The organism is Microbacterium sp. (assembly GCF_044508325.1).
GTDB lineage: Bacteria > Actinomycetota > Actinomycetes > Actinomycetales > Microbacteriaceae > Microbacterium.
The window spans coordinates 111,467-168,234 of the sequence record NZ_JBIQHX010000005.1 but is presented as its reverse complement, the minus strand read 5'-3'; the positions used below and the strand labels follow the sequence as shown (position 1 = coordinate 168,234).

General features: G+C 69.0%; 51 protein-coding genes and 1 pseudogene (2 of these 52 running past the window's edge). 28 read left to right on the top strand and 24 right to left on the bottom strand.

The annotated features are described in order from the left end of the window. The 4 genes from ACIWQI_RS06330 to ACIWQI_RS06315 all read right to left on the bottom strand — a co-directional run. Positions 1-211, bottom strand: the 5' end (the start) of a protein-coding gene (locus tag ACIWQI_RS06330; protein WP_396656289.1) for a PEP-utilizing enzyme. Its footprint begins 1,640 nt before the window's first position; 211 of the gene's 1,851 nt are visible here — the first part of the coding sequence; its start codon is at positions 209-211; the stop codon falls past the left edge of the window. A gap of 65 nt (positions 212-276) precedes the next feature. Continuing rightward, complete coding sequence (locus ACIWQI_RS06325; protein WP_396656288.1) at positions 277-1,347, bottom strand: PEP/pyruvate-binding domain-containing protein; 1,071 nt, start codon at positions 1,345-1,347, stop codon at positions 277-279. A 1-nt stretch (position 1,348) separates the two neighbouring features. Then, positions 1,349-2,641 (bottom strand): cytochrome P450, encoded by a 1,293-nt coding sequence (locus ACIWQI_RS06320; RefSeq protein ID WP_396656287.1) that lies wholly within the window; start codon positions 2,639-2,641, stop codon positions 1,349-1,351. Positions 2,642-2,694: 53 nt separating this feature from the next. Further along, the gene (locus ACIWQI_RS06315; RefSeq protein WP_396656286.1) at positions 2,695-3,543 is read right to left on the bottom strand and encodes an IclR family transcriptional regulator; all 849 of its coding nucleotides are present in this window, start codon (positions 3,541-3,543) and stop codon (positions 2,695-2,697) included. Positions 3,544-3,609: 66 nt separating this feature from the next. Between ACIWQI_RS06315 and ACIWQI_RS06310 the strand changes: the two genes are divergently transcribed. Together ACIWQI_RS06310 and ACIWQI_RS06305 are read left to right on the top strand one after the other, a co-directional pair. Beyond that, complete coding sequence (locus tag ACIWQI_RS06310) at positions 3,610-4,287, top strand: HD domain-containing protein (RefSeq protein WP_396656285.1); 678 nt, start codon at positions 3,610-3,612, stop codon at positions 4,285-4,287. Positions 4,288-4,332: 45 nt separating this feature from the next. Further along, a complete protein-coding gene (locus ACIWQI_RS06305) occupies positions 4,333-5,898 on the top strand; it encodes a peptide MFS transporter (protein WP_396656283.1) in 1,566 nt (521 codons plus the stop codon). Between the two features lie 10 nt (positions 5,899-5,908). Here the strand turns inward: ACIWQI_RS06305 and ACIWQI_RS06300 are convergent, their stop codons facing one another. Then, the gene (locus ACIWQI_RS06300; protein WP_396656282.1) at positions 5,909-7,027 is read right to left on the bottom strand and encodes a hypothetical protein; all 1,119 of its coding nucleotides are present in this window, start codon (positions 7,025-7,027) and stop codon (positions 5,909-5,911) included. A gap of 105 nt (positions 7,028-7,132) precedes the next feature. Here ACIWQI_RS06300 and ACIWQI_RS06295 point away from each other — a divergent pair, with 105 nt between their 5' ends. Together ACIWQI_RS06295 and ACIWQI_RS06290 are read left to right on the top strand one after the other, a co-directional pair. After that, a complete protein-coding gene (locus ACIWQI_RS06295; protein WP_396656281.1) occupies positions 7,133-8,617 on the top strand; it encodes an N-6 DNA methylase in 1,485 nt (494 codons plus the stop codon). Positions 8,618-8,697: 80 nt separating this feature from the next. Further along, complete coding sequence (locus ACIWQI_RS06290; protein ID WP_396656280.1) at positions 8,698-9,780, top strand: restriction endonuclease subunit S; 1,083 nt, start codon at positions 8,698-8,700, stop codon at positions 9,778-9,780. A gap of 246 nt (positions 9,781-10,026) precedes the next feature. On the opposite strand, the gene ACIWQI_RS06285 is transcribed toward ACIWQI_RS06290, so the two are convergent. After that, entirely contained in the window at positions 10,027-10,224 is a 198-nt protein-coding gene (locus ACIWQI_RS06285; RefSeq protein WP_396656279.1) for a hypothetical protein, read from the bottom strand. A gap of 171 nt (positions 10,225-10,395) precedes the next feature. Next, positions 10,396-11,313 (bottom strand): Ltp family lipoprotein, encoded by a 918-nt coding sequence (locus tag ACIWQI_RS06280; RefSeq protein WP_396656278.1) that lies wholly within the window; start codon positions 11,311-11,313, stop codon positions 10,396-10,398. A 122-nt stretch (positions 11,314-11,435) separates the two neighbouring features. Between ACIWQI_RS06280 and ACIWQI_RS06275 the strand changes: the two genes are divergently transcribed. Together ACIWQI_RS06275 and ACIWQI_RS06270 are read left to right on the top strand one after the other, a co-directional pair. Beyond that, complete coding sequence (locus ACIWQI_RS06275) at positions 11,436-12,200, top strand: NYN domain-containing protein (RefSeq protein ID WP_396656277.1); 765 nt, start codon at positions 11,436-11,438, stop codon at positions 12,198-12,200. Between the two features lie 153 nt (positions 12,201-12,353). Continuing rightward, entirely contained in the window at positions 12,354-15,758 is a 3,405-nt protein-coding gene (locus tag ACIWQI_RS06270; protein WP_396656276.1) for a DEAD/DEAH box helicase family protein, read from the top strand. Here ACIWQI_RS06270 and ACIWQI_RS06265 read toward each other — a convergent pair whose 3' ends face one another. From ACIWQI_RS06265 to ACIWQI_RS06235, 7 genes and pseudogenes are all read right to left on the bottom strand, one after another. Continuing rightward, entirely contained in the window at positions 15,759-16,202 is a 444-nt protein-coding gene (locus ACIWQI_RS06265) for an NUDIX domain-containing protein (protein ID WP_396656333.1), read from the bottom strand. It abuts the gene before it with no gap. A gap of 12 nt (positions 16,203-16,214) precedes the next feature. Beyond that, positions 16,215-17,099 (bottom strand): annotated as a pseudogene (locus tag ACIWQI_RS06260) (DMT family transporter); the annotation flags it as partial. Between the two features lie 12 nt (positions 17,100-17,111). Then, positions 17,112-17,927 carry a class I SAM-dependent methyltransferase gene (locus tag ACIWQI_RS06255; RefSeq protein WP_396656275.1) on the bottom strand — a complete coding sequence of 272 codons (816 nt, stop codon included), beginning with the start codon at positions 17,925-17,927 and terminating at the stop codon, positions 17,112-17,114. Between the two features lie 9 nt (positions 17,928-17,936). Continuing rightward, entirely contained in the window at positions 17,937-18,908 is a 972-nt protein-coding gene (locus ACIWQI_RS06250; protein ID WP_396656274.1) for a fumarylacetoacetate hydrolase family protein, read from the bottom strand. Positions 18,909-18,989: 81 nt separating this feature from the next. Continuing rightward, complete coding sequence (locus ACIWQI_RS06245; RefSeq protein WP_396656273.1) at positions 18,990-19,994, bottom strand: sugar phosphate isomerase/epimerase family protein; 1,005 nt, start codon at positions 19,992-19,994, stop codon at positions 18,990-18,992. A gap of 19 nt (positions 19,995-20,013) precedes the next feature. Further along, the gene (locus tag ACIWQI_RS06240; RefSeq protein ID WP_396656332.1) at positions 20,014-21,171 is read right to left on the bottom strand and encodes a Gfo/Idh/MocA family protein; all 1,158 of its coding nucleotides are present in this window, start codon (positions 21,169-21,171) and stop codon (positions 20,014-20,016) included. Between the two features lie 115 nt (positions 21,172-21,286). Then, positions 21,287-22,327 (bottom strand): substrate-binding domain-containing protein, encoded by a 1,041-nt coding sequence (locus ACIWQI_RS06235; protein ID WP_396656272.1) that lies wholly within the window; start codon positions 22,325-22,327, stop codon positions 21,287-21,289. Between the two features lie 298 nt (positions 22,328-22,625). On the opposite strand from ACIWQI_RS06235, the gene ACIWQI_RS06230 reads away from it, so the two are divergent. The 3 genes from ACIWQI_RS06230 to ACIWQI_RS06220 all read left to right on the top strand — a co-directional run bounded on the left by ACIWQI_RS06230 (position 22,626) and on the right by ACIWQI_RS06220 (position 26,442). Beyond that, entirely contained in the window at positions 22,626-24,101 is a 1,476-nt protein-coding gene (locus ACIWQI_RS06230) for a sugar ABC transporter ATP-binding protein (protein ID WP_396656331.1), read from the top strand. Continuing rightward, positions 24,098-25,147 (top strand): ABC transporter permease, encoded by a 1,050-nt coding sequence (locus tag ACIWQI_RS06225; protein ID WP_396656271.1) that lies wholly within the window; start codon positions 24,098-24,100, stop codon positions 25,145-25,147. Before ACIWQI_RS06230 ends, ACIWQI_RS06225 begins: the two co-directional genes overlap by 4 nt. A 116-nt stretch (positions 25,148-25,263) precedes the next feature. Further along, complete coding sequence (locus ACIWQI_RS06220; RefSeq protein WP_396656270.1) at positions 25,264-26,442, top strand: ROK family protein; 1,179 nt, start codon at positions 25,264-25,266, stop codon at positions 26,440-26,442. A gap of 207 nt (positions 26,443-26,649) precedes the next feature. On the opposite strand, the gene ACIWQI_RS06215 is transcribed toward ACIWQI_RS06220, so the two are convergent. Beyond that, positions 26,650-27,822 (bottom strand): thiolase family protein, encoded by a 1,173-nt coding sequence (locus ACIWQI_RS06215; protein ID WP_396656269.1) that lies wholly within the window; start codon positions 27,820-27,822, stop codon positions 26,650-26,652. Positions 27,823-27,934: 112 nt separating this feature from the next. After that, positions 27,935-28,564, bottom strand: coding sequence for an NADPH-dependent F420 reductase (locus ACIWQI_RS06210; protein WP_396656268.1), 630 nt, complete (start codon positions 28,562-28,564; stop codon positions 27,935-27,937). Positions 28,565-28,668: 104 nt separating this feature from the next. Between ACIWQI_RS06210 and ACIWQI_RS06205 the strand changes: the two genes are divergently transcribed. Then, complete coding sequence (locus ACIWQI_RS06205; protein WP_396656267.1) at positions 28,669-29,166, top strand: MarR family winged helix-turn-helix transcriptional regulator; 498 nt, start codon at positions 28,669-28,671, stop codon at positions 29,164-29,166. Positions 29,167-29,170: 4 nt separating this feature from the next. Here ACIWQI_RS06205 and ACIWQI_RS06200 read toward each other — a convergent pair whose 3' ends face one another. After that, positions 29,171-29,929, bottom strand: coding sequence for an IclR family transcriptional regulator (locus ACIWQI_RS06200; protein ID WP_396656266.1), 759 nt, complete (start codon positions 29,927-29,929; stop codon positions 29,171-29,173). 60 nt (positions 29,930-29,989) lie between these two features. Here ACIWQI_RS06200 and ACIWQI_RS06195 point away from each other — a divergent pair, with 60 nt between their 5' ends. From ACIWQI_RS06195 to ACIWQI_RS06185, 3 genes are all read left to right on the top strand, one after another. Beyond that, positions 29,990-30,745 (top strand): IclR family transcriptional regulator, encoded by a 756-nt coding sequence (locus ACIWQI_RS06195; protein ID WP_396656265.1) that lies wholly within the window; start codon positions 29,990-29,992, stop codon positions 30,743-30,745. A 99-nt stretch (positions 30,746-30,844) separates the two neighbouring features. After that, the gene (locus ACIWQI_RS06190; protein WP_396656264.1) at positions 30,845-32,029 is read left to right on the top strand and encodes a 4-hydroxybenzoate 3-monooxygenase; all 1,185 of its coding nucleotides are present in this window, start codon (positions 30,845-30,847) and stop codon (positions 32,027-32,029) included. 76 nt (positions 32,030-32,105) lie between these two features. After that, positions 32,106-33,314, top strand: coding sequence for an MFS transporter (locus ACIWQI_RS06185; RefSeq protein ID WP_396656263.1), 1,209 nt, complete (start codon positions 32,106-32,108; stop codon positions 33,312-33,314). Positions 33,315-33,329: 15 nt separating this feature from the next. On the opposite strand, the gene ACIWQI_RS06180 is transcribed toward ACIWQI_RS06185, so the two are convergent. Next, positions 33,330-33,824 carry a MarR family winged helix-turn-helix transcriptional regulator gene (locus tag ACIWQI_RS06180; RefSeq protein ID WP_396656262.1) on the bottom strand — a complete coding sequence of 165 codons (495 nt, stop codon included), beginning with the start codon at positions 33,822-33,824 and terminating at the stop codon, positions 33,330-33,332. A 90-nt stretch (positions 33,825-33,914) separates the two neighbouring features. On the opposite strand from ACIWQI_RS06180, the gene ACIWQI_RS06175 reads away from it, so the two are divergent. The 10 genes from ACIWQI_RS06175 (at position 33,915) to ACIWQI_RS06130 (ending at position 43,557) form a co-directional block, all read left to right on the top strand. Beyond that, positions 33,915-34,826 carry an SDR family oxidoreductase gene (locus ACIWQI_RS06175; protein ID WP_396656261.1) on the top strand — a complete coding sequence of 304 codons (912 nt, stop codon included), beginning with the start codon at positions 33,915-33,917 and terminating at the stop codon, positions 34,824-34,826. An 11-nt stretch (positions 34,827-34,837) separates the two neighbouring features. Then, entirely contained in the window at positions 34,838-35,737 is a 900-nt protein-coding gene (locus ACIWQI_RS06170; RefSeq protein WP_396656260.1) for an amidohydrolase family protein, read from the top strand. A gap of 13 nt (positions 35,738-35,750) precedes the next feature. Further along, entirely contained in the window at positions 35,751-36,203 is a 453-nt protein-coding gene (locus ACIWQI_RS06165; protein ID WP_396656259.1) for a MaoC family dehydratase, read from the top strand. Positions 36,204-36,301: 98 nt separating this feature from the next. Then, entirely contained in the window at positions 36,302-37,288 is a 987-nt protein-coding gene (locus ACIWQI_RS06160) for an ABC transporter substrate-binding protein (protein WP_396656258.1), read from the top strand. Positions 37,289-37,366: 78 nt separating this feature from the next. Beyond that, complete coding sequence (menE, locus tag ACIWQI_RS06155) at positions 37,367-38,899, top strand: o-succinylbenzoate--CoA ligase (RefSeq protein ID WP_396656257.1); 1,533 nt, start codon at positions 37,367-37,369, stop codon at positions 38,897-38,899. A gap of 17 nt (positions 38,900-38,916) precedes the next feature. Then, positions 38,917-39,768, top strand: a complete 852-nt coding sequence (locus ACIWQI_RS06150) for an ABC transporter permease (RefSeq protein WP_396656256.1) — start codon at positions 38,917-38,919, stop codon at positions 39,766-39,768. Continuing rightward, positions 39,768-40,544, top strand: a complete 777-nt coding sequence (locus ACIWQI_RS06145; RefSeq protein ID WP_396656255.1) for an ABC transporter permease — start codon at positions 39,768-39,770, stop codon at positions 40,542-40,544. The genes ACIWQI_RS06150 and ACIWQI_RS06145 overlap by 1 nt, the downstream gene beginning before the upstream one ends. Further along, on the top strand, positions 40,534-41,400 hold the full coding sequence (locus ACIWQI_RS06140; RefSeq protein ID WP_396656254.1) for an ABC transporter ATP-binding protein: 867 nt from the start codon (positions 40,534-40,536) through the stop codon (positions 41,398-41,400). The genes ACIWQI_RS06145 and ACIWQI_RS06140 overlap by 11 nt, the downstream gene beginning before the upstream one ends. A gap of 10 nt (positions 41,401-41,410) precedes the next feature. After that, positions 41,411-42,646: a multidrug effflux MFS transporter gene (locus ACIWQI_RS06135; protein WP_396656253.1), complete on the top strand. Its 1,236-nt coding sequence runs from the start codon at positions 41,411-41,413 to the stop codon at positions 42,644-42,646. After that, complete coding sequence (locus ACIWQI_RS06130; protein WP_396656252.1) at positions 42,643-43,557, top strand: amidohydrolase family protein; 915 nt, start codon at positions 42,643-42,645, stop codon at positions 43,555-43,557. Before ACIWQI_RS06135 ends, ACIWQI_RS06130 begins: the two co-directional genes overlap by 4 nt. Before the next feature lie 6 nt (positions 43,558-43,563). Here the strand turns inward: ACIWQI_RS06130 and ACIWQI_RS06125 are convergent, their stop codons facing one another. Both ACIWQI_RS06125 and ACIWQI_RS06120 read right to left on the bottom strand, forming a co-directional pair. Continuing rightward, complete coding sequence (locus tag ACIWQI_RS06125) at positions 43,564-44,082, bottom strand: nuclear transport factor 2 family protein (RefSeq protein WP_396656251.1); 519 nt, start codon at positions 44,080-44,082, stop codon at positions 43,564-43,566. Between the two features lie 25 nt (positions 44,083-44,107). Continuing rightward, positions 44,108-45,547, bottom strand: a complete 1,440-nt coding sequence (locus ACIWQI_RS06120) for an aldehyde dehydrogenase family protein (protein WP_396656250.1) — start codon at positions 45,545-45,547, stop codon at positions 44,108-44,110. A 149-nt stretch (positions 45,548-45,696) separates the two neighbouring features. On the opposite strand from ACIWQI_RS06120, the gene ACIWQI_RS06115 reads away from it, so the two are divergent. Then, positions 45,697-47,034 (top strand): helix-turn-helix domain-containing protein, encoded by a 1,338-nt coding sequence (locus ACIWQI_RS06115; protein WP_396656249.1) that lies wholly within the window; start codon positions 45,697-45,699, stop codon positions 47,032-47,034. Here ACIWQI_RS06115 and ACIWQI_RS06110 read toward each other — a convergent pair. Then, on the bottom strand, positions 47,006-48,022 hold the full coding sequence (locus ACIWQI_RS06110) for an LLM class flavin-dependent oxidoreductase (RefSeq protein WP_396656248.1): 1,017 nt from the start codon (positions 48,020-48,022) through the stop codon (positions 47,006-47,008). The genes ACIWQI_RS06115 and ACIWQI_RS06110 overlap by 29 nt on opposite strands. A 174-nt stretch (positions 48,023-48,196) precedes the next feature. Here ACIWQI_RS06110 and ACIWQI_RS06105 point away from each other — a divergent pair, with 174 nt between their 5' ends. Continuing rightward, the gene (locus ACIWQI_RS06105; protein WP_396656247.1) at positions 48,197-49,504 is read left to right on the top strand and encodes a PucR family transcriptional regulator; all 1,308 of its coding nucleotides are present in this window, start codon (positions 48,197-48,199) and stop codon (positions 49,502-49,504) included. A 29-nt stretch (positions 49,505-49,533) separates the two neighbouring features. On the opposite strand, the gene ACIWQI_RS06100 is transcribed toward ACIWQI_RS06105, so the two are convergent. Next, positions 49,534-50,961, bottom strand: coding sequence for a carotenoid oxygenase family protein (locus ACIWQI_RS06100; protein ID WP_396656246.1), 1,428 nt, complete (start codon positions 50,959-50,961; stop codon positions 49,534-49,536). Between the two features lie 244 nt (positions 50,962-51,205). Between ACIWQI_RS06100 and ACIWQI_RS06095 the strand changes: the two genes are divergently transcribed. The 3 genes from ACIWQI_RS06095 to ACIWQI_RS06085 are packed head-to-tail and all read left to right on the top strand — an operon-like array spanning position 51,206 to position 55,311. Further along, a complete protein-coding gene (locus tag ACIWQI_RS06095; RefSeq protein ID WP_396656245.1) occupies positions 51,206-52,093 on the top strand; it encodes an alpha/beta hydrolase in 888 nt (295 codons plus the stop codon). Positions 52,094-52,121: 28 nt separating this feature from the next. Then, on the top strand, positions 52,122-53,693 hold the full coding sequence (locus tag ACIWQI_RS06090) for an FAD-dependent oxidoreductase (protein ID WP_396656244.1): 1,572 nt from the start codon (positions 52,122-52,124) through the stop codon (positions 53,691-53,693). Between the two features lie 34 nt (positions 53,694-53,727). Continuing rightward, entirely contained in the window at positions 53,728-55,311 is a 1,584-nt protein-coding gene (locus tag ACIWQI_RS06085; RefSeq protein ID WP_396656243.1) for an FAD-binding oxidoreductase, read from the top strand. A 25-nt stretch (positions 55,312-55,336) separates the two neighbouring features. Here ACIWQI_RS06085 and ACIWQI_RS06080 read toward each other — a convergent pair whose 3' ends face one another. Both ACIWQI_RS06080 and ACIWQI_RS06075 read right to left on the bottom strand, forming a co-directional pair. After that, positions 55,337-55,825: a flavin reductase family protein gene (locus ACIWQI_RS06080; protein ID WP_396656242.1), complete on the bottom strand. Its 489-nt coding sequence runs from the start codon at positions 55,823-55,825 to the stop codon at positions 55,337-55,339. Then, positions 55,822-56,768, bottom strand: the 3' portion of a protein-coding gene (locus ACIWQI_RS06075; protein WP_396656241.1) for a 4-hydroxyphenylacetate 3-hydroxylase N-terminal domain-containing protein. The gene runs 607 nt beyond the window's last position; 947 of the gene's 1,554 nt are visible here — the last part of the coding sequence; its start codon lies beyond the right edge, outside the window; its stop codon occupies positions 55,822-55,824. Before ACIWQI_RS06075 ends, ACIWQI_RS06080 begins: the two co-directional genes overlap by 4 nt.

Below are 56,768 nucleotides of genomic sequence, written 5' to 3'. Positions count from 1 at the left end.
ACGGCTTGACGACGGTGGGCCAGTGCTGGCTGTCGCAGAACCAGAACTTCGCCTCCTCGACCTCCCGCAGGCCGTCCTGGAACACGAGGTTGTAGGCGTAGAGGTCCTTCCACCCCTCGGCACCCGCCGGGGCGGGCTGCTCGTAGGGACTCGGGAAGCTGCGGCGCTGCGCCTGGGCGGGGGGTGCTTCGACAACTGTCGACTCTGACATGGCTGTCCTTCCTTCGGTTCGGGTGGTGCGGAGTGCGTTCGGTGGATCGACGGGGGCGGTGCGGGTCAGCGCCCGATCTGCGACAGCAGCGACTGGGTGATGCTCTGGATGCCGAAGCCGGACGTCGTCGTGGCCTGCCGGTCGGCCTTGTGGGCCCACACGGTCTCGGGGCGGGACTGCAGCAGCAGCACGTTCTCGCCCTCGGGCAGCGTGCGGTCGATGGCCCACTCGACGTCCTGCGGGACGCCGAAGCGCTTCTCGGCGCGCTTGGCCATGGCGGCGACCTGTGCGGCCTCGGCGTCGGTGAGGCTGCGGATGCCGCGGCGCTCGGGGCCGACCTCGCGCTCGGCGATGGTCTTGGCGGCCGCATCCGGGACGAGCTCGATGTGCTTGTCGCCGATGGTCTCGGCGGTGACGGTGAGCATCACCTTGTCGACATGGATGTTGTCGGGCGTCACCTGGCCCGACACGACGAGCTCGCCCAGGCCCCAGGCGGCGTCGATGACGATCGTCGACCGGTCGCCCGTGGACGGGTCGAGCGTCATGGCCACCCCCGCCGTGCGGGCGTCGACCATCTTCTGCACGGCGACGGCCATCGACAGCCCTTCGTTGGGGATGCCGTTGCGCAGGCGGTAGACGATGGCGCGAGAGGTGTACAGCGACGCCCAGCACCGGCGCACATGCTCGGCGACCTCGTCGCGGCCGAGCAGCCACAGGTAGGTGTCCTGCTGGCCGGCGAAGCTCGCCTCCGGCAGATCCTCCGCGGTCGCCGAGGACCGGACCGCGACCGGCACCGGCGTCGTGAAGCGCGACTGCAGTCGCTCGTAGGCTGCGGCGAACTCGTCGCGGATCACCGCAGGGACCTCGCGCTGCATGATCTCGTCGCGGATGCGCGCCGAGACCGCGTCGACGCTGGCGACATCGTCGGCGTCCGCTTCGCCCAGCAGACGATGGATGTCGTCGGCGACGCCCGAGGACTGCACGAACGCCGTATAGGCGTCGGTGGTCACGGCGAAGCCCGGGGGCACCGGCATCCCCGCGTTGGTGAGGTCCACCAGCGACGCGCACTTGCCGCCGAGCTCCTCGATGGGGGCCGGTCCCGGCTCGTCGAAGAAGCGGATGAACAGGCTCGCCATGTCAGGCCTCCCAGGTGACGGGGACGGACGTGGGGACGCGGAACGACAGGTTCTCGCGGAAGCCGATGTCGGCGCCCTCCGCCAGCCGCAGGGAGGGCACGGCGGCGACCGCCTCCTCCAGCACGAGACGGTCCTGGAGCTTGGCGAGCATGTTGCCCAGGCAGTAGTGGATGCCGTAGCCGAACGACAGGTGACTGCGGGCGTCCTCGCGGTCGATGTCGAACTCGTCCGCGTGCGCGAAGACGCTCTCGTCGCGGTTCGCCGAGCCCATGACCACAAGGATGTCGGCGCCGGCGGGGATCGGCACGCCGCCGATCTCGGCATCCCGGAGCGCCCGCCGCCGCCACGCGACGATCGAGCCGCTGTAGCGGAGGATCTCGTCGATCGCGGCCGGGATCCGGGCCGGATCGGCGACGATCGCCTGCCATGCCTCGCGGTGGGTCAGCAGCACGCGGAACGAGTTCGCGATGAGCGTCGTCGTCGTCTCGTGCCCGGCGAACAGCAGGCTGTAGCACAGGGACGCGATCTCGTGGTCGCTGATCTCGGCACCGGCGTCCTGCGCTGCGACGAGGTCGCCGACGAGGCTGTCCGGGTGCGTCTCGTGCGCCTCGGCGACGAGCCGCTGCATCTCCTGCCAGTACTCGACGAGGTTGTGCGCATGCGGGATCTGCTCCTCGTTGGAAAGGTCGCCCCACGTCATCGCCGCGCGCGAATCCGACCAGCGCTTGTAGGTCGGCACCATGGCCGGGTCGACCCCGAGCAGCGTCAGGATCGTGATGGTCGGGATGTCGTAGGCGACGCTGCGCAGGATGTCGCCGGTGCGATCGGGCGAGGCGAGCATCCGGTCGAACGCGGCACGGATGTTCTCGCGGATCGACGGCTCCAGCGCCTTGTAGCGACGCGGCGTGAAGGCGCGCTGCGCGATGGCGCGGATGCGCGTGTGGTCGGGCGGGACGCGGGCGGAAAGCCCCGAGTACGCCGTGAACCCGCCCTCCTTCATGATGCGCGATGCCTCGGGCCCGCGCTCGCGGACGGGGGCCTGCGCGTTCTCGCTCGAGAACGTCTCCCAGTCGTCGAACACGGCCTTCACGTCGGCGTGGCGCGTGACCACCCAGTACCCGATGCGCTCGTCGTACATGACGGGGTGGTCGTGACGGAGGTTCGCGTACGCCGCGAACGGGTCCTTCATGTCGAACGGGCGGTAGCCGTGATGGTCGTCGCCCGCCGCACCGTGGTCGACGGGGCACCGTGCCGCGGGGGCCTCCACGCCTGCTTCGAGGTGCTGCGCTGCCATGACGACTCCTTCGTGACCGGCCGCCGGAGCACGAGCTCGCGGCGTGGACCCATCTAATGCTCAGGGGCGGCGGCCGATCCCATCGACTTCCGCCCAGTGGAAGCGACTTGAGGCGGCCGCGGCTGTGATCGCAGGGACTGCAGGGGGAAGGCGCCCACGCTCGCCTCGATCCGTCGCGCGATTCCGCGCAGCGCCGGCAGGTGGCGCTCGAGCGTGCCGGCGTCATCGGTCCTGGCGACCAGGCCCAGTCCCGCGCCGACCGCGCCATCGCCCCGCTGGAATACCGGGACCGCGATCGACGCGGTGCCGACCCGCACCTCGTCGCGGGTGACGGCGTATCCGCGCTCGCGAGCCGTGGCGAGCTCGACCCGCAGCCGCGCCGGGTCGACGTGGGTGCCGGCCGTGCGCCGGACCAGCGGCTGGGCGAGCACCGACTCGCGCACCCACTCCTCCTCGAACGCGAGGATCACCTTGCCGACCGCCGTCGCGTGCAGCGGCAGGCGCCCACCGACGCGCGACGCCTGCGGCACGCGGCGGGTGCCGTAGACACGGTCGATGTAGAGCACGTCGGTGTTCTCGCGGATCGCGATGTGCACCGTCTCCTGGGTGAGGCTGTACAGATCCTGCAGCAGCGGCCGTGCGATGTCACGGACCTGCCGGCCGCCGTGCTGACCGAGCTCCCAGAGGCGGATGCCGATCTGGTAGCGGCCGTTCGCGTCGCGCTGGAGCGCGTCCCACTCCTCGAGCTCCTTGACGAGCCGGTGGGCGGTGCTCAGCGCGAGCCCGGTCTCCGCGGCGATCTCGGTGAGGCTGCGCGGGGCCAGGCCCTTCTCGAAGACGGCGAGGATGGAGAGCACCCGGCCGGTGACCGTCTGCCCGGGCTGCGACACGCCGCCTGCCATCGCTGCTCCTTCCGGTGAGCGGAAGCCGTCTTGAGACGCGATGATACGCCTGGGATCGTGCTCGGCATGAGATCCCCGACGAGCACACGCCTCGGGCGCGACATCCGCACGCACATCCCGGCCGCCGACGGCATCGACGCCATCGTGATGCTCGACGACGCCGACGACGCCGTGTGGCAGCGGGCGGCCCCGCATCTCGCGGTGCGCAACAACGACAGCCACACGCTGTACGCGTATGGGCTCGCCCGCGCACTGCTGTCACGCATCCCGCGGGCCGACGGCGCCGTCGTGCGGCCCGCCATCCTGCTGCACGACACCGGCTGGTCGACCGTGCCGCAGGAGCAGATCCTCGAGGCGATCGCGCCGGGAGGCGGCCGCCCCGACCTGATCCGCCGCCACGAGATCGAGGGTGCGCGGATCGCCCGCGACGTGCTCGGGGACCTGGGGCGGGAGGCATCCGTCATCGACAGGGTCGCCGAGATCATCGACGGCCACGACTCGCGCGACCAGGCGCTGTCGATCGAGGACGCGATCGTCAAGGACGCCGACAAGCTGTGGCGCGTGACACCGCACGGCATCCGCATCGTGTGCGGCTGGTTCGACCTCGGCCCCGAGGAGTCGCTGCGGCTGTGCGCGAGCCGGGTCGATGCCGCGCTGTTCACCGAGGAGGCGCGCGCGATCGCCCGCGGCCTGATCGCGGCGGCGGCGATCGACCACGCCCCGCAGCGCGCCGGTCTCGTGTGACGGCGGCCCTGTCGAGGTGGTCGTCGCCCCGCTAACGTGAGCGGCATGGACGCGAAGGACGGCTCCGAGCAGGTTCCCGCCGGCCCTCCCGACGGCGCGACCGCGGCGAGCGTCGACGACGCCGCGGCAGCCCGCGAGAGCGGCCCGGACGCTGCGGGCACCACCGGCCCAGGGGATGCGGACACACGCTTCTTCGGCCAGCCGTGGGCGCTCGCGCACATCTTCGGCGTCGAGATGTGGGAGCGCTTCAGCTTCTACGGCATGCAGGGCATCCTGCTCATCTACATGTACTTCTCGGTCGCCGAGGGCGGACTGGGGATCGACCGGACGGTCGCGGCGGGCATCGTCGGGGCGTACGGCGGCACGGTGTACCTGTCGACGATCCTCGGGGCGTGGATCGCCGACCGGCTGCTCGGCTCGGAGCGCGTGCTGTTCTACAGCGCGATCGTCATCATGTGCGGCCACATCGCGCTCGCGCTGCTGCCCAACGTGTGGGGACTGGGCGTCGGCCTCATCCTCGTCGCGCTGGGATCGGGCGGCCTCAAGGCCAACGCGACCTCCGTCGTGGGCACTCTCTACGCACCCGACGACACCAGGCGGGATGCCGGGTTCTCGCTGTTCTACCTCGGCATCAACCTCGGCGCCTTCTTCGGCCCGCTGCTGACCGGACTGCTGCAGAGCACGATGGGCTTCCACTGGGGCTTCGGGCTCGCGGCGGTCGGCATGGCGATCGGCCTGATCCAGTACTCGTTCGGGCGGCGGTCCCTGCCCGACGAGTCGCGCCGCGTGCGCAACCCTCTGCCGGCGGACCGCCGCTGGGTCGCCGCCGGGATCGCCGCCGCGGGCCTCGTGGTCATCGTCGCGCTCGTGCTGACCGGGGTGATCCGCGCCGACAACCTGGCGCTCATCGTCATCGTGGTCACTGTGGGAGCGGCGATCGCCTACTTCGCCGTCATCACCAGCTCGCGCGGGGTGTCCGGCGTGGAGCGCTCCCGGGTCTTCGGGTTCATCCCGCTGTTCATCGTCAACGTCGGCTTCTGGTCGCTGTACCAGCAGCAGTTCACCGTGCTGACGATCTACTCGGACGAGCGGCTGAACCGGAACATCCTCGGCTGGGAGATGCCGATCTCGTGGGTGAACTCCATCAACCCGATCTTCATCATCATCCTCTCCGGGGTCTTCGCCGCCATCTGGACCAAGCTCGGCAGCCGGCAGCCGTCCACGCCCGTCAAGTTCGCGCTCGGCTCGATCATCATGGGCATCGCGTTCCTGCTGTTCCTGCCGTTCGCCAACGGACCGGCGAACTCGACGCCGCTGCTGGCGATCGTCGGCATCCTGTTCGTGTTCACCGTCGCCGAACTGTTCATCTCGCCGGTGGGGCTGTCTGCGTCGACGAAGCTCGCACCCGAGCGCTTCCACACGCAGATGGTCGCGCTGTACTTCCTGTCGGTGGCGCTGGGCACCTCGATCGCCGGCTGGCTCGCGGGCTTCTACGACCCGCACGACGAGGTGCCGTACTTCCTCATCCTCGGCGCCATCGCGATCGTGCTGGGCATCGCGCTGTGGCTCGCGGTCAAGCCCGTGCTCGCGCTGATGAAGGGCGTCAGGTAGCGCGTCGCCGTCAGTGGGCGACCGGGAAGCGCAGCACCGCGGCGACGGGCGAGCCGTCGATGAGGTCGGCGCTTCGCACCGCCCGCACCCGGCCTCCGCCGCGCAGGACGCGCGCCGCGATCTCGTCCACCAGCGCGTACGTGTCGGGGCCGGGTTCCAGGGCGTGGCGCACCGCGCCGAACTCGTCGATGGTGCCTTCGTCGGTGGCGTCCATGTCGAAGTGCAGCACGTCGACCGCGGCCTGCGTCGCCGCCTTGGCGACATCATCGAGGCGGCTGGTCGCCAGGTCCTGCGTGCGCAGCGAGCCGAAGTCCTCGCGCCACTGCCGCAGCTCGGCCGCGTAGTGGTCGTCGAGGATGCCGCGCACGAGATCGGACAGGCGCTCGTCATCGAGGGCCTGGGGGTGCGCCTCGACGCCCGCGTCGAGGAGCATCGGGTGCGTGTTCACCTCGCGGTAGGCCGGCTCGAGGTCGTTCGAGGCCGCGAGGATCAGCGGGACATTTGGTGGGACGACCCGCACGACCGCGTCCTGGGCGGCGCGCGCATACCGCTCCCGCTCGATGCGGTCGCCCGTCGCGCCGTCGGCACGTTCACGGTCGAATCGCCCGCTTGTGGTGGTGTGCTCGAGCATGAGGGCGTGGCCGGAGGGCAGGTCGAGCTCGCGCTCGATCGGTCGGTGGTCCGGGCCGAACTCGAGCAGCCGGGTGCCTCCCTGGGTGAGCTCTATCACGAACGCGCGGTGCGGGAAGGCGACCGCACGCAGCAGCGTGCCGGTGTCGAACCGGTCGCCGACCGCGACGTGCTCCACGACCTCGTTGACGAGCCGGAAGGCGTCGATGCGGGTCGGCGAGGCGAAGATCACGATCGATCGCGACTGGTGCTGCCAGAACTCGTCGTCGTCGTTGAGGGCACGGAGAGCGTCGATCACGGCTTTCGAGCTCCCGCGTGGCAGCTCCTTCTGCTCCAGCTGGCGCTCGGCGTCGTCGATGGCGTTGCGCAGCGCGATCCGGATGCGCTGATGATCAGCCGGCAGCGGCGACGACGGCAGCGTGATCGTCGCGCTGGCCTCGTCTCGGTGGTCGATGAGGTCGAGCAGGTGATCGGTGTCGGGGATGTCGGCGGGAAGCATGCCGCCAATGTAGGCATAGTCGGAAGCGGTTATCGAGGGGTTGCGCACCGGCGTTCAGCGTGGCACCCCTCCGATAGCGTGGATGCCGTCGCGAAGGGAGCACGAGTGGTCACTGGGGAGCTGCGCAGGCAGGTCGACAAAGTATGGGATGCTTTCTGGTCCGGCGGTATCGCGAACCCGGTCGAGGTGATCGAGCAGATCACGTATCTGCTGTTCATCAAACGGCTCGACGACCTGCAGCTGCTCGCCGAGAGGAAGGCCGCCCGCTTCGGCGAACCGGTCGAGAATCCGGTCTTCCCCGAGGGTCACGACGAGCACGCCGTCTCGCCCCGCCCGTACCGCGATCTGCGGTGGAGCGTCTTCACGAACTACAGCCCCAGCGAGATGTTCGAGATCGTTTCGGAGCACGTGTTCCCCTGGCTGCGCCGCCTCGGCGCCGCGGGGTCGAGCTATGCGCGCAACATGCGCGACGCCCGGTTCACGATCCCGACGGCCGCCCTGTTGACGAAGGTCGTCGACCTGCTCGAAGACATCCCGATGGCAGACCGCGACACCAAGGGCGACATCTACGAGTACATGCTCTCGAAGCTCGCGACCAGCGGCACGAACGGCCAGTTCCGCACCGCGCGGCACGTCATCAAGCTGATGGTCGAGCTGCAGCGCCCGCGCCCCGACGACCGCATCATCGATCCGGCGGTCGGAACGGCAGGGTTCCTGGTGGCCGCAGAGGAGTATCTGCGCGAGCATCACCCCGAGATCTGGGCGGATGCCACATCCCGCGCGCACTTCAACGGCCCGATGTTCACCGGCTACGACTCGGACGCGTCGATGGCGCGGATCGCGAGCATGAACATGCTGCTTCACGGCGTGGAGAATCCGACCATCGAGCGCGCAGATTCGCTGTCGGAGGGCCACCCCGGCGACGACACCTACACGCTGGTGCTCGCGAACCCGCCGTTCGCCGGCTCGCTCGATCAAGAGACCGTGTCGAAAGACCTGCAGAAGGTCGTGAAGACCCGCAAGACCGAGCTGCTGTTCCTGGTGCTGATGATCAGGATGCTGCGCAACGGAGGACGCGCCGCGGTCATCGTTCCGGAGGGCGTGCTGTTCGGTTCGAGCAACGCGCACAAGGCCGTGCGCAAGCTGCTCGTCGACGAGCACAAGCTGGATGCCGTCATCAAGCTGCCATCAGGAACGTTCAAGCCCTACACCGGAGTTTCAACCGCCATCCTGCTGTTCACGAAGACCTCATCGGGCGGCACCGACAACGTGTGGTTCTACGATGTGCGCGCCGATGGGTACACACTGGACGACAAGCGCACGCCGATCGGGGCGAACGATCTGCCCGACGTACTCGCGCGGTGGCGGAACTTGGATGCCGAAGCCGACCGTGCGCGGACCGACCAGAGTTTCATGGTCCCCCGGCAGGAGATCGTCGACAACAACTACGACCTCTCGCTCAATCGGTACAAGGAGATCGAGATCGAGGAGGTCGAACATCGCTCGCCGCTCGAGATCCTCGACGAGCTCGACGCACTTGAGCTCGAGATCCAGGAGGGCCTGAAGCGCCTCCGGGAGATGTTGGCGTGACCTGGGAGACAGTACCGCTCGAGGGGCTCATTGCTCCTGTATCAGGACGCGCAGGTGATCAAGATCTACCCGTCTACTCCGTGACCAAACACGCGGGGTTCGTGCCGTCTGAGGATTACTTCAAGAAGCGTGTTTATTCGAAAGACCTCACAACCTACAAGGTCGTTGATGTCGGACAGTTTGCGTACGCAACAATTCACCTCGACGAGGGCTCCATCGGCGTAGCACCCGTGCGCTGTGTCATCAGTCCGATGTACACCGTATTCTCGATCGACCACTCGCGTGTTGATGAGCAGTACCTGATCCGGTTTCTGAAGTCTCCGCAGGCGATGGCGACATATCCAGTACTTGGAAGAGGCACAGCTGAGCGCAGAAGATCCATCTCTCTCGACGCGCTGAGCCGTCTACGGGTTCCCCTCCCACCCCTTCCCGAGCAACGCCGCATCGCCGCAATCCTCGACGAGGCCGACGCCCTCGTTGCCACGGTGCGGAGACAAGTGTTGCGCATCGATGAAGCGGAAGACAGGCTCTTTGACGCGACGCTCGGGATTTCTCAGGCGAAGCGCACTCTCACGCTTGCCGATATTGCTACTGACTTCCGATACGGCACTTCTGCAAGGGCGGGGGGAACGGGTTTCCCCGTGCTTCGCATTCCAAACGTCACCGGCCGGGCAATCGACATCAACGACCTCAAGACGGTCGACCTGGCAGACTCGGAGCGCAACCGACTTGAACTCACCGATCGCGACGTGCTGTTCGTCCGGTCAAACGGAAACCCGAAGTTGGTCGGACGGGCGGCAGCCTTCGAGTCACTACCGGCTGCGCTCCGCGGTGAAGCCCCCTGGGTCTTCGCCTCGTACCTGATCCGCGCTCGGCTCGCGCCTCACATCAGCTCTCGCGCCGTCGTGGCGGCCGCGCGGAGCCGGGTCGGGCGACAGCACCTGGTCGGCGCTGCGGCGACTTCCGCTGGACAGTACAACATCAGCATTCCTGTATTGAAGAATCTGCCGATGTTCGACCCCTATGGTGGGGCCCAATCCAAGTTTGATGAAGCGTCGCAATCACTCACCACCCAACGCGCACTGCTTGACCGCCGACTGGAGAGCCTCGTTGCACTCGCCGCATCTCTCCGGCACCGCGCATTCCGAGGCGAGCTTGACTGACATCCACATCTACGCCGACGAAACAGAAAATCTACGAGTCTGAGGGCAAGGCGGGCGCAACGCCCTACTTCGGAGTGAATGCGCGGACGACCAGCTATCCGCTATCGCGGAAGACACCCTCTGAAGCGTCTTGTCACTGGTCGCCTACGTACTACAGCGTCCCACACCGCGCCAACATACCCAAGTGATCGAACAGCATCCTCGGATATCTGAGGGTGGTCCGAGGGGGCTGCGCGAGCATCGATCTCAGTCGGTGTAGTCGTCTTCACTCAGCAAGTACGCGACAGAGTCAAGTTCGTTTCGCAGGCCCCACTCACGGTCGGCGAGGATGCCCCGGGCCGCGCGCTCACGGAATTCGTCGTAGGAACCGAGGTGCAATTGCGCCAGCAGCTCATCACGACGCGCGATGAGCTGTTCTGTGCTCAACTGAATGACAGGTGCCATGGTCCTCCTGACCTCTTTCCACAGTAGAACACGAGCCCCAGACATCCCGCGGACATCTGAGGCTTATGAGTAACTCAACTAGTCATAAATGTGGCTTCGCGGATTATGAGTAACGCAAGGTCGTCGTCGGACGCGGGCGGCCGTCCAAAGAGGACAGCCGCCCGCGCTCCCTCAGTACCCGACTTGGGCGAGGGCGTACTCGGCCTGTTCGTGCGTGAACCCCTCGCCGTACTCGCTCGTCAGCTGCTGGTAGAGGCCGGCGCGGCTGAACTGGGAGAACTCCAGATACGACTCGGCGCTCTCGACCGCTTCGGCGTTCCAATCGACGAGTCCGTTCTCCTCGAGGTAGGCGATAGCGAACTCGGCGTCGGCGGCTTCGTAGCCCTCGCCGTACTCACTGGTCAGCTGCTGATACAGGCCGGCCCGCGAGAACGCCGAGAACGACAGGTATGACTGCGCGGAACCGATCGCGTTCTCCTGGCCGAGCGTGAGCACCGGCTTGGGCGCCTCGCTGGTCACGCTCAGCTCGAGACCTTCGAGCGGGTACTCTCCGCTCGTCGGACTCTGCGCGGTGATGACCCAGTCGTCGCCGGCTTCGCTGGGCTCAAGTGTGAGGCCCACCTCCTCCAGGGCCGCCTGGGCTTCCGCGAGTGTCATCCCGACGAGGTCGGGAACCTTCACCGTCTCGACCGGCTCTTCAGACCTCGCCGCTTCGCCGCTGATCGGCGCGTGACGGGTGACGGAGCTCGAACTGCTCCGCGCTCCGTTCACGGCTGTAGCGATGACGCCCACCAGCACGACGGCACCGACGATGATGAGCAACCAGTGCCACCACTTCAGCTGGGACAGGCCGCGCCTCGACGAGACGGCGACGGCACCACCGCCCTCCGCCGTCGGGTCGGGGGCGGCAGGTGAAGTCGCCGGGTCAGCATCGGCCGGTGCCGAGGAAGGGACGGAGACCGCGGTGTGCTCGGTCCACCGGGTGCCATCCCAGTACCGCTGAGCGGCTTGGTCCTGCGGATCGGGGTACCACCCGGCAGGAGGCCGCTGCGGATCGGCGGCGGGATCGGGAGTGATGTTGTCAGACATGACGGAACCTTCTGGTCGTGCGAGGCACGAACCCCAGGTGCGTGCCACCGGCGGATGGCCAGTAGGACAGGACACACCCCACCTCCGACATTGCAGTCGGCGGTGTCTGGAACGATGAAGCTGTGAAGATCTGGCGACGCCGCACCTTGCGCCTGGGAGTGTATGTCGACGCGTTCAACGTCTACTACGGCGCTCGTAGCCAGTGTGGTCGCGGTGCCGCAGGGTGGCGTTGGCTCGATCTGTTCAGCTTGAGCGAGCGCATCGCCTCCGCGCGGTTCGCCCGGCCAACTCGCATTACCACACTCAAGTACTGCACGGCCTTACGCGAGAAGGACGGCGACGCATCCTCCGCTCGAGACCAAACGATGTACTTGAACGCTCTTCAGGTGGACGGCCGCGCCCACATCGAATTTGGCCAGTACAACGTCAAGACGGGCAAGGGGGTGCTCGTCCAACCCACTCCACGCCGTCGCTACAAAAGAGTTGTCTCACCTGGGCGGGAGTCGATACCCACTTGGTTGCCCGCAGAGGAGACCATGGGGCCTGAAGGGGACGTCAATCTCCTCGTGCAGTACACGTCATTCGAGGAGAAGGGCTCTGACGTGAACGTTGCGACCCATCTCCTTTCGGACGCCTTCCGTGGTCGCGTCGATGCGGCAATTGTCATTTCCAACGACGGTGACCTGCGACTTCCTCTCCAGGTCGTGAGACACCACATACCGATCGGTTTGATCAATCCCACGCAACGCCCGCTCTCACAGATGCTGAAAGGCGACCCGAGCGACGGTGTTGGTGGCCACTGGTGGCATCGACTGCAGCGGGACGACTTCTTCGCACATCAATTGCCTCCTTCGCTTGGAGGTTTCCACAAGCCTGCTGGCTGGTGACCCCGTCGTCTCCGATTTGTGCTTTCATTGATCTACACCACCCAGTTCTCTCCCCTCGGGGAGGGGCTGGGTCTTTTCCTTCCTCCGGTTCAACCGGCCCATTCGCTAGCATCGACCGAGGCGGAGGCCTGATTCCGCCGGAGGAGCCGTTCGGTGGGGAACTTCGACTTCGCCCTCGCGCAGTGGCCAGGGCTGGCCGAGGCGGCGATGCGCGCGGAGTCATACCTCAAGCCCGACCCACGCACGGCCGCAACCTACGCCCGGCGGGCGGCGGAGCTGTTCACGGGGTGGATCTACGCCGCCGAGAATCTGGCCCGCCCGTACGACGACTCGTTCTCGAACCTCACTCACCAGCGACCGTTCCGCGACGTCGTCGGCGACGATGTCTGGGGCAAGCTCAAGATCATCCGGCTGATCGGCAACGACGCCGTCCACAAGGACGACGAGATGCCGGTTGCACGTGCTCGCAGCGCCCTGGAGCAGCTGCACCAGGTGCTGCGCTGGCTGCACCACTGCTACGGCGACCCGTCTGATCCCGAGCCCGCCGCCTTCGACTTCGCGCTCGTGCCACCGGCTCCCGCGGTCGTCCTCCAGCGCACACGCGCTCAGCTCCAGAAGCTGCAGAGCGAGTTCGACGAAGAGCGCGCGCTGTTGAGCGAGCAGCTCGCAGCCGCGCGGGCGCTGGGCGCCCAGGCTCTCGCCGACCTCGATACAGCCCGCGCAGAGCTCGCCGAGCTGAAGGCTGCCAACCAGCAGCGGAACGCCGCGCGAGGCATCCCCGACCCCGCCGCCGCCACCGAGGCCGCCACCCGCACTCAACTCATCGACCTCCTCCTCCGTGAAGCCGGCTGGCCTCTGGACGATCCCCGCGACCGCGAGTATCCGGTGACCGGGATGCCGTCGGCCACCGGTGCCGGCAAGGTCGACTACGTGCTGTGGGGCGACGACGGCAAGCCGCTCGCCGTCGTCGAGGCGAAGCGCACGCGCTTGAGCGCGAAGGAGGGGCGCCTGCAGGGCGAGCTGTACGCCGACGCCCTGGAACGCGCGTTCGGCCAGCGGCCCCTCATCTACTACACGAACGGCTACCGGCACTGGCTGTGGGACGACCGACGCTACCCGCCGCGCGAGGTCGCCGGATTCGCGACGAAGGACGAACTGACCCTCGCCGTGCAGCGCCGCACGTCGCTGCGACCGCTGGACTCGATCGAGATCGACCGGCGGATCGTGGAACGGCCCTATCAGCTCCGCGCCATCCGAGCCGTCAATGAAGCCTTCGAGCAGAAGCGCCGTCGCGCCCTCGTCGTCATGGCCACCGGCACCGGGAAGACACGCACAGTCATCGCGCTCGTCGATGTGCTGCAGCGTGCGAACTGGGTGAAGCGGGTGCTGTTCCTCGCCGACCGCACGGCGCTCGTCAATCAGGCGATCGGCGCGTTCAAGGCGCATCTGCCCGACAGCGCGCCGGTGAACCTGCTGACCGACCGCGACAGCGAGGGCCGGGTCTTCGTGTCCACGTATCAGACTGTGATGGGGCTGATCGATGCCGGCGACGACGATCTGCGCCGCTTCGGACCCGGGTACTTCGACCTCATCGTCGTCGACGAGGCTCACCGCTCGATCTACCACCGCTACGGCGAGATCTTCGACTACTTCGATGCGCTCGTCGTCGGACTCACCGCCACGCCGCGAGCGGACATCGACCGCAACACCTATCGGCTCTTCGGCCTCGACGACGGAGTACCCACCGACGCCTTCGAGCTGGACGACGCAATCGAAGGCGGCTACCTCGTGCCACCGCGAGCGCGGGTCATCGACCTGGGATTCATGAAGCGCGGCATCCGCTACGCCGACCTCACCGATGCCGAGCGCGAGGAGTGGGATGCGCTGGAGTGGCAGGACGGCGAGATCCCCGATGAGATCGATGCGGCCGCCATGAACCGCTGGCTGTTCAACGCGGACACCGTCGACAAGGTGCTGGAGATCCTGTTTGAGGAGGGGCACCGCGTCGCCGGCGGCGACCGGCTCGGCAAGACCATCGTGTTCGCGAAGAACCAACGGCACGCCGACTTCATCGAGGAACGCATCTATGCCAGTCACCCCGAGAATCGCGGACAGCTCGCCCGAGTGATCACACACGCCGCCGGCGCCTACGCGCAGAAGCTCATCGACGACTTCTCCACACCGGGCAAGCCACCCGACATCGCGATCTCGGTCGACATGCTCGACACCGGCATCGACATCCCCGATGTCGTGAACCTCGTCTTCTTCAAGCCCGTGCACTCGCAGACGAAGTACTGGCAGATGATCGGCCGCGGCACGCGTCTGCGCCCCGACCTGTACGGCCCGGGGCAGGACAAGACGGATTTCCTCGTCTTCGACGTGTGCGGGAACATCGAGTACTTCAATGCCGATGTGCCCGAGGCATCCACTCGCCGGCAGGTGTCGCTCTCGGAGCGCACCTTCCTCTCGCGCCTTCGGCTGCTCGCGCTGCTCGCCGGCGCCGAAGATACAGGCGAGCAGGAGCTGCGTGACGCCATCGCGACCCGGCTGCACCGCGCAGTGACCTCGATGAACCGCGGCAACGTCATCGTGCGCAAGCATCTGGAGGCGGTCGACCGCTTCTCCGGCGAAGAGGCGTGGCGGTCGTTCTCCGCCGCAGACCTCGATGCCGCGGCCGAGCTGGCCGGGCTCCCGAGCCCCGCCGAGACCGACGCCGACGAAGCGGCAAAACGGTTCGACGACCTGATCCTGCAGGCGCAGATCGCCGTCGCCGAAGGCGCGGTGGTTCCGCCAGAGATCATCCAGCGCGGCATCGACATCGCGCAGGCACTCACCGATCGTCGCGGCATCCCCGCGGTCGACGCCCAGCGCACCCTGATCGATGCCATCTCGCAGCCCGAGTGGTGGCGGGCGCCGTCGCTCACCCTGCTGGAACGCGTGCGCATCGCGCTGCGGGAGCTGGTGCGGCTCATCGACCAGAGCGGGCGCCGACCCCTGTTCACCGACTTCGAAGATTCGGTCGACCTCTCCCGTGACGTCGAGATCGACAGGATCGTGCCGGGTCTGAATCGCAGAGCCTTCCGTGAGAAGGTGCTGGGCTTCCTGCATGCACACTCCGAGGACGTCGCCCTGCACAAGCTGCGCACCGGGCGAGCGCTCACCGACCTCGATCTGCAGCAGCTGGAGGAGATCCTGGTGAGCGCGGGAGGAGTGGATGCCTCGCAGCTGCGCTCACGATCGGTCGAAGCGGGCGGGCTCGGGCGGTTCATCCGCTCGATCGTCGGGCTGGATCGTTCGGCCGCGGAGGCCGCGCTCTCGGACTTCGTGGCGGCACCCGGCTTCACCCAGCGGCAGCACGCCTTCATCGACCTCGTCGTGCAGCAGCTGACGATCGCGGGCGAGCTCGACCCGAAGCGGCTCTACGAAGACCCGTTCACCGGCCTGTCGCCGGAAGGCCCGGACGGGCTGTTCACCGACGCCCAGGTGACCGACCTCATCGCCCGGCTGCGTGGAATCGACGCGACGGCCGAGCCGGCGCCGGAGGCCGACGCGGTCTAGTCACCGCGGGGCGGCCTCCTCGGTCGCCGCGTGGCGGCCCGGCGGCTCCGGCGGCAGGAAGTTGCGGGCGGCGAGCGGCGCGACCTCGATCTGCTCGGCATCCGCCCGGCTGATCCAGCGCAGCTCGGCGATCTCGGCGGCCGCGACCGGGCGCTGGTCGCCGATGTCGACCGCGAACACCTCCGCGACGACCTCGAAGCCCGGCTCGTTGGCTGCCGGGGCGGTGAAGGTGCCGAGGGCGCGCAGGGCTCGCGGATCGACGTCGAGCCCGAGCTCCTCACCAAGCTCGCGGCGGAGGGTCTCACTCGGCGACTCACCCGGCTCGGGCTTGCCGCCCGGCTGCATGAACGCGGTGGTGCCGTGCTTGCGCACCACGAGCAGACGGCCGTCGGCATCGGTGATCACCGCGGCGGACACCTGGATGCGCCGCTCCCGGGCCGGCACGCTCAGGATCGTCAGCCCGATCGCGATGACGACCAGGCCCGCGATCGACACCGGCGACAGCTGCTCGCGCAGGACGATGACCCCGAGCAGCGTCGCCCCCAGCGGCTCGGCGAGCGTGAGCGTGGTCACCGTCGTCGGGTTGAGGCGCTCCAGCCCCCAGCCCAGCAGCAGATACGCCAGGACGGTCGCCACCAGCGCCAGCCAGATCACCAACAGCGCACCCTCTGTCGTGAACAGCCACGCGGTCGGGGTGGCGATGACGACGGGAAGGCTGAGGATCGCGGTGACGCCGAAGACGCTGCCGGCGGCCAGGCCCACCCGCCAGCCGCGGTCGAGGAGGATCTTGGTGGCGATCGCGTACACGGCATACGAGGCGCCCGCCCCGACGGAGGTGAGGATGCCGAGCGGGTTCACGGTCGCGCCGGTGCCGCCGGCATCCACTCCCCCTTGACCGATGACTCCCGAGACCAGGACCACCCCGACAAGCGCCACCGCGGTGGCGACGCCCCAGCGCAGCGACGGGATGCGGCGCCGGATGATCGCGTCGAGCACTCCCGTGATGATCGGGGCGGAGCCGATCGCGACCACGGTGCCGATCGCGACGCCGTTCATCGCCGCGCCCCCGAAATAGGTCGGCTGGAACGCGAACATGCCGAGCGCTCCGGCGACGACGAACACCCAGGAGGGGATGCGGTCCAGTCCGCGCCCGGGCGGGCGCGGCGGCGGTGGTGTCCGCAGGTACTGGCGCCAGGCGATCGCCCCGAGGATCGCGCCGCCGAGCAGCAGCCGTGCGGCGCCGACCGACATGGCGGAGCCGTCGGTGTCGGCGAGCACGTACGCCGGGCTCGTCGTGGCGAAGCAGAGCGCCGCGACGATCACGGCAAGGGCGGCAAGCATCCGAGCATTCTTTCACCGAAGCGGGCCGCCCGGCTTGCGCCAGACGAGCTCACCGTGCGGGACGAGGAACCATCCGTCGGGCGACGCCGCCCAGTCGCGCCACGCCGCGCTGATCGCACGCAGCCGTGGACGGTCGGCCAAGCCGCTTCCGACGAGCTGGCGCGCGATCGCCGACTCGAGGATGCGGTCGGCCCACATCCCGCCCCACCACCGCCGGCAGTCGTCGTCCGCGTAGTTCCACACGGATGCCGTGGCGACCGCGTCGTGCAGTCCCGCCGCGTTCGCCCACGCGAGCAGGTGCCGCCCGGCATCCGGCTCACCCCCGTTGGCGCGCGCGGCCGCCCGGTACAGCACGAGCCAGTGGTCGAGCTCAGGCGACTGCGGGTGCCAGATGAAGCCGCCGTAGTCGGCATCCCGGACCGCGACGACGCCTCCCGGTCGGGCGACCCGCGCCAGCTCGCGCAGCGCCTGGACCGGGTCGGCGACGTGCTGGAGCACCTGGTGCGCATGAACGATGTCGAACGAGTCGTCAGAGAAGCTCAGGGAGTGCACGTCCTGGACCTCGAAGGCGATGTTGTGGAGACCCTCCCCGCGGGCGAGATCGCGGGACAGCGAGAGCGCGTCGTCGTCGAGCTCGGTCGCCGTCACGTGCGCCACGCGCCGTGCGAAGTCGACCGTGATCGTGCCCGGGCCCGCGCCGACGTCGAGCAGCGTCGCGTCATCGCGCAGCTCGGGCTCGAGATAGGCCGCCGAGTTCGCGATGTTCCGGTTGCTGTGCGATCGCAGCACGGAGGCATGATGCCCGTGCGTGTAGCGGGGTTCGGTCACGCTCCGAGGCTACCGACGCCGGTCGCGGGGCCGCGGGCGCGCCGGCGGCAGAGCGGGAGCCGGCACCGCCGCCCCGACGCGGTTCGAGATCTCGCCGATGCCCTCGATCGACATGGTGACCACGTCTCCCTCGCGCAGGGGCGGGGGCGTCAGGCTCTGGTTGCGGCCCCACAGCTCGCCGAGGCATCCCCCGTTTCCGACCGTGCCGGAACCGAGCACGTCGCCGGGGACGACCCGTGAGTTGCGCGATGCGTAGGCGACCAGCTCGGGGAACGGCCAGCCCATGTTCGAGACGAGGTCCTCGCCGACCAGCGCGCTGTTGACGCGCACCTCGGCGCGCACGCGCAGGAAGCCGTCCTCATCGAGGTGCTGCTCGAGCTCGTCCGCGGTGACGATCCAGGGCCCGAGCACGGTGCCGAAGTCCTTCCCCTTGGCTGGACCCAGCCGCACCTTCATCTCCCGGGCCTGCAGGTCGCGCGCCGACCAGTCGTTCATGATCGTGTAGCCGAAGATCACGGCCTTCGCCTCGCCGGCGGTGAGGTTCGACTCGCCGACGCCGGGGGCGGCGCCGATCACGGCCGCCAGTTCGAGCTCGAAGTCGAGTCGATCTGTCACCGGGGGCCGCAGCTCGTGCCCGGTGCCGTGGACGGTGTGGGGATTGGTGAAGTAGAACGTGGGCGCCTGGTGCCACTCCGGCGGGACGTCGCTCTTTCCCTCCACGCCGGCGCTGACGCCCTCGACGTGCTCCTCGAAGGCGACGAAGTCACGCACCGACGCCGGGGAGACCGGCGAGACCAGGGTCACCTCGGCCAGCGGCGTGCCCTCGGCGGCGAGCGCGCGCTCGTGCAGGTCTCGGGCATCGGCCAGTCCGCGTGCAAGCACCTCGGCGACGGTCAGCCCGTCGGGGAAGGGTACGACGGCGTCGTCGATGACGAAGCCGTCGGCGCGTGCGGCGCCCTGGGTCCAGCGTGCGATCCTCATGCGGTCTACTCTGGACGGCTGCCGAGGCGAGGGCTACCCGCCCGCGCCCATCTCAGGCATCGGCGGACGTGATGCGCGGGATCACGCCTTGGTGGAGAAGGCGGCGTCGAACGCGGCGGCGGGCGGAGTGATCGCGTTCAGCTCCCGCACGAACGCGAGCGCCTCCGGGGCGCCGTGCAGCCGGTCCATCCCGGCGTCCTCCCACTCGACGCTGGTCGGGCCGTCGTACCCGATCGCGTTCAGCGCCCGGAAGAGCGGCTCCCACGGCACCTCGCCGTGCGCCGTCGAGACGAACGTCCACCCGCGCCGCGGGTTGGCCCACGGCAGGTGCGAGCCGAGCACGCCGTTGCGGCCGTCGAGGTTCGTCACCGACTCCTTGACGTGCACATGGAAGATGTGCGGAGCGAAATCGAGCACGAAGGCCACCGGATCGAGCTGCTGCCACATGAAGTGCGACGGGTCGAAGTTGATGCCGAAGCTCTCGCGGTGGCCGATGGCCTCCAGCGTCGCCTTCGCGGTCCAGTAGTCGTATGCGATCTCGGACGGGTGCACCTCGAGCGCGAAGCGCACGCCGACCTCCTCGAACACGTCGAGGATGGGATGCCACCGGTCGGCGAAGTCACGGTAGCCTGCCTCGACCCACTCGTCGGAGGCCGGCGGGAACATCGCCACAGCCTTCCAGATCGCCGACCCCGAGAAGCCCACGACGGTCTTCACGCCCAGCTTCGCGGCGAACCGCGCCGTGTTCTTCATCTCCTCGGCGGCGCGCTGCCGCACGCCCTCGGGGTCGCCGTCGCCCCACACGCGATCGTTCAGGATGTCGCGGTGTCGCTCGTCGATCGGGTCGTCGCACACCGCCTGACCCGCGAGGTGGTTCGAGATCGTCCACACCTTCAGTCCGTTGCGCTCGAGGATGTCGAGCCTGGACTGCACATACGCGTCGTCATCCCATCGGCCCACGTCGATGTGGTCGCCCCAGCAGGCGATCTCCAAGCCGTCGTATCCCCACTCGCCGGCGAGCCGAGCCACTTCCTCGAACGGCAGGTCGGCCCACTGGCCGGTGAACAGCGTGATCGGACGGGTCATGTCGTCTCTCCTTCGAAAATCACACGTGTGCGGGAGCGCTCGTGCGCACCCACACGGAATCCCTCGCGGCGCTCTCATCGACGGCGGCGAGCACCCGCTGCACGCTCAGGCCCTCGGCGAACGTCGGATGCGGGTCGGTCCCCGCGACGATGCCCTCGACCAGGTCCTTCGCCTGATGCACGAAGCCGTGCTCATAGCCGAGCATGTGCCCCGCCGGCCACCAGGCCGAAACGTACGGATGCACGGCCTCGGTGACGAGGACCTTCGAGAAGCCCTGCAGGCCCTCGGGCGCCGAGCGGTCGTAGTGCTGCAGGGCGTTGAGGTCCTCCAGGTCGAACGCGAGGGCGCCCTCGTCGCCCGAGACCTCGAGCGTCAGGGCGTTCTTGCGGCCCGTGGCGAACCGCGTCGCCTCGAACGACACGAGCGCGCCGTCTTCGAGCCGGCCGGTGAAGATCGCGACATCGTCGACGGTCACGTCGCCGAAGCCCTCCGCCGCGGTGCCGCTCAGACCCGAGCCCGATTCCAGCAGCGGGCGCCGCTTCACGATCGTCTCGGTGACTCCGGATACGGCCTCCACCTGCTGTCCCGTCACGAACTGCGTCATGTCGATGATGTGCGCGCCGATGTCGCCGAGGGCACCGGAGCCGGCGTGCTCCTTCTGCAGGCGCCACGCCAGCGGCATCCCCGGATCGACGAGCCAGTCCTGCCGGTACGCGGCACGCACCTGCTGCACCCGGCCGATCCGCCCCTGCGCGATGAGGTCGCGCAGGAACGTGACGGCGGGCACGCGCCGGTAGGTGAAGCCGACCATGGCCCTCGCTCCGCGCTGCGCTGCGCGCTCCGCGGCGGCGAGCATCGCCTCCGCCTCGGCGACGGTGTTGGCGAGCGGCTTCTCGCACAGCACGTGCTTGCCCGCATCCAGCGCGGCGATCGCGATCTCGGCGTGTGAGTCGCCCGGGGTCACGATGTCGACGATGTCGATGTCGTCGCGCGCGATGACGCTGCGCCAGTCGGTCGCCGACTCCTGCCAGCCCCACTGCGCGGCGGCCTGGGCGACGGCCTCGGCGTTGCGGCCGACGACCACCGCCATCTCCACCGCCCGCGGCAGGTCGAACATGGCGGGAGCCTGCCGCCATCCCACCGAGTGGGCGGCGCCCATGAAGCCGTACCCGATCATCGCGACGCGAAGCGGGCGCGACGATCCTTCGCTGTGCGTGTCAGTCACGGCGCTGTGTCCCCTCTCGTGAGGTGAATGCGGGGCGCCCGGCAGCGCGCCGGGCGCCCCGCTTCGATCAGGATGCGAAGGCGAGGTCGATGAACTCGTCCACGTTGTCCTTGGTCACGACCGGCGCGTCCAGCACGATGCGGTTCGGAACGCTCGGCGTGATGAGGTCGCCCATCGTCTTGGCCTGCGCGATGAGGCGGGCCAGCGCGATGCCGTCCGCGGCCTGTGTCGACGGGTAGATGACCGTCGCCTTCAGCACGCTGTCGTCGGCCTTGATGGCCTCCATGGCGTTCTTCGACCCGGCACCGCCCATCATGAAGAACTCGTCCCGGCCTGCGGAGTTGATCGCCGCCATCACGCCGACACCCTGGTCATCGTCGTGGTTCCAGATGGCATCGATCTGCGGGTTCGCCGCGAGCAGCTGCGACGCCGCCGTCTCGCCGCCGGCGACCGTGAAGTCGGCGGCGACGCGGGCGTCGACCTGGAGACCGCAGTCGCTCAGGGCATCCTTGAACCCGCGGGAGCGATCCTGCGTCAGAGGCAGGGAGTCGATGCCGGCGATCTCGGCGACGAAGCCCTCACCGCCGAGCTGCTCGCAGATGTAGGTGCCGGCGCTGACGCCCATGCCGTAGTTGTCGCCGAGGATGGTGGAGCGCGCCGCGAACGGGCTGGAGAACTCGCGGTCGACGTTGATGACCGGGATGCCGGCCTGCATCGCCTTGATCGCGACCTCGGTGAGCGCCGCGCCGTCGGTGGGCAGGAGGACGATCGCGTCGACCTGCTCGTTGATGAAGGTCTCCACGGCGGCGATCTGGGCGTTGGCGTCGTTCGTGCCTTCGGCGACCTTCAGCTCGACATCGGGGAAGCTGTCGGCGGCCGCCTGAGCACCGGTGTTGATGGCGCCGAGCCAGCCGTGGTCTGCGGCGGGTCCCGAGAAGCCGATCACGACGGTCTCGCCCGCCTGGGCGTTCTCCTCGTTGGACGTGCCCCGATCGACGACGTCGTCGTCTGTGCCGCCGCTGGTGCAGCCGGCGAGCAGCCCGACGGAGAGGGCGGCGGCGAGGCCGACCGCGGCCAGTCGCGACCACCTGGTGCGAAATGCGTGCATGTGTGCTTCCTCCTTGAATGCGAATGCGGGTCGGCGCTGCTGCGGCGGGGTTGCGCACGGGTGCAGACACGCTGACGTCGATCAGGCTAGCAGAAGCATTCGCGAATCGATCTACTTTTGTGTGTCGTTCGGCAGAAGCACTTTTCTGAGGCCCTGCGGACGCTGACCGCCTGAACCACACAACCCCGAGTCGGGTTCGTCATGGCTCGAGGGGAGGCTTCGATACGGTCTGGCCGCATGTTATGGTCGCTGGGTGCTCAAAGATGACCACCAGGCGCCACTCCTCGCAGTGCGCGGGGTGACGAAGGCCTTCGCCGGGGTGCAGGCACTGCGCGGTGTCGATCTCGAGATCGCACCGGGCGAGGTGCACTGCATCCTCGGGCAGAACGGCGCCGGCAAGTCCACGCTCATCAAGGTGCTCGCCGGGGTGCACCGGCCCGATGCCGGGGAGATCACGTGGGATGGCCGGGCCGTCGAGATCCCCGATCCGCAGGCCGCGCTCGCCCTCGGCATCGCGACGATGTATCAAGAGCTGGACGTGGCCGACGGGCTCACGATCGCGGAGAACGTCTTCCTCGGCCACGAGCTCGCGGCCGGCGGCTTCACACGGCGCGGCGAGGCCGCGCGCCGCACGCGCGAACTGCTGCGCCGTCTCGGACACGGCGGACTCTCGCCGCACACCGAGGTCGGCCGGCTCAGTGCCGCCAACAAGCAGATCGTGAGCATGGCGCGCGCCCTCTCCCACGACATCAAGCTGATCATCATGGACGAGCCCTCCGCGGTGCTCGACTCGGAGGAGGTGAAGAACCTCTTCCACGTGGTTCGCGAGCTCACCGCCGAAGGCATCGCCGTCGTGTACATCACGCACCGTCTGGAGGAGATCCGTGAGATCGGCGATCGAATCACGGTCCTCAAGGACGGCCGCAGCATGGCGTCCGGCCTCTCCGTCGCCGATACCCCGACGCCGGATCTCATCCGGCTCATGACGGGGCGCGCTGTGGAGAACATCTTCCCGCCTGCGGTGCCGGTGCCCTCCGATGCGCCGGTCGTCCTCGAGGTCGACGGGCTCGGGCTGGCGGGCGTGTTCCGCGATGTGTCCCTCACGGTGCGCGCAGGAGAGATCGTGGGGCTCGCCGGGCTCGTCGGGTCGGGGCGCTCGGAGATCATGGAGACGATCTACGGCGCGCGCCGCGCGACCGCGGGCACCGTGTCGGTCTCCGGCAGACCGCTGCGCCGGGGATCGGTCGTGTCGGCGGTCGCCGCCGGCGTCGGCCTCTCTCCGGAGGAGCGCAAGAGCCAGGGTCTCGTGCTCGACGAGCCGATCTACGTCAACGTGACCCTCTCGGCACTCTCACGGTTCGGTCGTGCGGGGTTCCTCGACGAACGGGCGGAGCGCGAAGCCGCCCGCGAGCAGATCGAGGCGCTCGAGCTGCGGCCGCCCGACCCCGACCGGCCCACCGTCACGCTCTCCGGCGGCAACCAGCAGAAGATCCTCCTCGCCCGGTGGCTCGTGCACGGCACGCGGGTGCTGCTGCTCGATGAGCCCACCCGGGGAGTGGATGTCGGCGCGCGCGCCGAGATCTACGCCCTCATCCGCCGCCTGGCCGCGGCCGGCAACGCGATCGTCATCGTCTCGAGCGAGATCGAGGAGGTGCTCGGGCTCTCCGACACCGTGCTGGTGATCGCCGAAGGCCGCGTGCTGCAGACCGTCCCGGCCGCCGAGATCGACGAGCACGGCGTGCTCGACCTCGTCATGAAAGGAGCTGCCGCGTGAGCGAGCAGACCACCCCCGGCGCACAGCTCGCCGAGCCCGAACCCCCGACCGCATCGAAGCCGGGGCGATCCGGCGTGCAGCGCGTGCTGTCCGGGTCGGTCGGGCGCAACCTCGGCCTGGTCGTCGCTCTGCTGCTCATCGTCATCGTGGGAGCCGTGACCGCAGGCGACACGTTCCTCACCTGGAGCAACACGCTGACGATCCTGCGCCAGGCGTCGATCATCGGCGTCATCAGCATCGGGATGACCTTCGTGATCATCTCCGGCGGCATCGATCTCTCCGTGGGTTCGGTGATGGGACTGGCATCCGTCGTCGCGACCCTCGACGCCACGCAGGACCTCGCCGAGAGCACCCACTGGATCGTCATGGTGGTCTTCGCCCTCGCGGTCGGCATCGCAGCGGGCCTCATCAACGGAATCGTGATCGCATACGGCAAGGTCGTGGCGTTCATGACCACCCTCGCGATGCTCGTCGCGGCCCGGGGCCTGGCCGAGATCCTCGCCAACAAGCGCACCCTCGTCATCGAGGACCGCGGGTTCGTGTCGTTCTTCAACGCGGACATCCTCGGCATCGACATCCTGATCTGGATCTTCATCCTCGTCGCGGTCGCGGGTTGGGTGCTCCTCAACCGCACGACCTTCGGTCGCCGCACCGTCGCGATCGGCGGCAACAGCGAGGCATCCCGTCTGGCCGGCATCAACGTGAAGCGGCACATCGTGTGGCTCTACGCCATCGCGGGGCTCACCGCGGGAATCGCCGCCGTGATGATGCTCGGCCGCACGACAGCCGGCACCTCCACCCACGGCCAGCTCTACGAACTCGACGCCATCGCGGCAGTGGTCGTCGGCGGCACGCTGCTCATCGGCGGGCGCGGCACGATCACCGGCACCGTGCTCGGCGTGCTGATCTTCGCAACGCTGTCGAACGTGTTCGTGCAGAACAACCTGTCGTCGTCGGTGCAGGCGGTGGCCAAGGGCGTCATCATCGTGATCGCCGTGCTGCTGCAGCAGCGCTTCGCCAAGCCCGCCGGTCGCGATTCCACCTGACGTCGTCCGGGGCGACGGCGACTTCCGCCGCCGCCGCTGTGTCTGTACTGGCAGAATGAGCAGAAGTCCGTCGACTTCTGCCGAAGAGTCCGTGAGCTTACTGAATCGTGGCGTCCATGAGTATCGAATCCCCCACTTCGAGCATCGGGGTGACCGAACTCTTCCAGTTGCTGCGCGACGGTGCCCCCCGCACGCGGGCGCAGCTGGCGAAGTCCACCGGTCTGGCACGCTCCACCGTCGCCGCACGGGTGGACGAGCTCATGCGCCTCGGCCTGGTCACCCCAGTCGAGGGCGCCGCCTCGACCGGCGGCCGTCCGCCCTCCCAGTTCGCCCTCAACCCTGCGGCACGCGTCGTGCTGGCCGTCGACCTCGGCGCCTCGCACGCGACCGTCGCCGTGCTCGACCTCGCCGCGACCATCATCGCCGAGCGCACCGACGCCCTCGACATCGCCCTCGGCCCGGAGCGCGTGCTCACCCATGTGATCGAGGCTGCGGCTGCGCTGCTCGACTCCGCGGGCCGCGTCAACGCCGACATCGGCGCCGTCGGCATCGGCGTGCCCGGCCCTGTCGAGCACTCCACCGGTCGCCCGGTGAACCCGCCGATCATGCCCGGCTGGAACAACTTCGACGTGCCGGGCTGGATCGCGCAGCATCTCGACGTGCCGGTCCTCGTGGACAACGACGTCAACATCATGGCGCTCGGTGAGCGAGCGATGTCACGGCCCGGCACGCAGCACCTCGTGTTCGTCAAGGTGGCCACCGGCATCGGCGCCGGCATCGTGTCGGGCGGCAGGCTCGTGCGCGGTGCGCAGGGCGTCGCGGGCGACATCGGGCACGTCCGGGTGGCGCGGGGATCGGAGGTGCCGTGCACGTGCGGCAACCGCGGCTGTCTGGAAGCCCTCGCCTCGGGCCCGGCGATCGCGCGGTCGCTGCGCCAGGCCGGGCTGGACGCGACCAACGGCAACGACGTCGTCGAGCTGGTGAAGCACGGCAGCATCGACGCCATCCAGGCTGTGCGTCAGGCGGGCCGCGACATCGGCGAGGTGCTCACGGCGTGTGTGAGCCTGATGAACCCGTCGGTGATCGCGATCGGCGGCTCGATGGCGCGCGTCGGCGAGCACCTCATCGCGGGCGTGCGCGAGATCGTGTACACCCGGTCGACGCCGCTGGCGACGGAGCATCTCGCCATCGTGCACTCGGCCGCGGCGGACAAGGCCGGGGTCCTGGGCGCGGGCGTGCTCGCGATCGAGCATGCCCTGGCCCCCGAGTCGGTGCAGCGTCTCGTCCGCGGCTGACGGCGTCGAGGAGGCGGCGCCGCGGCATTCGATGCGGACTCCCTCATCTCCTCACCCGCGCCGTGGGTTCGCAATTCAGTCCCGCCATCATCCGGTGCTGCGCCTGTCAGCGGATTCGCAGGGTCGCGGCACGCACGCCGGCGCGCCCGGACTGAGTTGCGGACGCCGTGGGCGCCTCCGGGGCCGCGGACCGCGAGGTCCCGGTGCTCACCGCTCCAGCACGACGGCGAGTCCTTGCCCCACGCCGATGCAGATCGCCGCGACGGCGACTCCGCTGCCGCGGCGGGCGAGCTCGTGCGCGGCGTGGCCGATGATCCGGCCGCCGGAGGCGCCCAGCGGGTGTCCGATGGCGAGCGCGCCGCCGTGGATGTTCACCTTCTCGGGGTCCAGGCCCTCCCACCCGCGGATGTCGGCGATCGCCTGGGCGGCGAACGCTTCATTGAGCTCGACGAGGTCGACGTCCGCCCAGGTCCGCCCCGCCCGGGCGAGCGCCTTGTTCGCCGCCTCGATCGGGGCGAGCGGGAACACGTCCGGCTCCACCGCGTGCGCCGCGCGCGCCGCGATCCGCGCCAGCGGCTCGCCCGGCAGCGCACCCTCCCCGGCCAGCAGCACGGCCGAGGCTCCGTCGTTGATCGGCGATGAGTTGCCGGCGGTGACGGTGCCGCCGCCGTCCGGGGCGAACAGGGCCGCCAGCGCAGCGAGCTTGTCCATCGAGGTGTCGTCGCGGATGCCCTCGTCGCGCGCGAGCTCGGCCCCGGGCACCTGGACGACCTCGCCGTCGTACACACCCTCGGCCCACGCCCGCGCGGCGAGCCGGTGCGAGCGGACCGCGAAGGCATCCTGCTCCTCGCGACTGATGCCGCCCTCGCGGGCGACCTTCTCGGCGGACTCTCCGTTCGAGATCGTCCAGTTCCCGGGCAGCCGCGAGTTGACCATGCGCCAGCCGATCGAGGTGTTCCACATGGTCTGGTTCCCGATCGCCGGCCACGGCCGCGGCGACTTCTCCACGATGTACGGCGCGCGGCTCATCGACTCCACGCCGCCCGCGAGGACGATCTCGGCGTCGCCGGCCTCGATCGCCCGCGCACCCTGGATCACCGCCTCCACCGACGACGCGCACAGCCTGTTGACGGTCACCCCGGGCACCGTCGCGGGGAACCCGGCAAGCAGCGCCCCCAGCCGCGCGACGTTGCGGTTGTCCTCCCCGGCCTGGTTCGCGTCGCCGAAGATCACGTCGTCGATGCGGGCCGGATCCAGACCAGTTCGATCGACGCTCGCCCGCATCACGACCGCGGCCAGATCGTCGGGACGGATGCCGGAGAGGGCACCACCGGCGCGGCCGAACGGCGTCCGCACGGCGTCATGGATGAACGTGGTCATCGCGTCTCCCTCGTGAAGCGTCGCGCTGTGGGCGCGGCAGTGCGTGTCGCCAGGGTAGACGAGAGATCGGCCGGGCCCCAGACGGGGCCCGGCCGATCCGGCTCGCGAAGTGTCAGGCGATGACGGCGAATCCGCCGGTCCAGTTCACCTGCTCGCGCACGGCGAGCACCATCTGCAGGAAGCCGACGGCCTCCAGCTCGCGCGCGCGCCTGAGCGATCCGGCATCGGCGACGGTGAGGCCGCCCGCCTCGATGACCGAGCGCACGAGCGCCTTGGCCGGCTCGTCGTCGCCTGCGATGACCACCGTGGTCTCGGCGTCGCCGACCTGACCGCTGGCCAGGGTCGCCGCGAAGTTCGTGTTGAAGGCCTTCACGACGCGGGCGGACGGGAGGGATGCCTGCAGCTCCTGCGCCGCCGAGCTGTCGGCGGGCACGACCAGGCCGTCGAACGTGTCGAAGTCGACCGGGTTGGACAGGTCGACGACGACCTTTCCGGCCAGCTGGGGGCCGTAGGTCGTGACGATCTCGGCCAGCGCCGGGTAGGGCACCGCCGGCACGACGATGTCTCCGGCGAGGGCCTCGCCGTATGCGGCGGAAGTGCCGTCGACCCGCGCAGCGAGCTCTGCGGCCTTCTCCGCGCTGCGGGCGACGATCTGCACGTCGGCCCCGCCCTTCGCGACGATCTCGGCGATCGCCGACCCCATGTTGCCGGTTCCGATGATGGTGACGGTGGTCATGTCCATTCCTCTCAGTCGGCTGCGGCAATCGGTTGCCTCAGCAAGTATCTGAATGCTCCAACTCGCTTGCCTCAGCAACTATTCCCCGGGAGCACGGCTAGGATCCCGGCATGGCCTCCCTCGTGCCCCGCATGGACCCGCTCGAGTCGCGCGCCTGGCTCGCCCTCATCGGCACCGCGGAGCTGCTGCCGGCCGCCCTGGACGCGCAGCTGCAGGCGGATTCGGGGATCACGCACTTCGAGTTCATGGTTCTTTCCGCCCTCACCCGCGCCGCCGGCAAGCGGATGCGGATGACCGACCTGGCCGCGGCGACCAACGCGACCCTCCCCCGCATGTCCAAGGTGGCCGGCCGCCTCGAGGCGCGCGGACTCATCGAGCGGTCCGCTGCCGCGGACGACGGCCGCGCGGTCGACCTGCAGCTGACGGGCGCCGGACGCCGCACCCTCGTGCGGGCGACCCCCGATCACATCGCCCTCGTGCGCAGTCTCGTGATCGATCGCCTGACGCCGCAGCAGCTCACCGCCCTCGCGGACGCGCTCGAGCCGGTCGTCGCCGCTCTCGACCCGCAGCGGCGCATGAAGCTGGTGCACGACCGCCCCGCGGGGTGAGGCGTCAGACCTCGCGCAGCGCCTTGGAGAGCTCCCGCGCCGCCTGCACGACGATGCCGCTCAGTCGCCGCTCGTCGGCCCGCTCGATGTGCACGACGATCCCGATCGCCGCCGGAGGAAGCCCCTCGGTGCGCGCCAGCGGAGCCGCCACCGAGACGTTGCCGAGCGTCATCTCCTCACGCGTGGTGGCGTACCCCCGCGCGCGGGCGCGCTCGATGTCGGCCCGCAGCTCGGCCTCGGACGTGATCGACAGCGTCGTCTCGCGCTCGAGTGGCACCGAGAAGAACCGCTGGAGCCAGGCCTCGTCGCGGGTGGCGAGCAGCGCCTTGCCCACACCGGTGGTGTGCAGCGGATGCCGGCCGCCCATGCGACTGAGCGTGGGGATCGAACCGGTCCCGGTGATCCGCCCCACATAGAGCGCCGTAGCCGACTCCGGCTCTCCGTCGAGCACGGCCAGGTGCACGTTCTCCCCGGTGGCTTCGTAGAGCCGCAGCATGTGCGGCAGCGCGGTCTCGCGCAGGTGCAGCGACAGCGGCGAGAGCTCGCCGAGCTCCCACAGCCGGGCCCCGATCGTGTACCGGTGCCGCCGGGCGCGGGTGAGCAGACCGTACTCGGTGAGCGTGGCCAGGAGGCGATGCAGGGTCGACGACGGAAGCCCCGTCCGCGCGGCGATCTCGGCGGCCGACAGCGCCGGCTCGTCGTCGGTGAAGCACTGCAGCACACGCATCGCGCGGGCCAGCACACCCTCCCCGGCCTCCTGCACGGCTCCTCCTCGGATCGCGTCCCCGATACCGAGGCTACCGGTGCATGGCACCCTGATGGCATGGCCAATTCGCCGTCCGGCGACTCGATGACCGAACGCCTCGTGCGTGTGCTCGAGACGTTCACGGTCGATCGCACCGTGCAGACCGCGTCGGAGATCGGGCGGAGGGCGGGACTGCCCTCGTCCACCGCCCATCGCATCGTCGACGACCTCGTCGCCGCAGGCCTGCTCGACCGCGACGACGAGCACCGCGTGAGTCTGGGCATGCGGCTGTGGGAGCTCGCACTGCGCGGGTCGCGCGCGCTGCGCCTGCGGCAGGCGGCGCTGCCGCACATGGAGCGCATCCAGGCGCAGGTGCGCGAGCACACCCAGCTCGCCGTGCTCGAGCAGGACTCGGCGCTGTTCCTCGAGCGCCTGTCGCACCCCGACGCGGGCGCAAACATCACCCGGATCGCGGGCCGGCTCCCTCTGCACGCCTCGTCATCGGGACTGGTGCTGCTCGCCCATGCCGATGCCGAGCTGCAGGAGCGTGTGCTCAGCGGGCAGCTGTCCGCGCTCTCGCCCGACACGGTGACGGATGCCGCAGCCCTCCGCCGCCGGCTGGCCGGGATCCGCGCCGCCGGCTATGTCGTCGCACCCGGATCCGTCGAGTCCGTGTCCACCGGCGTCGCAGTGCCGGTGCGCGACGCCGAGGGGACCGTCATCGCCGCCCTCTCGGTGGTGCTGCCGCGGGATGCGAACCCGGATGTGGCCATCGCCGCCCTGCTGCGCGCCGCACGCGGCATCCGCTCCGATCTGCGCGCGACGTCCGGCTGATCGTCGATTCCCATTGAACGGGCAGTGTGTCCCGAGGGGTCGAGCCCTCGGGACACACTGGTGCGCAGCATCCCGACCCCCTTCGTCGAGGGAGACGACATGACCACCACCGTCCGCACCCGCGTCGCCATCATCGGCGCCGGCCCCGCCGGCCTCCTCCTGTCGCACCTGCTGGGCAGGGCCGGCATCGACTCGATCGTGATCGACGCGCGCACGCGCGACCAGATCGAGAACACGATCCGCGCCGGCATCCTCGAAGAGGGGACGGTCGACGTGCTGATCGACTCGGGTGTGACCGCGCCGTCCCGGGTCGAGGGACACCGTCACGACGGCATCGAGCTGCGGTTCGCCGGGGCCGGGCACCGCATCGACTTCAAGAACCTCGTCGGGCGCGGCGTCTGGCTCTATCCGCAGCACGAGGCGCTGCGCGACCTCATCGCCGCCCGACTGGCCGACGGCCAGGACCTCCGCTTCGGCGTCACCGCCGACCGCGTCGAGGGTGCCGACACCGACCGGCCCCGGGTCGTCGCCACCGACTCCGACGGCGCCGCCCTCGAGATCGAGGCGGACTTCGTCGTCGGCGCCGACGGCTCGCACAGCGTCGCGCGCCAGGCGGTCAGCGGATCGCGCGCCGGCTACTTCCGCGAGTACCCGTTCGCCTGGTTCGGCATCCTCTGCGAGGCCCCGCCCAGCGCGGAAGAGCTCATCTACAGCAACTCACCCGACGGCTTCGCCCTCATCAGCCAGCGCAGCGAGACGGTGCAGCGCATGTACTTCCAGTGCGATCCGGATGCCGACCCCGACGCGCTCTCCGAGGAGCAGCTGTGGGTCGAGCTGCAGAAGCGCGTGCCGGGGACCACCCTGAATGAGGGACCGATCTTCCAGCGCGATGTGCTGCGTTTCCGCAGCTTCGTCGCGCACGAGCTGCTGCACGGCCGGGTGGCCCTCATCGGCGATGCCGCGCACACCGTGCCGCCCACCGGCGCGAAGGGCATGAACCTCGCGGTGGCCGACGTGGTCATCCTCGAGAAGGCGCTGCGCGCACTGCTGCTCGAAGGCGACGAGCGACTCATCGAGGCGTTCCCCGAGACCGCGTCGCACCGCATCTGGAAGGCGCAGCACTTCTCCTGGTGGATGACGAGCATGCTGCACGTCGCCCCGGACGCCTCCGACTTCGACCGGCTGCGCCAGCTCGGCGAGCTGCGCTCGGTGGTGGAGTCCGAAGCCGGCAGCCGCTGGCTCGCCGAGGCGTACACCGGCTGGCCGCTGGAGGGCCTCGCGTAGCGTCCCGCCCGCGCGCCTCCCGCTCGCAGGGACTCCCCTTGGCCGAGCCCGGGTCGTGGGATAGTGTCCGGTGCTCGTGACAGACGACACCGCGGGGCGCAGATCCGATCTGATCCTGCTGCTGATCGCGGTCTGCCTCGTCGCCGCGAACATGCGGCCGACGATCACCGCGCTCGGGCCCCTGCTCGATCAGATCGGCGCCGACACGGGCATGTCCGTGTCGGCGCTCGGAGTGCTCGCGGCCGTGCCGCTGGTGGCGTGGGCCCTGTTCTCGCCGCTCACCCACACGCTGAGCAGGCGCTGGGGACAGCAGCGCGTGCTCCTGGTCTCGCTGCTGGTGCTGCTGGCCGGGACCCTCGTGCGGTCGCTGCCCGGGCCCCTGGTGAGCCTGTGGCTGGGCACCGCCCTGATCGGCATGGCCCTGGCCATCGTCAACGTGCTCATGCCCGCGGTCGTCAAGCGCGACTTCCCCGGTCATGTGGCCGGCATGACGGCCCTGTACACGGCGCTGCTGGCAGGCTTCGGCGCGATCTCATCGGGTGTTGCGGTGCCGATCTCGCACATCGAGGTGGGAGGCGAGCCCGGCGGGTGGCGGTTCGCGCTGCTGGTGACCGGAGGCATCCTCCTGCCCTTCGCCATCGTCGCCTGGTGGTGGACGCAGCGCGGACCTGCGCGCCGCCACGTGCGTGCGGCGGGGCACCGCGGACGCACCGGCATCTGGACCGACCCCGTCGCCTGGCTGGTCGCCGCGTACATGGGTCTGCAGTCGGCGATGTTCTACATGCTCGTGACGTGGCTGGCGGCGATCTCGATGTCGACCGGACGCTCGGAGGTGGTCGCCGGCATCGACGTCATGGTGTACCAGCTCTTCTCGCTCGCAGGGTCCGTCCTGCTGCCCCTCATCCTGCGGGGGCGCGTGGAGCGGCTCGCCCCGGCGCTGATCCCGGTGCTGGCGGTCGTCGGCGTCGTCGGGCTCATGGCCGCGCCGGCCGCAGTCCTCGGCTGGGTCCCGCTGCTGGGCCTGTCGTCGGGCGCCAGCCTCGGCATGTCGCTGACGCTCATGGCCCAGCGCGCGCGCGATCACGACGCCGCGTCGGCGCTGTCGGGCATGTCGCAGTCCGTCGGCTATGCGGTCGCCGCCGTCGGCCCGGTGCTGTTCGGGTGGCTGCACAGCCTCACCGGCGGATGGGCGCTGCCGCTCGCCGTGCTGCTGGCGATGAACGTCGGGCTGTCGCTGGTCGGGGTCTTCGCCGGTCGCGACCGGTACGTCCTGGACGGCCGGTGACAGTCCGTCCGCGGATCAGCCCGGAGCGGAGTCCAGCGCCGACAGGGTGCTGAGCATCGCCTTCAGCCGGGCCCGGTCGCGCGCGTCCAATGCCGCGAAGCATTCACGCTCGGCCCGCTGGGTGGCCTCGCGTGCGTGGCGGAAGACCTTCCGGCCCTGCTCGGTGGGCGCCACGACGTTGACGCGCCGATCGTTCTGAGCAGGTTCGCGGGTGGCCAGGCCCGCGTTCTCGAGCTCGTCGATGAGCGAGACGATCTGGCTGGGGTCGAGGCGCAGGAAATCCGACAGCTCGCGCTGGGTGGGCCGCACGCCCTCCACCGCGATCGCCAGGACGGAGTAGGAGCGCACCTTGAGCCCGTACGGCTCGAGTGCGGCATTGGCGGCCGACAGGCTGAGGGCGTTGGCCCGCGCCAGCAGGAACGCGGTGTCCTTGCCCACGACGGTGTTCCACAGGCGTGAGACGCCGCCATCTGCGCGGTCCGTCATCGTCGACGAGGTCGTGTTCCGCATGCGCCCATGCTAACGGACTCATAGGATCTTTTAACCATTGACTTTCTCAATGAATTGAGGTTCTATATGAGTCGACGCGAAGGAGCACACATGTCATTGGACGGCAAGGTCGCCATCGTCACGGGTTCGGGCCGAGGCCTGGGCCTGGCGTATGCACAGGAGCTGGCTCGCCAGGGCGCGGCGGTCGTGGTGAACGACGTCGACGCCAACACCGCCGACGAGGCGGTCGCGAGCATCGAAGCGGCCGGCGGGCGCGCGGTCGCCGTCGTCGCCCCGGTGGGGTCGACCGAGACGGCGAAGCAGCTGGTGCAGACCGCCGTGGACACGTTCGGGCGGCTCGACATCCTCGTCACCAACGCGGGCGTGCTGCGCGACACCGTGCTGTGGAAGATGAGCGACGAGGACTTCGACCTCGTCATCGACGTGCACCTGCGCGGCACCTTCACCTGCGTGCGCGCGGCGGCGACGTACATGCGCGAGAACCAGATCGCGGGCCGGATCATCACGATCGGCTCGCCGACCGGACAGCGCGGCAACTTCGGCCAGACCAACTACGCGGCCGCGAAGGCCGGGATCGTGGGCATGGTGCGCACCTGGGCCCTCGAGCTGAAGAAGGCCGGCATCACCGCCAATGCGGTCATCCCGGTCGCAGCGACCGCGATGACCGCCACCGTGCCGTACTTCGCGGCCGCGGTCGAGGCCGACGCCAAGGGCGAGCCGATGCCTGCGTTCTTCCGCCACGACCTCGGCTTCGGAAACGCCGCTGACGTCGCCGGCCTCATCGCCTACCTCGCCTCCGACGCGGCCGCCGACGTCACCGGGCAGGCCATCGGCGTGGGCGGCGACCGCCTGCAGGTGTGGTCGCACCCCGAGCCCGTCGTCACCGCCTACCACGACGGCGGATGGTCGTACGAAGCGCTCCAGGAGGAGTTCCCCGGCGTGTATCAGGCCCAGAGCGTCGGCGAGAAGTTCCCGCCGCTCCCGGAAGAGCTGCAGCGCTAGGACACTCCGATATGAGCCGTTACGAGCCGGCGATCGACCTCGCCGCGATCACCGCCATCGATGTGCACGTGCACATCGAGGTGGGTGCGCACGGCGAGGCGTCGCTGCCCGAGGACCTGGTCGCGGCCACCGCGAAGTACTTCAGCACCGACGGGCCCAACCCAGACCTCGACGGCGTCGCCGCGTACTACCGCGAGCGCCGCATGGCGGCGGTGGTGTTCAGCGTCGACGCCGAGACGCAGCTCGGCCACCCCGCCATCTCGAGCGCCGAGATCGCCGAAGGCGCCGCCCGGAACAGCGATGTGCTGATCCCGTTCGGCTCCGTCGATCCGCGCAAGGCCGACGCCGTCGAGCGCATCCGGCGCCTCATCGAGGAGAACGGGGTGCGCGGGTTCAAGTTCCACCCGACCGTGCAGGGCTTCGACCCGAGCGATGAGAAGCACTATCCCCTGTACGAGGCGCTGCAGGATGCGGGAGTGGTGGCACTGTTCCACACCGGCCAGACGGGGATCGGCGCCGGCATGCGCGGCGGCCGCGGCTTCCGCCTCGCGCTGTCGAACCCGATGCTGCTCGACGGTGTCGCCGCCGACTTCCCCGACCTGCAGATCATCATGGCCCACCCCTCGGTGCCGTGGCAGGAGGAGGCGCTCAGCGTGGCGACGCACAAGCACAACACCTGGATCGACCTGTCCGGGTGGAGCCCGAAGTACTTCCCGAAGGAGCTCGTCCGGTACGCCAACTCGGTGATCAAGGACCGCGTGCTCTTCGGCTCGGACTTCCCGCTGATCACCCCCGACCGCTGGATGCGCGACGCCGAGGCCGCCGAGCTGTTCAAGCCGCAGGTGCTGCCCGGCATCCTCAAGGACAACGCCGCCCGTCTCCTCGGGCTGGACAACGCTGAAACACGCTGAAACAAGGAGAGACATGACCGCGACCGTCGCATACGAAGACCTGCCCACCCTCGTCGGCACCGAGTTCGGCCCGTCCCGCTGGATCGAGGTGACCCAGGACCAGGTGAACATGTTCGCCGACGCCACCGAAGACCACCAGTGGATCCACACCGACCCCGAGCGGGCGAAGGACGGCCCCTTCGGCGGCCCCATCGCGCACGGCTTCCTCACGCTGTCGCTGCTCATCCCGCTGTGGGTCGACCTGCTGGACGTGCAGGGGGTCACCACCAAGGTCAACTACGGCCTCGACAAGGTGCGCTTCGTCTCGCCGGTGCCGGTCGGGTCGCGCGTCCGCGCGACGGCGGCGATCGCCGAGGTGACCGAGGTCAAGGGTGGCTGGCAGCTCACCGTCGACGTCACCATCGAGACCGAGGGCGGCACCAAGCCTGCCGTCGTGGCCCGCAGCCTTCAGCGCTTCTACGCGTGACCCGCGCGGAGAGTCCGCTACCCGACACAACTGAAGATCACAACTGAACACGCACCACCCGAATAATCACACCAACGCAGTCACAAGGGAGTACTGAAATGATGCGCAAGCGTCTTACGGGCATCGCCGCGCTCGCCGCGACGGCCGCCCTCGCCCTCACCGCATGCTCGTCCGGATCGCTGTCCGGCGACGAGACCACGCCCCCGGACAACGGCAACGGCTCGACCGAGCTGACCAAGGTCACGGTCGGCCTGCTGCCGATCGCGCCGGCCGCCGCCGTGCAGTTCGGCATCGACGAGGGCATCTTCGAGAAGCACGGCCTCGACGTCGAGGTCCAGATCGGCCAGGGCGGGGCGGCGCTGCTGCCCGCGGTCTCCAGCCAGTCGATCGAGTTCGCCGTCGGCAACCCGCTGTCGGTGCTCGTGGCCGCCAGCCAGGGCCTCGAGATGCAGATCATCGCCGGCTACTCCGCCATCACCGACCCGGCGCCGTCGGGCATCGTGGTGATGGAGGACTCCGGCATCACCACCTGGAAGGATCTCGAGGGCAAGACCGTCGCCCTCAACGCGATCAACACCCAGGGCGACCTCGGCACCATGGGCTGGGTCGAGAAGGACGGCGGGAACCCGGCCAACGTCGAGTTCACCGAGATCGCCTTCCCCGACCAGCTCGCGCAGCTCGAGCAGGGCAACATCGACGCGTCGTGGATCCCCGAGCCGTTCCTCAGCGCCGCTCTCGCCACCGAGGGCGTGACGTGGCTGGGCGACCCGCTCACGATCATCCCCGACCTGTACACGATGGTCACCTTCACCTCGACCGCCTACGCGGACGCCAACCCGGAGGTCGTCGACGCGTTCGCCGCCGCGATCACCGAGTCGACCGAGCTGGCGATGACCGATGAGGCCGCCTACCGCGCCTCGATCGTCGAGTTCACCGGCATGCCCGCCGACGTCGTGGAGAACATCCGCCTCGAGAAGCTGTCGGGCACGCTCGACCGCAGCATCATCGAGGAGCTGAGCGCCCTCGCGCTGAAGTACAAGTTCATCGAGAACGAGCCCGACCTCGACGCCGTCATCCGGCAGTGAGTCCACGGGGGCGGTGCCTTCGCGCACCGCCCCCACCCCCCTTTCCGTGTTCCTGGAGAATCTGAGAGGCCCGACGACATGCAGAACCAGGGCATCGGCACGTGGGTGCAGCGCCGGCGCGAGCGGTCGCGCACGGACATCGCGCTGGTCTTCCGCGACCAGTCCATCACCTACGGCGAGCTCGCCGATCGCATCGACCGTCTCGCGTCCGCCCTCGCGGACCGCGGGGTCAGTGCCGGTGACCGCGTCGCCTACCTCGGCAACAACCACCCGTCATTCCTCGAGACGCTGTTCGCGTGCGGAATCCTCGGCGCGATCTTCGTCCCGCTGAACACACGCCTGGCCCCGCCGGAGATCGAGTTCATGCTCGAGGACTCCGGTGCGACGACCCTCGTCACGCAGGAGGAGCTCACCGACCTCGCCCGTGCGGGCGCCTGGTCGACCGGCGTGACCCGCCGCATCAACGTGGGCGGCCCGCCGGCGACCCACCATGAGCAGTACGAGGCCGTCCTCGCCTCCGCGACCGGGAGCGGGCCCAAGGTCGCCGTCGAGCTCGACGATCCGGCCATCATCCTCTACACCTCCGGCACCACCGGACGCCCCAAGGGCGCGGTGCTGACCCACGGCAACCTCACCTGGAACTGCTTCAACGCCCTCGTCGACTACGGCATCACCGCGAAGGAGCGGGTGCTGCTGATCTCGCCCATGTTCCACGTCGCATCGCTGAGCATGGGCGCACTGCCCGTGCTGCTGCAGGGCGGCCTGGTCATCCTGCACGAGAAGTTCGACCCGGGCGCGGTCCTGACCACGGTCGAGGCCGACCGCGTCACGATGCTCTCCGGTGTGCCCACGACCTTCCAGATGCTGCAGGAGCACCCGGACTTCGCCAGCACCGACATCAGCAGCCTCGAGCACCTCACCTGCGGCGGCTCGACGATGCCCGAGCGGATGCTCCAGGCGTATGAGGAGCGCGGGCTCGCGTTCTCGTGCGGCTACGGCATGACCGAGACGTCGCCCGGCGCCACCGCGATGCCCCCGCAGATGAGCCTGAAGAAGATGGGCTCGTCCGGGATCGCGCACTTCTTCACCGACGTCAAGATCGTCGACGAGCAGGGCGAGACCCTGCCCCCCGGCGAGATCGGGGAGATCTGGGTCCGCGGACCCAACGTCATCAAGGAGTACTGGCGCCGCCCCGACGCGACCGCGGAGGCCATCGTGGACGGCTGGTTCCGGTCGGGCGACCTCGGCCACTTCGACGAGGACGGCTACATCTACGTCTCGGACCGGCTCAAGGACATGATCATCTCCGGCGGCGAGAACATCTACTCCGCCGAGGTCGAGGCGATCATCATGGAGCTGGCCCCGATCGCGGCCGTCGCCCTCATCGGCGTGCCCGACGACCGATGGGGCGAGGTGCCCTGGGCCATCGTGAACCTCAAGCCCGGCGCCGAGCTGAGCGCCGAGGAGATCCTCGACCACTTGCGCGGCCGGCTGGCGAAGTACAAGATCCCCAAGAAGGTGGAGTTCATCGATGAATTGCCGCGCACAGCCAGCGGGAAGGTCCGCAAGGCGGAGCTGCGCAAGCGATACGGGATGCCTGCAGGCAGCTGAGGGCGAGGACTGATCTCATGACAATCACCAATCCGCCCGGCGACGAGACCATCACGCGGACCGTCGCCGTCGCACGGGCCCGGTCGCGCCGTCGGCGGTTCCGGCCGCGGCGCGCGATCCTGGGCACGGCGGGCATCGTCATCCTCCTGCTCATCTGGCAGATCGCGGCGATGACCGGGATCGTCGACCCGCGCTTCCTCCCGCCGCCGACGGAGGTCATCCCCCGGCTGTTCGAGATCTTCGGCGTCGCGGAGTTCTGGGTCGCCGTGTGGGACACGATCGTCTCGTGGGGCCTGGGCCTTCTCATCGCGCTGGTCCTGGGCTGCACGCTGGGCATCATCATCGGGCTGTCCCCGTTCCTGCGGCGCGCGACCAACTCGACGATCGAGTTCCTGCGGCCGGTGCCGTCGGTGGCCCTGATCCCCCTGGCGACCCTGCTGTTCGGCGCACGCATCGAATCCGCGCTGCTGCTGATCGTCTACGCGGCGTTCTGGCAGATCCTGATCCAGGTGCTGTACGGCGTCGCCGACGTCGACAAGATCGCCATGTCGACCGGCCGCAGCTATGGGTTCTCGTCATGGCAGCGGGTGCGCGACATCGTCTTCCCGACGACGCTGCCGTACCTCATGACCGGCGTCCGGCTCGCCGCCGCGGTGGCGCTGATCCTCGCCGTGACCGCTCAGCTGATCATCGGCACGCCGGGCCTGGGGCTGGAGATCGCCCTCGCGCAGAACGCCGGCCTGTACAGCACGATGTACGCCCTGATCCTCGCGACCGGCCTCCTGGGTGTGCTCATCAACTTCGGGGCGCGGGGCGTGGAACGCCTGCTGCTGTCGTGGCACCAGTCGGTCCGAGAGGACGTGGCCTGATGAAGAAGACGCTCATCGCCATCGCGTACACCCTCGGGCTGCCCGCGATCCTGGTCTTCCTGTGGTGGCTCGGCTCGACCCTGTCGCCCAGCTTCTTCGTGCCCACGCCGGGCGAGCTCATCGTCACCTTCTTCGAGACGTGGTTCGGACCGCGCCTGTGGATCGACGTGCTCCCCAGCATCCTGCGGTTCGGGATCGGCGTGATCATCGCGATCGTGCTCGGCATCCTCCTCGGGATCGTGATCGGTCTGAACCGCGACCTGCGCGCGCTCACCGAGCCGGCGTTCGAATTCTTCCGCGCCCTGCCGCCGCCGGTGCTGATGCCCGTGCTGCTGCTGCTGTTCGGGCGCACCGACGCCATGCGCATCGGCATCATCGTCCTCGCGGCGATCTGGCCGGTGCTGCTGAACACGATCGAAGGCGTCCGCGCGGCCGACCCCGTCCAGAACGAGACGAGCCGGTCGTACGGCATCCAGGGCTTCGCCCGGGTGCGCTACCAGGTGCTCCCGTCCGCCCTTCCCCAGATCCTCGCCGGCGTGCGCCAGTGCCTGCCGATCGGGCTGATCCTCATGGTCATCTCCGAGATGTTCGCCGCATCCTCGGGTCTGGGCTTCACCATCATCCAGTTCCAGCGCACGTTCGCGATCCCCGAGATGTGGTCGGGCATCCTCGTGCTGGGGCTGATCGGCTATGGCGTCGCGGCCGTGTTCCGCTTCTTCGAGCGACGCCTCCTGCGCTGGTACATCGGACTGAAGGACATCGAGAATGCTGCCTGAGAACTCCTCCGCCCCGCTCCAGACCGTTTCGCACGGTCGCACGCTTCCGCCCGAGGACACGCTGCTCTCGGTGCGCGGCCTGCAGAAGATCTACGAGACCGACGGCGGGCCGATCGAGGCCGTGCGCGATCTCACCTTCGACCTCGGCAAGAACGAGCTGACGTGCCTGGTCGGTCCGTCGGGCTCGGGCAAGACGACCCTGCTCAAATGCATCGCGGGCCTGCTCGCGCCCACGAGCGGCGAGATCGTGCTCGACGGGCACAAGATCACGTCACCGCCGAAGAACATGGCCGTGGTGTTCCAGGAGTACGGCCGGTCGCTGTTCCCGTGGCTGCGTGTCGCCGAGAACGTCGAGCTGCCGCTGAAGAACCGCGGCGTCTCGAAGGAGAAGCGCACCCAGCTGGTCGCCGAGGCGCTCGACAACGTCGGTCTCGCACATGTGCCGCGGTCGTACCCGTGGCAGCTCTCCGGCGGCATGCAACAGCGCGTCGCCATCGCGCGCGCCATCGCCTACCAGCCCGAGGTGCTGCTCATGGACGAGCCGTTCGCGGCCGTCGACGCGCAGACCCGGGCAGACCTCGAAGACCTCGTGCGCAAGGTGCGCGAGGAGCTCGGGATCTCGGTGCTGTTCGTGACGCACGACATCGACGAGTCGGTGTACCTCGGCAACCGGGTGATCATGCTCTCGAGCTCGCCCACCGTCGTGCAGGAGGACCTGATCGTCGACCTTCCCGACGAGCGCGACCAGCTCGAGACGCGCTCGTCGGCGCGGTTCACCGAGCTGCGCCACCACGTCTACGAACAGATCCAGCTCGCCAAGAAGGGTTTCCGCCCTGACGCCGCGATCGCACAGTGACGCCGTCCCGGTGACCGGAGGCGCCCGCCCGGCGCAGCCGGGCAGACGGATCAGCCCAGGACTCATGGTGGTCCTGGGCTATCTGTCGATGGCCGGTTCGCTGTCGACCGATCTGTACCTGCCCGCCTTCCCCGACATGGCGGCCGACTTCGGGGTCGGCGCGTCGGCCATCCAGCTCACCCTGACCTCGCTGCTGATCGGTGCGGCGATCGGCCAGCTCACGATCGGGTCGATCTCCGACGCGCTCGGCAGGCGCAGGACGCTCATCGCAGGCCTGGTCCTGTTCGTCGCCTGCTGCTACCTCGCCTCCGCGAGTCCGTCGCTGGAGGTCCTGATCCTCGTCCGCGCCGTGCAGGGGTTCGCCGGCGCCGCCGGCACCGTCCTGGGCCGCGCGATCATCTCCGACCTCGCCGAGCGCGACCAGGCGGTGCGCGCCTTCAGCACGCTCTTCGCGATGATCGCGCTGGGCCCCGCCCTCGCCAACCCGCTGGGCGCCTGGCTGACCCAGCTGGGCGGCTGGCGGGCGGCGCTGCTGGGGCTGGGCGTCCTTGCGACGGGGATGCTGGCGGCGGCCCTGTTCCTCGTGCCCGAGAGCCTGCCCCCCGACCGCCGGCACCCGTTCCGGCTGTCGGTGCTGGCGCGCAACGCGGGGGCGCTGCTGCGCCATCGCGTGTACATGCTCTACGCGATCTCGTTCGCCACCGGTTACGCGTCCCTGCTCACCTATCTGAGCTCGTCCTCGTTCATCGTGCAGGACGTGCTGGGCCTGACCCCGATCGGCTACTCGCTCACGTTCTCTCTGAGCGCCGTGGCGATCATGACCGGATCGTGGGTCACCGGCCGGCTGGCGCACATCCTCGGCGCCCACCGCACACTCACGCTGGCGCAGTCGGTGATGATCGTGGCGGCGGCCGCGGGCGTCCTCATCGTCGCGCTGGGTGCGCTCACCCTCACGAGCTACCTGATCCTCGTCTGCGTGTTCGCCGTGGCCTGCGGGTCGACCATGGGCACCGCCTCGGCGCTGGCCGTGGGCCTTTCCGGACGCACCGCCGGGACGGGGTCGGCGCTGCTGGGCTTCATCCAGTACGTCGTGGGCGCCGCCGCCGCGCCGCTGGGCGGGATCCTCGGGACCCAGACGGCCATGCCCGCGGTGACCATGATGCTCGTCTTCGCCGCCCTCGCCCTGATCAGCGCGCTGCTGGCGGCCGCGATGCAGGCGCGGACCCCGCCTACGATCGAGCCATGAGCGCCGCCACGCCGGACCCTGTCTTCACCCCCGACCCGGACTGGGTGCCCCAGCATCCGAACCCATCGAAGTCGGCGTTCACCCCGCCGCCGGGCGCGGTCGACTCCAATGTGCACGTGTTCGGTCCCGGCGACCGGTTCCCGTACGCGCCCGAGCGCAGATACACGCCCGTCGACGCGTCCGCCGACGACCTGTTCGCCCTGCACCGGCTGCTGGGCATCGAGCGCACCGTCATCGTGCAGGGCACCGCGCACGGCACCGATCCGCGCGCGCTCGTGGACGCGCTGCGCCGTGCGGAAGGCAGGGCCCGCGGGGTCGCGGCGGTGCGCCCCGACGTCACCGACCGCGAGCTCGACGAGCTGCACGAGGCGGGGGTCCGCGGCATCCGCTTCACGTTCATCGCGCGCCTGGCCGCACCGCTGCCCGACCACGCCTACCGTGCGCTCGCCGCACGCGCGCACGCGCGCGGATGGCACGTGGTCGCCTCGCTCGAGCCTGCCGACCTCGCCGGCCGCGCCGACCTGCTGCGCGAGCTCGCCGCACCGCTGGTGATCGACCACCTCGGGCGGCCGGAGGTCAGCCGGCCCGCCGAGGGGCCCGAGTTCGAACGGCTGCTGCAGCTGCTGCGTGATCGCCCGGACGCCTGGACCAAGATCCACGGCGCCGAGCGCCTGTCCCGCTCCGGTCCGCCGGACTACGCCGACCTCATCCCGTTCGCCCATCGCGTGCTCGAGGAGTTCCCCGATCGGGTCATGTGGGCCAGCGACTGGCCGCATCCGAACATGCGCGATCACATGCCCGACGACGGCGCGCTGGTGGACCTCATCCCCCGCTACGCGCCGACCGCGGACCTGCAGCGGCGTATTCTCGTGCAGAATCCGATTCGGCTGTACTGGCCCGAGGAGCGCTGAGCCTGCTCAGTCGCGTTCGGCGTGCTCCGGCACGGGAGGCATCTGGTAGTTGGGCCGTCCCTGGATGTTCAGCGGGCCCTTCCACGGCACCTGGTCGAATGCGGTCCAGGCGTTCACGTGCAGTGACTGGAACAGCCAGCGGCCTTCCTTCTTGGTGAGGTGGTCTTGACGGGTGCCGATCCCGAAGACGAAGTTGTTGCGATAGTCCACATTGAACTGGAGGATCTGGAAGAAGAGCTTGACATCGACCTCGCCCTCCTCCTCACGCTCGGTGAACAGCTTGGTGTTCTGAATGTGCTGGCGGCCGTACCACCACGACTGGCGGTCGGTCCACAGCGAGCGGAAGTTGGCGATGATCGCCTCGTGCCCCTGCACCTTCCCCTGCCACAGATGGTCGAACCAGCCGTCCTGTGCGAAGGTGCTCAGCACGAGCTCCTCGTCGGCGAGGTCGATCCCCCACGCGTAGCGTGAATAGAGATCCTCGATCTCGAAACGGTCCTCCGCGGTCAGTTTCCACTGTGCCATCTGCGGCTCCTTGCTCTGGTGTTGGCTATCGGTCTTCGAACTTGTCGTCGAGGATGTCCGCCGGCTCGCCGTGCTGGATCAGCAGCGCCTTGCGGCGCACGAACCGCATGATCGAGTCGGGGCCCGTGCGGCCCCCGCCCAGCCCGGAGACGCCGAACGAATTGGTACCCACCGTGCGGCCCTTGCCCGACATGAGGAAGGTGTCCTGAATGAAGATCGTCCCCGCGTTCAGCCGCTGCCCGATCGCGACCGCCTCGTCCTCGCTCCCGGCGATGACGGATGCGGTGAGCCCGTACTCGGTGTCGTTGGCGAGGGCGACCGCCTCGTCGATGTCGCGGTACGGCATCACCGGAAGGCATGGCCCGAATGTCTCCTCCACCATGATGCGCATCGAGTGGTCGACTCCGGTGAGCACGGTCGGGCGCATGTACAGCCCCCCGGAGTGCTCCTCGACGACGCCACCGGTCAGCACCCGGGCCCCCTTGGCGACGGCGTCTTCGACGTGGGCGCGGACGGCGACGGGCTGGGGTTCGAAGGTGAACGGGCCGATGTGGCCGGCCTTCGGGTTGTCGTGGTTGAGGTGGACCAGTTCGGCCTTTCGCACGAGCTCGCGGACGAACTCGTCGTGGATCGCTTCGTGGACGTAGACGCGCTCGATCGAGAAGCACACCATTCCGGTCGCGTAGCAGCCTCCTCGCAAGACGGCGGTGGTCGCCCGCTCGATGTCGGCCGACTCGGTGACGATCACAGGATCCTTGCCGCCCAGCTCGAGGTAGCAGGGAATGAGGCGCTCAGCACATGCCACGGCGATCTTGCGGCCGGTCGCGACACTGCCGGTGAAGCAGATGATATCCGCGCTGTGGACCACGGCCTGGCCGGTGACGCCGTCGCCGAGCACATAGTCGAACACGCCGGCCAGCTCGGGCACACGGCGCACCGATTCGAAGAAGAGCTCCACGAACCGGGGGGTCACCTCGGACGGCTTCCACAGGACTGCCGATCCCGCGCAGAGAGCGGGGATCGCGTCGAACATCGCCAGCATCGTCGGCGCGTTCCACGGGGAGATCACCCCGACGAGCGGGTAGGGCACCAGCTGCGAGCGCACCTCGACGGTGGGCATCGTGACGGCGGTGCGGTGCACGAGGGCATCCGACAGCGACTGCTCCGCATCCGCAATCCATCCGTTCAGCGTCTCCAACGTGATGAATCCCTGCACGAAGGACGTGTGCGTACCGCCGGTGTCGACCGCCTCGAGCTCGCCGAACTGCTTCGCGATCTTGGCGAATTCGGCGGACCACCGGCGCATCACGTCCAGTCGCTCTCCGATGCCCGCGGCAGCCCACGCCGCCTGATTGCGGCGGAGGGCAGCGGCCTTGCGCGCGACCTCTTCGTCGTCGGCGACGATGATCTCGTAGTCGGTCTCGCCGGTGCGAGGGTTGCGCACGGGCAGCGTGCGAGCGGTCATCTCGTTCTTCCTCTCCCGCGGGCGCGCAAGGTGCACGGCAGCAAGCCGATGAGCCCATTCTCGCGACGGCGTCGGCGCCCGCGTATCGCGTGGACGACAGCGCGCGAGATCGCGAATGGTGCCGACGACAGCGCGTAGACTGGAGGCCCATGGATTGGGTGCGACAACTGACGCCTGCGGGCGGCGTGTGGAGCGAAACGGAGCTGCGCGAACGGGCGCTCAGCGCACCCGAACTCCTCGATCGGGCGATCGATCTCATCGGGGTCTCGGCGACGGCATGGGCGGTCGAAGTCGCCGCCCGCGCTGCGGAGCAGATCACCGAGATGGAGCGAGCAGGCGGGTTTCCCACCGCCTCCTCGGGTCAGGTCCGACAGGCGAGCGAGGTCGCCTTCCTGCGTCTGCTCATGGCGATCGTCGCAGGCTCCGGTCACGAGGAATACAGCACCCTGACCGAGGACCTGCTGGGGATCGTGCGGCTCGGAGTGCGGCGCGGCCTCCCCTTGGACGTGCTGCTCAACCGGGTCTGGGCCATCCACTCGGTCACGCGCGACCAGCTGATCGCGGATCTCCAGCACATCGTGCCGGAGCAGCAGCATGCGGCGGTGACACGCCAGGCGAGCACCGCGATGCTCGACTATGCGAAGTCCCACGCCTACCGGGTCGCGATCGCGTACGAGGAGGAGCAGCGCGCCTGGCGCGGCTGGCGCACCGAGAACCAGCGGCGCGCGATCAACGCGGTCGTCGAAGGGGCGGATGCCCCTGATCCGGACACCGACCCGCTGGACGTGCACTGGAGCGGCGGACACGCCTACGCGGTCGCATGGTTCACCGAGAAGTCATGGATCCCGGACGCGGAGGTCGCGATCGCGGATTTCGCCCACTCGGTCGCCGACGAGCTCGGGGCCGAGCGCGTCATCATCCTCGAACACGAGCGTGCGACGCAGCTGTGGTGGAACAGCCCCGTCTCCCTGTCGGAGGAAGCCGCCGCCCGCATCGCCGGCGCACGACGCCCGGAGTGGCTGCGACTGGCCGTCGGACCGCACGGCGATGGGGTCGAAGGCTTCCGCGACAGCGTGCGGGGAGCGCTGTTGACGGAGCGCATGGCACGCCTGCCGGATGCCGCCGACTGGCCCGTCTGGCGCTTCGACGAGACCGGTCACCTCGCGCTGCTCGCGGCGGACCGGGACACGGCGGCATGGTTCGTCCGGCACGAACTCGGCGCGCTCGGCGGACCTGGGGTCCGCCTCGCCGAGATGCGAGACACCGTGCGCCGCTACCTCGCCAGCGGCAACAGCCGCGTGCTGGTCGCAAAGGAGCTGCACCTGGCGCCGAACACGGTCGCGTACCGGGTCGGCAAGGCCAATGAGCTGCTGGGTCGTCCGGTGGCGGATCGCGCCCACCAGGTGCTGTTGGCGCTGCAGGCGGCACACGCGCTGCCCGGCCTGCTGCAGTCCGCCGCTATCGGCCGGGACGCACCGCGGGGATGACCTCGGTGTCGAAGAGGTCGACCGAGCGCAGGGCATCGTCACGGGAGAGCGTTCCCCACGCGAACGATCCGGCGATGTAGTCGACGCCGGTGGCCTCGATGACATCACTCACCTGTGCGGCGACAGACGACGGCGAGCCGATGAACACCAGGTGCTGGTCGACGAGTGCTCGCAGGTCCGGCTGCGGCGGCTGCGGTGTGCCGTGCTTGCGCCAGAGCCAGGTGAAATTGTCATAGTGCGCGGCGAACGCGGCCTCGGCGACCTCGTACGCGCGCTCGTCGGTGTCGGCGACGACGACGTGGCGCAGGATTCCGAACAGCGGAGGCCGCTTTCCAGGCCGCACCGCCTCCGACACCTCGACGAAGAGGTCGCGGTGCTCGCGGATGACCGCGATGTCGGGCGACTTGAAGGCGAATCCGAAGATCGTGTTCTGACCGTTCTCGGCCGTCATCCGGATCGACTCGGGGTTCGAGGTGGGGTACCAGACCGGAATCGGGCGATCCGGCGTGATGGTCAGTTCCACCGGTGCGCCGCCGCCCGGGGGCACGAACACACCTGTGGCGAGCGCGTCGAGGACGGCCGGCGTGTACGCCTGATACCGCGCGCCCATCGTGTCGCGGTCGAACCCGAACATGGTGGCTTCGTGCGGGGATGACCCCTTGCCGATCCCGATCTCGAGTCGACCGTGCGAGAGGTGGTCGATCATCGCGATCTCCTCCACGAGCCGCAGCGGATCGTAGAGGGGCACGATGAACGTGGTCGGAACGAGCCGAAGACGCTTCGTCTCCCGCGCAAGCGCCGCCGCGAACAGACCTGGCGACGCGGCCAGCCCCAGGGTCGCCCCGTGGTGCTCGGCGACGTGGAAGCGCGTGAAGTTCCCTTCGTCGGCGCGCCGCGCCACGGCGATCCGATCCTCATAGGTGTCCGCGATGCTGCGCCCCGCGTGCACGTCCACCCAGTCGAAGACTCCGAACTCGACGTCAGCCATTCATCAACCCCGTTCCTCCGCGTCCACCGGCGGACCCACGACGTCAACGCTACGGTCACCGTCGCGGACGGTGTTCGTCACCGACGCCAGATTCCGGGCCCGGGTTGGTCACTGCGCACAATGGCCGGCCGCCTGCGCTCAGGCATCCTGGAGGAGGACGAAGGAGGAGAGTCGATGCGCGACGCATCTGGCTGGATCCGCGCGCTCGCACCCTCGGGACCGTCGTGGTCCCCCGTCGAGCTGGCTCGACGACGTGCCGCGGACGCGGCGACCATCGGGGCCGCCGTGGATGCGATCGGGCCCAACGCGGTGGCATGGGCCGTGGAGACGGCCGATCGGATCACCCGCCGCTTCGAGGAAGACGGTGAGCTGCTCGGACTCCCCACCGCCTCCACGGGGTTCTCCCGCCAGGGTGCGGAGGAGGGCCTGCTCGTGGCCCTGGTGGCGCTGGCGCGGGAGTGGACTCCGGAGACGATCCAGGGCTCCCCCGCGATGGCGGGGATCGCTCAGCGAGCGGTGCGCCAGGGCGTGCCGATCGACGCGCTCGTCCACAAGGCCTGGGCGTCCCACGCGGCATCGCAGGAGGAGATGCTCGCGATGATCGAGCGGCTGGTTCCCCCGGATCAGCAGATCTCCGCGGTCCGCGCGATGAGCACGGCGATGTTCGCCTACGGGAACGCGACCGTCAGGGCGCTCACCGAGGCGTACCGCCGCGAGCGACGGCAGTGGGACGGTCGCACACGCCAGGCCCGACGCCGTGTGATCACCGACCTCGCCCGTGGGGCTGCCGTCCCGGTGGATGCCGAGGCCATCCTGGGCCTGTCACTGTCGAGCACGCATTGCTTCGCCCTCGCGTTCAGCACCGGCGGAAGGCATATCCCGAGGCTCGAGGATGCGCTCGACGCCTTCGCCCGCCGAGCCGCCGACGCCCTCAGTGCGGACCGCGTGCTCGTCCTCCCTCACGACGCAGCCGTACAGCTGTGGTGGACCCTGCCCGCGATGCCGGAGGAGGATGTCGCGGGGATTCTGCGGCGAGTCGGGCCGCCGGCGGGAGTGAGCATCGGGGTGGGACCGCTCGGCGCGGGTGTCACAGGATTCCGCGACGCCTACCACGGTGCTCACGACGCCGCCCGCGTGGGACGCACGGCCGACGTCGACGATGTCTGGGACTACGACGCTGTCGCCCACCTCGCGCTGCTGCTCGCCGACCGGGCTGCGGCGCGCCGGTTCGCCCGTCACGAGCTGGGCGGTCTGCTCGCGGAGGATGATCGCATCGCCGACATCCGCCTCACCCTCCGCCGGTATCTGGAGACCGGCAACAGCCGTGTCGCGGTCGCCGCCGAGCTGCACATCGCACCGAGCACCGTCGCGTACCGGGTCGCGCAGGCCCAGGAGATGCTCGGTCCTGCGATGAAGGATCGACCCGTGCAGCTGCTGATGGCGCTCCAGCTCGTCCAGCTCATGCCGGACCTCGTGCACTGACCTTCAGATCAGCGCACGAGGATCCCGCACTACGATCTGACGGCGTTCGAAACCTGATCCAGCGGCACGAACGACCCGTGGAACGAGAACGACTGACGATACGGCAGCAGCACGCGAGCGAGCGGATCCGCCTGGATGTTCTTCGCATCGAGGACCCACACCTCCGCACGGTTCTCGGCCATGTAGTTCACCATCGACAGCAGCCATCCGTCCCCCTCGGGGGCATCGGCTGAGCGCGGCACGAACATCGGCTCCTGTGCGACCACTCCCGGAGGGAGCTCGTGCACGTGCACCTGGCGGTTGTCCCAGTCCAGTGACGCGAGGCCGCGGTCGTGGCGGAAGTAGCCCCAGCGGTAGCGGTCCATCTGGAATCTTCCGTCGTTGCGGGGCATCTCTCCGACCGAGCCCGGCACCGCGTACTGCTTGGGCGCCGCGCCGTCCTCCGAGAGATCGAACTCCAGACGCGTGATCTGGGCGATGCCGTCTTCGACGGCGGTGAGCTCGCCGATGGTGGTCGGGAAGAACGGGAAGCCGTTGCCGGGAGAGATCGTCGCGTCGACATAGACCTTGTCGCCCTCGGTGAAGGCATTCATGATGTGCCCCGAGAACGTGTTCGGCAGGTGGAACCAGCGGATGTCGTCGACCGTGCCGTCGCGGCGCATGATGCCCCACGCGCTCGGCTTCGACGGGTCGTAGTTGTAGAAGTCGCCGCCCCTCTTCATCCGCTCCTCGTCGACCGTGAGGGGCATGATGTCGAAGATCACATGTTCCCGCGTGACGGCGAAGTCGTGCGACAGCCCGGGGAACGGGCTCTTGAACACCTCCTCGCGGATGAGGTTGCCGTCTTTGTCGGCGACCTGCAGCGCCATGACCGGCTCGATGTACGATCCGTCCGCGAACAGTCCGAAGCCCCACCATTCGCCGGTCACGGGGTCGAGCTTGGGGTGCGCGCACACCGAGATCGACTTGAGCTTTCCGTTGAAGTCCCACTGGTCCCGCGTGTCCAGCGTCTCCGGATCGATCATGTAGGGGTGCGAGTCCTCGCGCAGGGCGAACAGGCGCCCGGCGTGCCAGTGCGCGTAGGTGTTGCCTGTGTTGTCGCGGTCCACCTGCGGAGCCTCGGGATCATCGGTGTACTTGTTCCGGTACTTTCCGTACAGGCGCCGGCGCGCTTCCATCTCGGCGAGCAGGCGCGGCGTGCGCACATAGCGCGACTTGAAATCCACGTGCCCGTCTTCGAAGCGCAGCAGTGAGAACAGGCCGTCCCCGTTGATGATGACGTCGTCCTCGAGAGTCGGGTAGAACCGGTCACCGCCCACCCGGTAGAGGTAGCCGTTGATCTCGCGCGGAACCTCGCCGATGATCTCGGCGTCGTAGAGCTCCGCTTCCAGCCGCGTCGACGGCGACTGCTTCCCTTGGAAGCTGTGCATCTTGTAGAAGGTGCCGGCTAGGGACATGAGTGCTCCTTGGTGTCTCCGCCGGTCCACGACAGGTCCGGCGTGGCCATGCTAGGCATGGCGTTCCCGTCCGTGACACTGCCCGGAAAGCAGGGAACTGCCCGGCGGACTGTCGCCGACGTCAATGGGCGGCAATTGTCCCCTGCGCACAACAGAACGCCCGTTCCCTGTTGTGCAGTCACATGACCGGATCAGACCCCGGAACTAGTGTCGGTCTCATACCGTCCCGATGATGAGGAGTGGCATGTCGATGTCGTTCAAGGAGCGCCGCGCCGCGCTCGTCGCGCTCGGTCCCGACCTGGAGCCTTCGATGGTGGCCGGAACGATCGCCATCGCCGCGCCCGAGATCGATCCGGCGATCTATGACGGCGTCGACGTCACGAAAGACGTCTCCTACGGCACCCATGAGCGCCAGGTGCTGGACGTCTACTCCCGCCACGGGGACAAGGGCTCGGGCCGTCCCGTCCTCGTCTACGTGCACGGCGGCGGCTTCGTGCGCGGCGCCAAGGACTCCGACCAGACTCCGTACTTCGCAAACCTCGGGTCCTGGGCCGTCCAGCAGGGGTGGGTGGGCGTCACGATGAACTATCGACTGGCGCCCGAGTTCGGATTCCCGGCGGGCGCAGAGGATGTCGCCGCGGTCATCACCTGGGTTGTGGACAACATCGCAGCGTACGGCGGAGACCCGTCGAAGATCTTCCTCTGCGGACAGTCCGCAGGGTCGATGCACGTCGCCGACTACGTCGTGGGGCACGCCGGCTACGGCCCGCACGGCCGGGCACTGGCGGGTGCGGCGATCGTGTCATGCCTCTACGACGTCGGCCGTGCCTCCCGGAAGGATCTGCACTTCGCGTACTGGGGCGAGGACACCTCCACGTGGGCGCAGCGAGCGACCCTGCAGGGCCTGATCGACACCGACCTGCCGCTGCTGTGCACCGTCAGCGAGTTCGACGAGCCCGAGTTCCAGGACCACGCGTCGCAGTTCGTCGCCGAGTGGTTCGCGCAGAAGAACACCTTCGCGCCGCTGCATCTGCTCTATGGGCAGAACCACCTCACCCCGGTCTACGCGATCGGATCCCCGTGGGACGCCCTGGGCCCGTTGCTGACCCGGTTCGTCGACGCCAACGCGTGACGTCGGTCACCGATTGACGAACGTGTCGATGTCTGCGCCCGAGATCAACCCTGCGGATTACGAGGCGGCTCTGGCCGACATCCGGATCCGACTCGGGGACGATGCCGTCCTCACCGGCGAGGCCGCCCACGAGTTCCGCGATCCGTACGATCCGCTGGACGAGAGCCACTACCCCGCGGCGGTCGTGCAGCCGTCGACCGTCGAAGAAGTGCAGGCCGTCGTGCGCGCGGCCGCACGCCACGGGGTGCCGCTGTGGACCAGCAGCCAGGGACGCAACAACGGCTACGGCGGCTCCGCGCCGGTCATCGGCGGAACCATCGTGGTGAACCTGCGCCGGATGGACCGCATCGAGATCGACGAGGAACTGGGCCTGGCCGTCGTCGAGCCCGGCGTGCGGTTCTTCGACCTCGTGGAAGAGCTGCGCCGCCGCGGCAACCGCTGGTGGACCTCCGCCCCCAGCCTGGGCTGGGGCTCCGTACTGGGCAACACCGCTGATCACGGCTTCGGCTACACCGAGTACGGAGACCACGCCGCGCACGTGCCGGCCTTGGAAGTCGTGCTGCCGGACGGATCGCTGCTGCGGACCGGCATGTGGGCTTCATCCGCCAGCCGGGCACCGCATCCGCGCGGCTTCGGACCGAACGTGACGCCGCTGTTCCTGCAGTCGAACCTCGGGATCGTCACGAAGCTCGCGCGTCCGCTCACGCCGAGACCGGAGGTGTACGCCCCGCTCACGATCAAGGCACCCGCCGCCGCCGACGTGGGGCCGCTCGTGGACGCGATGCGCATCCTCACCACCGAGGGCACGATCACGAACATCCCCAACCTCACCACAGCGCTCGGTGCCGCGGCAATGCGCAAGCCGCGCGATGAGTGGTACGACGGCGGGGTCCCCATCCCGGATGACGTGTACCAGCAGATGTGCGAAGAGCTGGCACTCGGGTGGTGGAACTGCGTCGCGGCGCTGTACGGTCCGGCCGCTGTCGTCCAGGCGCGTCTGGCGCGCGTGCGCGAGGTGGTCCGAGAGCATGTTCCCGACGCCGAAGTGACGGTCAAGATGATCTCGGGCAGCGAGATCGACGACGAGATCGAGTCGCTCACGCATCGGGAAGCACTCCAGGCAGGCCGACCGAGCCTGGTCATGCTGGAGACCGCGAAGTGGCGCGGCGAAGACGGCGGGCACCTCGAGATCTCACCGATCGGCCGCGCGACCGCCCAAGACGTCCAGCGGATGATCGAGATCCTGCGGCCCGTCGTGGAAGCCGAGGGCTATGACTTCTGGCCGAGCCTGTACGTCATCAAGCGCTCGATGATGTTCCTCTGCGTGCTCAACTACGACCGGTTCGACCCGGAGAGCATCGCCGCGGCGTACCGCGTCGCCCGCAGGGCCTACCCGGCGCTCGCGAAGGCCGGGTACCTGCCCTACCGCGGCAACATCCGGGTCATGGACATGATGCAGGACCAGTTCGACTGGAATGACCACGCGATCCGCCGCTTCACCGAGCTGCTCAAGGATGCCCTCGATCCGGCCGGTGTGCTGTCTCCGGGAAAGCAGGGCATCTGGCCGGAGCGCTTCCGCTCGCTGCGGCAGAGCGACTGATCAGCCCCTCCCACACAGAAAAGGACTCCGTGCAATGACGACCGACCTGTCCGCCGTCCTCCCCGACGGCTCCGACCGCACCGCATTCTCCGAGACCGTCGCCGCCCTCCGCGAGCTCTTGGGGGCGGATGCTGTGCGCACCGACGGCATCGAGGAGTTCCGTGACCCCTACGACTGGCCCGAGTGGGACACCCACTGGCCATCGGCGGTGGTCCAGCCCGGCTCGGTCGAAGACGTGCAGGGAATCGTGCGCATCGCCGCGGAGCACGGCGTCCCGGTCTGGGCTCACAGCCAGGGCAAGAACAACGGCTACGGCGGCGGGGCGCCTCGGGTCCGCGGCTCGATCACCGTCAACTTCCGGCGCATGAACCGGATCCTCGAGATCAACGAGGAGCTCGGCTATGTGGTCGTCGAACCCGGCGTCACGTTCTATGAGCTCGTCGACGCCCTGCGCGAACGAGGTGGCAGCTGGTGGCCGTCGACTCCCGACCTCGGGTGGGGCTCGGTCGTCGGCAACACCGTCGACCACGGAGTCGGATACACGGAGTTCGGCGACCATGCCGCCGCGGCCAGCGGCCTCGAGGTCGTGCTCCCCGATGGCTCCCTGCTGCGCACGGGAATGTGGGCGTCCTCCACCAGCAGGGCCGCGCATGTTCACCCGCGTGGTTTCGGACCCAGCGTGGAGTCGCTGTTCATGCAGTCCAACCTCGGCATCGTCACCAAGCTCGGCCGGCGCCTGAGCCCCGCTCCGGAGCTGTTCGCCCCGGTGCGGTTCCGCGTCTGGGAGGATGCCGACCTGGTGCCCCTGATCGACGCCGCCCGCACGCTGATGCTCGAAGGCACCATCACCAACATCCCGGTGATCGGGGGCATCCTCGGCACCGCGGCGATGCGCGCGCCGCGCAAGGCCTGGTTCGACGGCCCGATCACCGAGGCCGACTATCGGCGGGTGATGAAGGAGCTCGGCATGGGGTGGTGGAACCTCCGTGCCGCACTCTACGGTCCCCGCCGGATCGTGGAGGCGAAGATCCAGCGCGTCCGGGAGGTCCTCCTCGAAGCAGTGCCGGACGGCGAGTTCACGGCGCTGCCCACGCCGGGGGACCAGGTGTCGGAAGACACCCTTCCTCTGCACCCCGACCGCGTCCAGGCCGGCCGGCCCAGCCAGTCCCTGCTGAAATCGGTCGAGTGGTGGGGACCGGACGGCGGGCATCTCGAGCTCTCGCCGATCGGCAGGAACACGGGTGCGGAGGCGGCACACATCGGCCGACTCCTGCGGGAGGAGATGGAAGCTGCCGGCTTCGACTTCTGGCCGAGCATCTGCCTGTTCCCCCGCTCGATCGTGTACCTGGGCGTCATCAACTTCGATCACTCGGATCCCGAGCGCATCCAGGCCGCGTACGACCTGTACGAGTCAGCCATTCGACGACTGGGGGCGCAGGGCTACCCGATGTACCGCGGACACCTCCGGGGGATGGACGCCAACCAGGACCAGTTCGACTGGAACGATCACGCCTATCGACGCTTCGTCGAGCGGCTCAAGGACACGCTCGATCCCGCGGGCATCCTCGCGCCCGGAAAGCAGGGCATCTGGCCGGCGGCATATCGCGACCGGGAGTGACGCGACCGAAGGCGGCCGGTCGCGATCAGGCGATCGGCCGCTCCAGTGGCGAGAAGAGCTGCCCCGAGCTGAAGACGAGGGGCAGCTCTCCCTCGCGCAGGTCGAGATGCTCGACCTCGGCGATGAACAGGGTGTGGTCGCCGGCCTTGTGCCGATCGACGATGCGACAGCCGAGGCGGCCGATCGCGTCGGGGACGAAGGGATGACCTTCGACCCACTCGAACTGCGGGGCTGCGACATCCGTGGGCTTGCCTGCGAAGCGGATCGCCACGTCCTTCTGACGATGTCCCAGGATGCTCACGGAGTATCGCTCGTTCGCGGCGAGGTGGCCGTGCGTGCGCGTGTGCTCGCCGACCGACACCAGGATCAGCGGCGGGTCCAGTGAGACGGAGACGAATCCGTTCGCGGTCATGCCGTGCACCACTCCGTCAGCGGAGCAGGTGGTGATGACGGTGACGCCCGACGGGAACTTGCCGGCGACGGATCGGAACTGGCGCGAGTCGACAGGGCTCATGGGTGGCTGTTCACATCGTCGTTGGAGATGAGATCCGGCGCTGTCCAGCCCTGCAGGTCGTAATCGCTCATCGCATTCTCGACGAGCTCCTCCAGTGATGCCATCGTGCCGTCGGCGAGGGCCGTGCGATGGGTCGACATGAAGTGCACGTCCTCCTGACCCAGGTAGTTCTGCTCATACAGGTCGTGACGGCCGCCGAACTCGCTGCCCACGGCGTCCCAGAGCATCTTCATGATGCGGGACCGGTCGATGGCGGACTTGCCGTTCGACCCGCGCAGATAGCGATCCAGGGTGGGACGCAGCTCCGGGACATCGAAGTCCTTCGCGATCGAGTTCAGGTAGATCAGGCCCGATCCCGTGAACTTCTCGGCGAGCTCACGGCTGCGTCGCTGCAGGGACGGGCCGATCGCGGCCGAGGCCGACGCATAGACCGGGTTCGGCTCGACCGAGCCCCCCGGTCCGGGGATCGCATGCTCCACCATGCCGGCGCGCAGTCCGTTCAAGACGTTGCGGTTGACGAGCATCTCGCCGAGGGCGACGGTGGCGAACCTCTCCTGCTGCGTCCCGACCACCTCCAGCGCCTGATTCATCAGCCCCGCGAGGAAGCCCAGCTTCGTCGACAGGCGCACGTTCGCCTGCAGGATGCCGCGACCGGTCCACCGACTGTCGCGGATGAAGGAGAAGATCTTCTTCTCGTCGTAGATGAGCACGTTCTCCCACGGGATCAGGGCTTCATCGAAGACCAGGATGGCATCGTTCTCATCGAGTCGGCTGGACAGCGGGTAGTCGAACGGCGAGGACGTGCGCGCCGCGGTCTCTTCGTACGAGGCACGGGCGACGAGCTTGACCCCGGGAGCGTCCAGCGGCGCCACGAACATCAGCGCGAAGGCCTTGTCGGCCACCTCGACCCGCGTGTGCCCGACCAGCACGTACTGCGCGATCG

Excerpts from the sequence above, each read along its gene's own strand:
- ACIWQI_RS06325 (WP_396656288.1), bottom strand. The coding sequence starts at position 1,347 with ATGGCGAGCCTGTTCATCCGCTTCTTCGACGAGCCGGGACCGGCCCCC.
- ACIWQI_RS06320 (WP_396656287.1), bottom strand. The coding sequence starts at position 2,641 with ATGGCAGCGCAGCACCTCGAAGCAGGCGTGGAGGCCCCCGCGGCACGG.
- ACIWQI_RS06315 (WP_396656286.1), bottom strand. The coding sequence starts at position 3,543 with ATGGCAGGCGGCGTGTCGCAGCCCGGGCAGACGGTCACCGGCCGGGTG.
- ACIWQI_RS06310 (WP_396656285.1), top strand. The coding sequence starts at position 3,610 with ATGAGATCCCCGACGAGCACACGCCTCGGGCGCGACATCCGCACGCAC.
- ACIWQI_RS06305 (WP_396656283.1), top strand. The coding sequence starts at position 4,333 with ATGGACGCGAAGGACGGCTCCGAGCAGGTTCCCGCCGGCCCTCCCGAC.
- ACIWQI_RS06300 (WP_396656282.1), bottom strand. The coding sequence starts at position 7,027 with ATGCTTCCCGCCGACATCCCCGACACCGATCACCTGCTCGACCTCATC.
- ACIWQI_RS06285 (WP_396656279.1), bottom strand. The coding sequence starts at position 10,224 with ATGGCACCTGTCATTCAGTTGAGCACAGAACAGCTCATCGCGCGTCGT.
- ACIWQI_RS06280 (WP_396656278.1), bottom strand. The coding sequence starts at position 11,313 with ATGTCTGACAACATCACTCCCGATCCCGCCGCCGATCCGCAGCGGCCT.
- ACIWQI_RS06250 (WP_396656274.1), bottom strand. The coding sequence starts at position 18,908 with ATGAGGATCGCACGCTGGACCCAGGGCGCCGCACGCGCCGACGGCTTC.
- ACIWQI_RS06245 (WP_396656273.1), bottom strand. The coding sequence starts at position 19,994 with ATGACCCGTCCGATCACGCTGTTCACCGGCCAGTGGGCCGACCTGCCG.
- ACIWQI_RS06240 (WP_396656332.1), bottom strand. The coding sequence starts at position 21,171 with ATGATCGGGTACGGCTTCATGGGCGCCGCCCACTCGGTGGGATGGCGG.
- ACIWQI_RS06235 (WP_396656272.1), bottom strand. The coding sequence starts at position 22,327 with ATGCACGCATTTCGCACCAGGTGGTCGCGACTGGCCGCGGTCGGCCTC.
- ACIWQI_RS06220 (WP_396656270.1), top strand. The coding sequence starts at position 25,264 with ATGAGTATCGAATCCCCCACTTCGAGCATCGGGGTGACCGAACTCTTC.
- ACIWQI_RS06215 (WP_396656269.1), bottom strand. The coding sequence starts at position 27,822 with ATGACCACGTTCATCCATGACGCCGTGCGGACGCCGTTCGGCCGCGCC.
- ACIWQI_RS06210 (WP_396656268.1), bottom strand. The coding sequence starts at position 28,564 with ATGGACATGACCACCGTCACCATCATCGGAACCGGCAACATGGGGTCG.
- ACIWQI_RS06205 (WP_396656267.1), top strand. The coding sequence starts at position 28,669 with ATGGCCTCCCTCGTGCCCCGCATGGACCCGCTCGAGTCGCGCGCCTGG.
- ACIWQI_RS06195 (WP_396656265.1), top strand. The coding sequence starts at position 29,990 with ATGGCCAATTCGCCGTCCGGCGACTCGATGACCGAACGCCTCGTGCGT.
- ACIWQI_RS06190 (WP_396656264.1), top strand. The coding sequence starts at position 30,845 with ATGACCACCACCGTCCGCACCCGCGTCGCCATCATCGGCGCCGGCCCC.
- ACIWQI_RS06180 (WP_396656262.1), bottom strand. The coding sequence starts at position 33,824 with ATGCGGAACACGACCTCGTCGACGATGACGGACCGCGCAGATGGCGGC.
- ACIWQI_RS06175 (WP_396656261.1), top strand. The coding sequence starts at position 33,915 with ATGTCATTGGACGGCAAGGTCGCCATCGTCACGGGTTCGGGCCGAGGC.
- ACIWQI_RS06170 (WP_396656260.1), top strand. The coding sequence starts at position 34,838 with ATGAGCCGTTACGAGCCGGCGATCGACCTCGCCGCGATCACCGCCATC.
- ACIWQI_RS06165 (WP_396656259.1), top strand. The coding sequence starts at position 35,751 with ATGACCGCGACCGTCGCATACGAAGACCTGCCCACCCTCGTCGGCACC.
- ACIWQI_RS06160 (WP_396656258.1), top strand. The coding sequence starts at position 36,302 with ATGATGCGCAAGCGTCTTACGGGCATCGCCGCGCTCGCCGCGACGGCC.
- menE (WP_396656257.1), top strand. The coding sequence starts at position 37,367 with ATGCAGAACCAGGGCATCGGCACGTGGGTGCAGCGCCGGCGCGAGCGG.
- ACIWQI_RS06150 (WP_396656256.1), top strand. The coding sequence starts at position 38,917 with ATGACAATCACCAATCCGCCCGGCGACGAGACCATCACGCGGACCGTC.
- ACIWQI_RS06145 (WP_396656255.1), top strand. The coding sequence starts at position 39,768 with ATGAAGAAGACGCTCATCGCCATCGCGTACACCCTCGGGCTGCCCGCG.
- ACIWQI_RS06140 (WP_396656254.1), top strand. The coding sequence starts at position 40,534 with ATGCTGCCTGAGAACTCCTCCGCCCCGCTCCAGACCGTTTCGCACGGT.
- ACIWQI_RS06130 (WP_396656252.1), top strand. The coding sequence starts at position 42,643 with ATGAGCGCCGCCACGCCGGACCCTGTCTTCACCCCCGACCCGGACTGG.
- ACIWQI_RS06125 (WP_396656251.1), bottom strand. The coding sequence starts at position 44,082 with ATGGCACAGTGGAAACTGACCGCGGAGGACCGTTTCGAGATCGAGGAT.
- ACIWQI_RS06120 (WP_396656250.1), bottom strand. The coding sequence starts at position 45,547 with ATGACCGCTCGCACGCTGCCCGTGCGCAACCCTCGCACCGGCGAGACC.
- ACIWQI_RS06115 (WP_396656249.1), top strand. The coding sequence starts at position 45,697 with ATGGATTGGGTGCGACAACTGACGCCTGCGGGCGGCGTGTGGAGCGAA.
- ACIWQI_RS06110 (WP_396656248.1), bottom strand. The coding sequence starts at position 48,022 with ATGGCTGACGTCGAGTTCGGAGTCTTCGACTGGGTGGACGTGCACGCG.
- ACIWQI_RS06105 (WP_396656247.1), top strand. The coding sequence starts at position 48,197 with ATGCGCGACGCATCTGGCTGGATCCGCGCGCTCGCACCCTCGGGACCG.
- ACIWQI_RS06100 (WP_396656246.1), bottom strand. The coding sequence starts at position 50,961 with ATGTCCCTAGCCGGCACCTTCTACAAGATGCACAGCTTCCAAGGGAAG.
- ACIWQI_RS06095 (WP_396656245.1), top strand. The coding sequence starts at position 51,206 with ATGTCGATGTCGTTCAAGGAGCGCCGCGCCGCGCTCGTCGCGCTCGGT.
- ACIWQI_RS06090 (WP_396656244.1), top strand. The coding sequence starts at position 52,122 with ATGTCTGCGCCCGAGATCAACCCTGCGGATTACGAGGCGGCTCTGGCC.
- ACIWQI_RS06085 (WP_396656243.1), top strand. The coding sequence starts at position 53,728 with ATGACGACCGACCTGTCCGCCGTCCTCCCCGACGGCTCCGACCGCACC.
- ACIWQI_RS06080 (WP_396656242.1), bottom strand. The coding sequence starts at position 55,825 with ATGAGCCCTGTCGACTCGCGCCAGTTCCGATCCGTCGCCGGCAAGTTC.